A 56,848-nucleotide genomic window follows, 5' to 3' on the forward strand; every position below is an offset into this window, starting at 1 on the left:
AGAGCCAGATCGACAACGACGCGTTCCTGCGCACCCTGGGCTGGCACCGGGTGGCGAAGAAGGAGTACGACGAGGAGCTGTCGGACTCCACGAAGAAGTACCTCCAGGCGTACGCCAAGGGCGTCAACGCCTATCTGAAGGGCAAGGACGGCGCGGACATCTCCCTGGAGTACGCCGCGCTCGGGTTCACCAACGACTACAAGCCCCAGGAGTGGACCCCGGTCGACTCGGTGGCCTGGCTGAAGGCGATGGCCTGGGACCTGCGCGGCAACATGCAGGACGAGGTCGACCGCGCCCTGATGACCAGCCGCCTCGGCCCCAAGCAGATCGCCGACCTGTACCCGGCGTATCCGTACAGCCGGAACAAGGCGATCGTCCAGGAGGGCCAGTACGACGAGCTGACCGGCACGTTCGACGGCGGCGGCACATCGGGCGGGGACGGGGACGGCGACTCCGGGTCCGGCACGGACACGGGCACCGGCACGGACACGGGCACGGGCACGGGCACCGATACGGGCACGGACACCGGCACCGGCACCGGCAGCGATCTGCAGGGCCAGCTGGCGAGCCTCCAGAACGTCCTGGACGACCTCCCCACCGCCGTCGGCGTGAACGGCGACGGCATCGGCTCCAACTCCTGGGTCGTCTCCGGCGAGCACACCATCACCGGCAAGCCGCTGCTGGCCAACGACCCGCACCTGTCGCCGTCGCTGCCCTCCGTCTGGTACCAGATGGGGCTGCACTGCCGCACCGTCTCCGCGAAGTGCCGGTACGACGTCGCCGGCTACACCTTCGCGGGCATGCCCGGCGTGGTCATCGGCCACAACCAGGAGATCGCCTGGGGCCTGACCAACTCCGGCGTCGACGTCACCGACCTCTACCTGGAGAAGATCACCGGCGAGGGCTACCAGTACGACGGCAAGGTGATCCCCTTCGAGACGCGCGAGGAGACCATCAAGGTCGCCGGCGGCCGGTCCAAGAAGATCGTCGTCCGGGAGACCAACAACGGCCCCCTGCTCTCCGACCGCGACGACGAGCTGGTGCAGACCGGCAAGCGGGCCACCGTCGGCGCCTCGGCACCCGACCGCGGCGACGGCTACGGGGTCGCGCTGCGCTGGACCGCGCTGGAGCCGGGCACCACCATGGACGCCGTCTTCGCGATCGACCGGGCGACGGACTGGAACGACTTCCGCGAGGCCGCCGCGCTGTTCGACGTGCCCTCGCAGAACCTGGTCTACGCCGACAGCGAGCACATCGGCTACACGCTGCCCGGCAAGATCCCGGTGCGCGCCAAGGGCCACGACGGCTCGCTGCCCGCGCCGGGCTGGAGCTCCAAGTACCGCTGGACCGGCAAGTACATCGACCAGGACGAGCTGCCCTACGAGTACGACCCGGACCGCGGCTACATCGTGACCGCCAACCAAGCCGTCGTCGACGCGGACGACTACCCGTACACGCTGACCACGGACTGGGGCTACGGCACCCGCAGCCAGCGCATCACCTCCCTGATCGAGCAGAAGATCAAGGACGGCGGCAAGGTCTCCACCGACGACATGCGCCAGATGCAGCTGGACAACAGCAGCGAGATCGCCAAGCTGCTCGTGCCCCAGCTGCTGAAGATCAACGTCGAGGACAAGGACGTCCGCGAGGCGCAGAAGCTCCTGGAGGGCTGGGACTACACCCAGGACGCCGACTCGGCGGCCGCGGCCTACTTCAACGCCGTCTGGCGCAACATCCTCAAGCTCGCCTTCGGCAACAAGCTGCCCAAGGAGCTGCGCGTCGAGGGCCAGTGCCTGTGGGTCGACCCGGTGAACACCACCGGCCCCGCGGACAAGACGAACAAGGTCTACGAGTGCGGCCGGCGCGCCGCCGACCAGGCGCAGCCGGACGGCGGCGACCGCTGGTTCGAGGTGGTCCGCACCCTGATGGACGACCCGAAGAGCGACTGGTGGACGACGCCGGCCTCCGGCACCCGCAAGGGCGCCGACAACCGCGACGACCTGTTCAAGCGCGCCATGGCCGACGCCCGCTGGGAGCTGACCGCCAAACTCGGCAAGGACATCGACACCTGGAACTGGGGCCGGCTGCACCGCCTGTTCCTGAAGAACCAGACCCTGGGCACCGAGGGCCCCGGCTTCCTGCAGTACGCCCTCAACCGCGGCCCGTGGAAGCTCAGCGGCGGCGAGGCGGCGGTCAACGCCTCCGGCTGGAACGCGGCCGGCGGCTACGGCGTGGTGTGGGTGCCGTCCATGCGGATGGTGGTCAACCTCGGCGACCTCGACAAGTCCCGGTGGATCAACCTCACCGGAGCCTCCGGACACGCCTACAGCGCCCACTACACCGACCAGACGGACAAGTGGGCCAACGGCGAGCTGCTGCCGTGGTCCTTCTCGAAGAAGGCGGTCGACGAGAGCACGAGCGACTCGCTGGTGCTCAAGCCCTGAGCACGCGTCCCCGGCACGGGAACGGCCTCCACGCACGCGTGGAGGCCGTTCCCGTGCCGGGGCGCAGGCCTCAGCGGAACCGCCGCACCCCCGACGGTGTCACCACCGCGTCCACCGGCCGGTCGTGCGGCTCCGCGGGAAGCCGCGCGACGACCTCGCGGTCGTACAGGAGCACCAGCAGCGCGGGACGCGCGCCCGCCCGCTCCAGACGCGCGAGCACCCGGTCGTACGACCCGCCGCCGCGCCCCAGCCGCAGGCCGCGCCCGTCCACCGCCACACCCGGCAGCAGCACGACGCCCGCCTCCGTCACCGCGTCCGGCCCCAGGCGCTCACCGGTGGGCTCGAACAGCTCCATCCGGCCGCCGTGCCGCACGCGCGCGAGGGAGCCCTCCCCGGTGTACTCGCCCCAGTCCAGGTCGTTGTCCGGCAGCAGCGCGGGCAGCAGGACACGCACGCCCCGCGCGCGCAGCGCGTCGAGCAGCGCGCGAGTGCCCGGTTCGGCGCCCACGGAGACGTACGCCGCGACGGCGTGCGCCCCCGCGACCTCCGGCATGGCGAGCGCCTGCCGGGCCAGCGAATCCGCCGTTTTCCGCACGTCATCCGCCGTCAATCTGTTTCTCACCGCGAGGAGTTCCCGCCGCAAGGTTCGCTTGTCAGGCTGGCTCGCAGGACCGGTGTGAGGCAATGGTCGACTCCCGTACCGTTCTAATGTGCTCATATGAGCGTCAATCATCCGGAGTCACAGATTCTCCCTATAGGCACCGGATAGGGTGGCGCGCATGACTCAGTCCCACCCCAGGATCAGCAAGGCTGTCATCCCCGCGGCCGGGCTCGGTACCCGGTTCCTGCCGGCCACCAAAGCCACTCCCAAGGAGATGCTGCCGGTCGTCGACAAGCCGGCGATCCAGTACGTGGTCGAAGAGGCCGTGGCCGCCGGTCTCGGCAACGTCCTCATGGTCACGGGCCGCAACAAGCGCCCCCTGGAGGACCACTTCGACCGCAACTACGAACTGGAGTCCGCCCTTCAGAAGAAGGGTGACGCGAGCCGGCTGGCCAAGGTCCAGGAGTCCAGCGACCTCGCGATGATCCACTACGTCCGCCAGGGCGACCCCAGGGGCCTCGGCCACGCCGTGCTGTGCGCCGCCCCGCACGTCGGCGACGAACCCTTCGCGGTCCTGCTCGGCGACGACCTGATCGACCCGCGCGACCCGCTGCTCCAGCGCATGATCGACGTTCAGGACCAGTACGGCGGCAGTGTGATCGCCCTCATGGAGGTCGAGCCCGAGCAGATCCACCTCTACGGCTGCGCGGCCGTCGAGAGCACCGGGGACAGCGACGTCGTCAGGGTCGGCGGACTGGTCGAGAAGCCCGAGGCGGCCGACGCCCCCTCCAACTACGCCATCATCGGGCGCTATGTCCTCGACCCGCACATCTTCGGGATACTCCGCAGGACCAACCCCGGCCGCGGCGGCGAGATCCAGCTCACCGACGCCCTCCAGCAGCTCGCCGAGGACGAGTCCGTGGGCGGACCGGTGCACGGCGTCGTCTTCAAGGGCCGCCGCTATGACACCGGTGACCGCGGCGACTACCTGCGTGCCATTGTCAGACTCGCATGCGAACGTGAGGACCTGGGCCCGGACTTCCGGACCTGGCTTCGCCGTTACGTAGCCGAGGAGATGCAGGGAAGTTGAGCAGCACCGCACACCGTGACACCGGCCGCGACGACAACGGCCGGGACCGCCGCTTCGGCCCGGACCACCTGTGGTCGGTGCAGGACCACCTGGACGACATCCTCACCGCCGTCCGCCCCCTGGAACCCATCGAGCTGCAGCTGCTCGACGCCCAGGGCTGCGTCCTGGTCGAGGACATCACGGTGCCGCTGTCCCTGCCGCCCTTCGACAACAGCTCCATGGACGGATACGCGGTGCGGGTCACCGATGTCGCGGGCGCGAGCGAGGAGTTCCCCGCCGTCCTGGAAGTCGTCGGGGACGTCGCCGCCGGCCAGGCCGACCCGCTCTCCGTGGGCCCCGGCCAGGCCGTCCGCATCATGACCGGCGCCCCGCTCCCGCCCGGCGCCGAGGCCGTCGTCCCCGTCGAGTGGACCGACGGCGGGCTCGGCGAGGGCCCGGTGACCGGCATGCGCGCCCGCAGCCTCGCGCCCGAGGGCGCCGAGGGCCAGGTGCACGTCTACCGCCCGGCCGAGATCCGCGCGCACGTACGCGCGAAGGGCAGCGACGTCAGGTCCGGCGACCGCGCCCTGGAGGCCGGCACGGTCCTCGGCCCGCCGCAGATCGGCCTGCTCGCCGCGATCGGCCGGGGCACGGTCCGGGTGCGCCCGCGCCCGCGCGTGGTGGTGCTCTCCACCGGCAGCGAACTCGTCCAGCCCGACGAGGAACTGACCCACGGTCAGATCTTCGACTCCAACAGCTTCGCCCTCACCGCCGCCGCCCGCGACGCCGGGGCCATCGCCTACCGCGTGGGCGCCGTCGCCGACGACGCCGAGTCCCTGCGGGCCACCATCGAGGACCAGTTGGTCCGCGCCGACCTCGTGGTCACCACCGGCGGGGTCAGCGTCGGGGCGTACGACGTGGTCAAGGAGGCGCTCGCGCACGTCGCCGACGAGGACGAGCCGGGCAGCGGCGTGGACTTCCGCAGGCTCGCCATGCAGCCAGGCAAGCCCCAGGGCTTCGGCTCCGTCGGCCCCGACCACACCCCGCTGCTCGCGCTGCCCGGCAACCCGGTGTCGTCGTACGTCTCCTTCGAGCTGTTCGTGCGCCCCGCGATCCGCACCCTCATGGGCCTGCCCGACGTGCACCGCCCCACCACCACCGCGTCCCTGGCCGCGGACCGGGCGCTGACCTCGCCGAAGGGGCGCCGGCAGTTCCTGCGCGGCACCTACGCGGACGGTTCGGTCAGCCCGGTCGGCGGCTCCGCCTCCCATCTCGTGGCCGCCCTCGCGCACGCCGACGCGCTGATCGTCGTCCCCGAGGACACCGAGTCCGTCGAACCCGGCACCGACGTCGAGGTGGTCCTGCTCGGCTGACCCCGCCCGGTTGGCGGTACCGTGTCGCGCACAGCAGGCCCACGCACCGCACCGCGCCGGGCCCGGACCGGGAGCGCCACACGAGCATGAGTACGCAGGACCGACCCCCGCCCAGCGGACGGGACCCGCAGGACCGGCTGACACACATCGACGAGGCGGGCGCCGCCCGGATGGTGGACGTGTCCGGCAAGGACGTGACCGCGCGCACCGCGCGCGCGAGCGGGCGCGTCCTCGTCGCCCCCCGCGTGGTCGAACTGCTGCGCGGCGAGGGCGTCCCCAAGGGCGACGCCCTGGCCACCGCGCGCATCGCGGGCATCATGGGCGCCAAACGCACCCCGGATCTGATCCCGCTGTGTCACCCCTTGTCGGTCTCCGGTGTGAAACTGGACCTGTCGGTCGCGGACGACGCCGTGGAGATCACCGCCACGGTGCGGACGACGGATCGTACGGGTGTCGAGATGGAGGCGCTCACCGCGGTCTCCGTCGCCGCGCTCACCGTGATCGACATGGTCAAGGCGGTCGACAAGGGAGCGGTCATCACGGACGTGCGGGTGGAGGAGAAGACCGGCGGCAAGTCGGGCGACTGGAGCCGGTCATGACACAGGACGCGTCGGCCCCGGGCGCCCCGGCCGCCCCGTACCGGGCCCTCGTGGTCACGGCGTCCAACCGGGCCGCCGCCGGGGTCTACGAGGACAGGGGCGGCCCGCTGGTCGCCGAGGGCCTGCGCCGCCTCGGCTTCGCCGTCGACGGCCCGCGGGTCGTCCCGGACGGCGAGCCCGTGCGGGACGCCCTGCGCGCGGGCGCCGACGCGGGCTACGACGTGATCGTCACCACCGGCGGCACCGGCCTCTCGCCCACCGACCGCACCCCCGAGGCGACGCGGGCGGTGATCGACCACGAGGTCCCGGGCATCGCGGAGGCCGTGCGGGCGTACGGCCGGGACAAGGTGCCCACCGCGGCGCTCTCCCGGGGACTGGCCGGAGTGGCGAAGAGGACGCTGATCGTCAACCTGCCGGGTTCCTCCGGCGGGGTCAAGGACGGCCTCGCCGTGCTCGGGCCGCTGCTCGGGCACGCCGTGGACCAGCTGCGCGGCGGCGACCACCCCAGACCCGACGGTGCCGGGGGTGCGAGCTGAACAGCCCGGCCTGGCCTGCGGAACTGGTGGACGGCGACATCGTTCTCAGGCCGATAAAGCTGCGCGACCAGCGGGCCTGGCGCGAGGTCAACCGGCGCAACCGCGACTGGCTGCGCCCCTGGGAGGCCACCGTTCCGCCGCCCGGCCCCGGCGGCCCGCTCACCCACCGGCCCACCTACCGCCAGATGGTGCGGCACCTGAGATCCGAGGCCAACGCGGGCCGGATGCTGCCCTTCGTCATCGAGTACCAGGGGCGCCTGGTCGGGCAGTTGACGGTGGCCGGCATCACCTGGGGCTCGATGTGCTCCGGACACGTCGGCTACTGGGTGGACGAGGCGGTGGCCGGCCGCGGGGTGATGCCGACGGCCGTGGCGATGGTCGTGGACCACTGTTTCCGCACCGTCGGACTGCACCGCGTCGAGGTCTGCATTCGCCCCGAGAACGCGCCCAGTCGCCGGGTCGTGGAGAAACTCGGATTCCGCGAGGAGGGCCTGCGGCCGCGTTATCTCCACATCGACGGGGGCTGGCGCGACCACCTCGTCTTCGCGCTCACCGCGGAAGAGGTTCCGGAGGGTCTGCTGCGGCGCTGGCACCGCTCCCGCGACCGCTCCCAGGAGGGCAGTACGCGGAACACTCCGGGGAATGCGGCCCGGCCGGGCCCGGGAATTGAATGAATGTTCGATATTGATCGGGCCTCGACCGCCCCGAAACGGATAATTTCGCGACTCTGACAGTCTGTTGATCGTATGGGTCGCAAGAAAAGTTCGAAATATCAGCCAGATCGTGCGACACACCGGCTCAATTGGCGGATGGCCCCACGTAAACCCCTCTACCGTGTGAGGCGTGAGCAGCAGCGGCCTCATCTACGCAGTCATCGTCGGGGCCTGGGCCGCCTACTTGGTGCCGATGTGGCTCCGTAGGCAGGACGAGCTGAACGAGGCCCGTCCCACGGAACGCTTCAGTACCGCCATCCGGCTGCTGTCCGGACGGGCGGGCATGGAGCGCCGATACGCCAAGGACCTGCGGTCGCGCCCCGCCGACGAGGCGGAGCCCGACACCGACGCCCCGGGCGCCGTCACCGACTCGGTGGACGTCCGGGCCTTCGCCGTGTCCAGAACCCGACGGCACCCCCGGCCGACCGCACCGCAGCACACCGCGGACCGGCCCGCACCGGCAGCCCAGGAGACCGGCGGACACGGGCCCGGCCCCGGGTCCGCGCAGTCCCCGGAACCCAGACCCGCGCCCTCACCTGAGCCCGGCCGCGACCCCGGCCGCGACCCCGGCCGCGACCCCGGCCGCGAGGCCGGACCCGGTGCGGCACCGGCGCGCGGCCGGGTACCGCAGGCGCGACGCGCCCCCCTCTCACCGGCGGCCGCGGCGCGGGCCCGGCGCACCAGGGTGCTCGCGCGCCGCCGGCGTACGACCGTGATGCTGTTCCTGGCCTTCACCCTCGGCTCGGTGGTCGCCGCCGTCGGCGGGCTCGCCTTCCTGTGGGCACCCGGCGTGCCCGCGGTGCTGCTCAGCGCCTACATCGCCTACCTGCGCTCGCAGGAGCGCCGCCGGTTCGCCTTCCAGATGGACCGCCGCCAGGCCGAGGTCGCCGCACAGCGGCTGCGCAACCGCGACCACCGGCCGCGCAGGCGCACGCCCGCAGGCCCCGCCGACACCGTCGGCGACCCCGACGCAGAGGAACCCGACGACGGACCCGAGGCGGAACTCGACGCCGGCCTCTCGGCGCTCGCCGCGGACCGGCGGGCCCTGGTCGAGCAGACCGACCACGCCGAGTGGGTCGACCAGCAGCGCGAGCGCCGCCGGCATCCGCAGGGCGACAGCTGGGACCCCGTGCCGGTGCCCCTGCCCACCTATGTGACCGCGCCGGTCGCCCCCCGTGCCACGCCCGACGTGGACCTCGCGGGCCCGGACGCGTGGAGTTCGGCACGCTCCAGCACGGTCGCCCCCGAGCAGGAGGCCGCGCCGGCCGCCCCCGCGCCGGACCGGCCGGCCGCCCACGACGAGGACCGGCCGGAGACCCCGGGCCGCAGCGACGCCCGCCGTGCCGCGTCCGCCCGCCGGGCCCGGGAACGGGGCCGCACCCCCCTCTTCGACCAGTACGAGGACGGCGACCGCCCCCGCGCGGCCAACGAGTAGCCCGCCGGGGCCGCCCACGTCGCGGCCCCGGAAGGGATTTTTGAGCCGGACGGCCGGGGTGCTAAAGTTTCACTCGTTGCAAGGGCCTGTGGCGCAGTCCGGTAGCGCACCTCGTTCGCATCGAGGGGGCCAGGGGTTCGAATCCCCTCAGGTCCACGCACATGAGCGAAGGTCCCGTCCGATCATCACGATCGGGCGGGGCCTTCGTCGTTTCCGGGGCGCGGCGGCTACCGGACCTGGAGGGCCTTCGCGTAGCAGAGGCTCTCCTCGTGGAAGCGGTAGTAGCCGAACTTCCGGCACGGCTCGTAGCCGCTGGAGGTGTACAGGGCCACGGCCTCCGGCTGCTTGATGCCGGTCTCCAGCACCATCCGGGAGCGGCCGGCCGCGCGGGCGTCCTCCTCCAGGACGGCCAGGATGCGGCGCGCCAGCCCGCGGCCGCGCATCTGCTCGATCACGAACATCCGCTTCAGCTCGGCGTCCCCGTCGAGATGGCCCTCGTCGTTGGCGTCCTGGACGCGCCAGCCGCCCGTGGCGACCGGGACGTCGTGGTCGTCGTACGCGACCAGGTACAGGCCGTTCGGGGGTGCGAAGTGCGCGGGGTCCAGGTGGGTGGCGTCGCCGCCGTCGCCGTAGCGGACGTCGTACTCGGCCTGGACCTCGTCGTTGAGCTTCACTGCGTCGGGGTGGTCGAAGGGGACCCGGCGTATGTTCATGCTTCCCACCGTAAATGGATCTGCCGGTATCGTGCCCGGGTGTTTACCGTGACCTCCGTGAACGTGAATGGACTGCGTGCCGCCGCGAAGAAGGGCTTCGTGGAGTGGCTCGCCGGGACCTCCGCCGACGTGCTGTGCCTCCAGGAGGTGCGGGCCGAGCCCGAGCAGCTGCCCGAGCACGTCCGCGCACCCGACGGCTGGTACGTGACGCACGCCCCCGCCGCCGCCAGGGGCCGCGCCGGCGTCTCCCTCCTCACCCGCCGCGAACCCGACCGCGTCCAGGTCGGCTTCGGCTCGACGGAGTTCGACACCAGCGGCCGCTACGTCGAGGCCGACCTGCCCGGTGTGACGGTCGCCTCCCTCTACCTGCCCTCCGGCGAGGTCGGCACCGGGCGCCAGGACGAGAAGGTCCGCTTCATGGGCGAGTTCCTCGCCCACCTCAAGGAACTGCGCGAGCGCGCCGCCGCCGACGGCCGCGAGGTCGTCGTCTGCGGCGACTGGAACATCGCCCACCGCGAGGCCGACCTGAAGAACTGGCGCGCCAACAGGAAGAACTCCGGCTTCCTGCCGGAGGAGCGCGACTGGCTGAGCCGCGTCCTCGACCCGGCCGACGGCGGCTACGTGGACGTGGTGCGCACCCTGCACCCGGACACCGAGGGACCGTACTCGTGGTGGTCGTACCGGGGGCGGGCCTTCGACAACGACGCGGGTTGGAGGATCGACTACCACGTGGCCACCCCGGGGCTCGCCGCCGGGGCCGTCAAGGGGTACGTCGAGCGGGCCGCCACGCACGCCGAGCGCTGGTCCGACCACGCGCCGGTCACGGTGGTCTACGACCGCTGAGCTACCGCCCGTCCCGCTGCCGTGTCCGCCGGTCCAGGGCCAGGGAGAGTTCCGCCTCCACCACGCTGCGGGCCAGGGGGCGCAGGCGGTCGAGGTCCCGTTCGGGGGCGTGGCGCAGGATCAGGTCGGTGAAGAGGGCGGCGAGGGCGTCGGCGTGTTCCCGGACGCGGGCGCCGGCCTCAAGGACCTCGCCGAGCGGGATGCCCTCGCGGACCAGGGCCGAGGAGACCTCCAGCAGGCGGTGGCTGATGTGGACGAGTTCGTCGCCGTCGGTGCCGAGGTAGCCCAGTTCCATCGCGGCGGCCAGGTTCTCGGGGGTGACCTCTCCCTCGAAGCGGGCGGCGAGTTCCTCGGGGGTGAGGCGGACCGGGGTCTCCTCGGTGGGCTCGCCGAGGCCCAGCAGGTCGCCGACGTCGCGGCCGTGGTCGAAGGCGTCGGCGAGTTCCGCGATGCCGTTCAGGGTGTGGCCGCGGTCCAGCAGGGCGGCGATGGTGCGCAGGCGGGCCAGGTGGTGGTCGTCGTACCAGGCGATGCGGCCCTCGCGGCGGGGCGGCGGGATCAGCTTGCGTTCGCGGTAGAAGCGCAGGGTGCGCACCGTGATGCCGGCCCGCCGGGCCAGTTCCTCCATGCGGTATTCACGCTTCTCGGTCACGCCCCGACCCTAAGTCGTACCACGGGTAACTTTCCTTGCCACGCCCCCTACCCATGAGTACGGAGCTGTTCTACGCTCCAATCGCGCCAGTGTTCACTGGCGTGGTTCCAGATGGTCCGGGCGAAGCGTGGAGGCTCCGGGATGGCCGAGCACGAGCAGGTTCACGAACACGTAAGGGTGGCGGTGATCGGGTCCGGCTTCGGCGGGCTGGGGGCCGCCGTGCGGCTGCGGCGCGAAGGGATCACCGACTTCGTCGTACTGGAGAGGGCCGACAGCGTCGGCGGCACCTGGCGGGACAACAGCTACCCCGGGTGCGCCTGCAACGTCCCCTCCCACCTGTACTCCTTCTCCTTCGCGCCCAACCCCGACTGGCCCCGCACCTTCTCCGGGCAGCGGCACATCCGCGCCTACCTGGAGCACGTGACCGACACCTTCGGGCTGCGCCCCCACCTCCGCCTCGGCTCGGAGGTGAAGCGGATGGTGTGGGACGGAGAGCTGCTGCGGTGGCGGATCGAGACCGCGCGGGGACGGCTGACCGCCGATGTCGTCGTGTCCGCGACCGGGCCGCTGTCCGAACCCAGGGTCCCGGACATCCCCGGACTGGACACCTTCCCCGGCAAGGTCTTCCACTCGGCCCGCTGGGACCACGACCACGACCTCACCGGCAAGCGCGTCGCCGTGATCGGCACTGGGGCCTCCGCGATCCAGATCGTGCCGGCCATCCAGCCGAAGGCCGCCCGCCTCACCCTCTTCCAGCGCACCCCGGCCTGGGTGATGCCCCGCATGGACCGGGCGATCAGCGGCGCCGAGCGCGCCCTGCACCGGGCGCTGCCGCTCACCACCCGGCTGCGCCGCGGGCTGCTGTGGGGCATCCGGGAACTCCAGGTCCAGGCGTTCACCAAGCACCCGGACGAGCTGGGCTTCGTCGAGCGGATCGCCAGGCGCAACATGGGCGCCGCCGTCAAGGACCCCGCCCTGCGCGCCAAGCTCACCCCCGACTACCGCATCGGCTGCAAGCGGATCCTGCTGTCCAGCGAGTACTACCCGGCGCTCGTCCGCCCCAATGTGGACGTCGTCGCGAGCGGGCTCGGCGAGGTGCGCGGCTCCACCCTCGTCGCCGCCGACGGCACCGAGGCCGAGGCCGACGCGATCATCTTCGGCACCGGCTTCCACGTCACCGACATGCCCATCGCCGAGCGCGTCGTCGGCGCGGACGGGCGGACCCTCGCCGAGACCTGGAAGGGCGGCATGCAGGCCCTGCGCGGTGCCTCGGCGGCCGGCTTCCCCAACTTCATGACGATCATCGGGCCCAACACCGGCCTCGGGAACTCCTCCATGATCCTGATGATCGAGTCCCAGCTGAACTACCTGGCCGACTATCTGCGCAGGCTGACCGCCCTCGGCGGCCGCGCCGCCCTCGACGCCCGCCCCGCCGCCGTACGGAACTGGAACCACCGGGTGCAGGAGCGCATGAAGCGCACGGTGTGGAACACCGGCGGCTGCACCAGCTGGTACCTGGACGCGAGCGGCCGCAACACCACCGTCTGGCCGGGCACGACCGCCGAGTTCCGGCGCGTGACGCGGCGGGTGGACCCCGCGGAGTACGAGGTGCTGCGCGCGCCCGCCGCCCGTCCGGCCCCCGGTGCCGCCCCGGCCTCGGAGGTGGGCGCGTGAGCCGCCTCCCGCACGTCGCCGCCGGGCCGTACGCCCCGCCCGTGCCCGCCCGCGAGCTGAGCGTCGTCGCCGCCGACGGCGCCCGGATCCACACCGAGGTGCACGGACCCGAGAAGGCGCCCGCGGTCGTCCTCGCGCACGGCTGGTGCTGCTCGACCGCCTTCTGGGCGGCGCAGATACGCGAGTTGGCCGCCGACCACCGCGTCATCGCCTACGACCAGCGCGGCCACGGCCGCAGCCCGGCGAACCCGGCGTGCGGCACCGAACCCCTCGCCGACGACCTCGAAGCCGTGCTGAGGGCCACGCTCGCGCCCGGCGAACAGGCCGTGATCGCCGGGCACTCCATGGGCGGGATGACGGTGATGGCCGCGGCGACCCGCCCCGCGGTGCGCGAGCACGCGGCGGCCGTACTGCTGTGCAGCACGGGCAGTTCACGGCTGGTGGCGTCCGCGACCGTGCTGCCGCTCGGGGAGGGCCGGGTGCGGACCTGGCTGACCCGGCGGATACTCGGCTCCCGGGCGCCGCTCGGACCGGTCACGCCCCTCGCCCGCCGGATCCTCAAGTACGGGACGATGGGCCCCGGTTCGGGCCCCGACATGGTCGAGGCCTGCGCCCGCGTCGTGCACGCCTGCCCGCGCGGGGTGCGCCACGCCTGGTCGCGGGTGCTCGACCTGCTCGACCTCGACCACGGCGTACGGGAGTTGAGGATGCCGGTCGAGGTCGTGGTGGGCACCGCCGACCGGCTGACCCCGCCCGCGCAGGCCCGCTCGCTGGTTGCCGCGCTGCCCAACTGCGTGGGCCTGACGGAACTTCCGGGACTCGGCCACATGACACCGGTGGAGGCACCCGGCCTGGTCACCGGGAAGATCCGCGCGCTCGCCGCCGCCCACATAGCCGCCGAACCGACCGAACACGCCGAGGAGAGCGCATGAGCAGGGTGAGTCTGGAAGGACGGGTCGCCGTCGTCACCGGAGCGGCGCGGGGCGTGGGGGAACTGCTGGCCCGCAAGCTGTCCGCGCGCGGGGTGAAGGTGGCACTGGTCGGTCTGGAGCCCGACGCCCTGGAGCGGGTCGCCGCCCGGCTGCACAGCGAGAGCGAGCACTGGCACGCCGATGTCACCGACCACGAGGCGATGGCCGAGGTGGCCCGGCAGGTCAAGGAGCGGTTCGGCCGCACGGACATCGTCGTCGCCAACGCGGGCGTCGCCGCAGGCGGCCCCTTCGCCGACTCCGACCCGGGGTCCTGGCGGCGGGTGATCGAGGTCAACCTGGTCGGGTCGGCGGTGACCGCCCGCGCCTTCCTGCCCGCGCTGCTGGACAGCCGCGGCTATCTGCTCCAGATCGCCTCCCTCGCCGCCCTCACTCCCGCGCCGATGATGAGCGCCTACTGCGCCTCCAAGTCCGGTGTCGAGGCGTACGCGCACTGCCTGCGCGCCGAGGTGGGGCACCGGGGCGTGAAGGTCGGCGTCGGCTATCTGTCGTGGACCGACACCGACATGGTGCGCGGCGCCGACCAGGACGAGGTCATGCGCGAGCTGCGGCAGCGGCTGCCCTGGCCGTCCAACAGGACCTATCCCCTCGGCCCGGCCGTCGACCGGCTCGTGGAGGGCATCGAGCGCCGCTCCGCCCACGTCTACGGGCAGCGCTGGCTGCGGGGCATGCAGGGCGTGCGCGGCTTCCTGCCGGCCGTCGTCGGCACCGTCGGGCAGCGCGAGATGCGGCGGTTCGGGGACCGGCTGGGCGGCGTGCGCACGGGTCTGGTCGGCGCGGGCGGGGCCGCCGACGAACAGCGAGGGGCGGAGTCGGCTACGGTGCGTAAGTGATCGAGATGCGCAGGGTCACCGCTCGTGTGAATCTGATCGAACCCGGCCGATCCGGTCGGGCCCGATCAGCACAGGAGTGAACCCACATGGGTATCAAGGACCAGTTCCAGGACAAGGCCGAGCGCATGCAGCAGCAGGGCAAGCAGCGCGCCGAGCAGGCCAAGGACCAGCTGCAGAACCGCGACCGCCGTCGTGGCGAGGACGAGGCGGACTCGTCCCCGCGTCGCCGGGACGGCCAGGAGCGCGTCGAGGAGAACTTCGACGCCTGACGCGCCGCCGCTGAGCAGAAGGGGTGCCCTTCCACGGGGAGGGCGCCCCTTCTCATGGCCTCGGCGGCAGCGGCGGGCGGGAGCGGTCCGGTACGTCCGGGTGGCCGGGGGGCGTGGCCGGGGGGTTGGTCTCCAGCAGCTCCAGTGCCAGCCGGACCGCCGCGTCCAGCACCGGGTAGCGGCCCTCGGCCCAGTCCAGCGGGGTGCGCAGCGCCTCGACGTCGGGGGCGACGCCGTAGTTCTCCACGGACCAGCCGTAGACGTCGAACCAGGCCGCGTTCATCGGCACCGTGATCACGGTCCCGTCGCCGAGCCGGTGCCGGCCGGTCATGCCGACCACCCCGCCCCAGGTGCGCTGTCCGACCACCGGGCCGAGGCGCAGCAGCTTGAACGCGGCCGTGATCATGTCTCCGTCGGAGGACGTGGCCTCGTCGGCGACGGCGACGACCGGGCCGCGCGGGGCGTTCGAGGCGTACGACACCGGCTGGGCGTCGCGCGTGAGGTCCCAGCCCAGGATGGTGCGGGTCAGCTTCTCGACGACGAGTTCGCTGATGTTCCCGCCCGCGTTGCCGCGCACGTCCACGATCAGTGCGGGCCGGGACACCTCCATGCGCAGGTCGCGGTTGAACTGGGCCCAGCCGGAGCCGCCCATGTCGGGGATGTGCAGGTAGCCGCACTGTCCGCCACTCAACTCCCGCACCACCTCGCGGCGTTTGGCCACCCAGTCCTGGTAGCGCAGCGGCCGTTCGTCGACGAGCGGTACGACGGCGACCCGGCGGGCCGGGCCCGGTCCGTCCTGCGCGGGTGTGAAGGTCAGCTCGACCGTCGTGCCGCCCGCGCCCGCCAGCAGCGGATACGGGCCCGTCACCGGGTCCACCGGGCGGCCGTCGACGTGGGTCAGTACGGCGCCCTCGCGGATGCCGGTGCCGGCCAGCGGGGAGCGGGCCCTGGAGTCGGAGGAGTCGCCCGGCAGGATGCGCCGGACCAGCCACCGTCCGTCCCGGCACACGAAGTTGGCGCCGAGCAGGCCCTGCCTGCGCCGGTAGTGCGGCGGGCCCTCGTCGCGGCGGGCGGCGGCGACGTAGGCGTGCGAAGTGCCCAGTTCGCCGAGCACCTCGCGCAGCAGGTCGGCGAACTCGTCGGGGGAGGCGACGCGTTCGACCAGCGGGCGGTACTGCGCCAGCACCGCGTCCCAGTCGACGCCGCACATGCCGGGGTCCCAGAAGTAGGCGCGGACCAGGCGGCCGGCCTCGTCGTACGCCTGGCGCCACTCGGCGGCCGGGTCGACCTCGTGCAGGATGCGGCGCAGGTCGATCCAGGTGGTCGAGTCCCCGTCGGCCACCTCGGTCGCCGGTACGGCGCTCAGGTCGCCCTCGTCGAGCACGACGAGCCGGGTGCCGTCGCCGCTGACCCGGAACCAGTCCAGGTGGTCGACGAGTTCGGACTTCTTCGCCTTGGCGAGGTTGAAGTGCTCCAGGGTGGGCCGCTCGCTCGGGTCCGCGGGGTTGGCGAAGGTCTCGCCGAGCGCGCCCGAGATCGGCCAGCGCAGCCAGACCAGGCCGCCGCCCGCGACCGGTTGCAGTGCCGAGTACTTGGACGCGGTGACCGGGAACGGTGTCACCCGGCTCTCCAGCCCCTCGACCTCGACGGTCACCGTGCCGCCCTCGCCGGTCTCGTCCTCCAGCGGGTCGAGGCCGCCGGCGGCGGGGCGGCCCTCGGGGTTCAGCGCGAAGGGGGAGGGGGTCGCGGAGGACAGCGGTACGAGGTAGGGGCGGCAGCCCAGCGGGAAGGACAGGTCCCCGGTGTGCACGTCGTACACCGGGTCGAAGCCGCGCCAGGACAGGAAGGCGAGGTAGCGGCCGTCCCGGGTGAACACCGGGTTCTCGTCCTCGAAGCGGCCGTTGGTGACATCGACGACGAGCGGGCCCTCGGGGCCGTCGATGCGGGCCATCTTGATCTGCCGCAGCGAGCGTCCGATGCCCGGGTGCGACCAGGTGAGCCAGGCCCCGTCCGGGGAGAAGGCGAGGTCGGCCACGGGGCCGTTGTCGGACCGGACCAGCTCGGTGACACGCCCCGCGGCGGCACCGGTGCCGTTGCCCTCCGGCGGCCCGCCGCTCTCCCCGGGGCCGTCCCCGTCCGGGCCGGCGTACGGGGCTTCGGCGGACGGGTCCCCGCTCGCGAGGCCGCCCCGCGTGGCATCGGTGCCCGCCGGGACCACCGCCTCCAGTCTCCGGGCGACCTCCGCGTCCTCCTCCGCGACATCGAGGAGGAGCAGGCGTCCGTCGTGGGCGGCGACGGCCAGGCGTTCGCCCGCCGGGTCCGAGACCAGCTCCAGGACGCGGCCCAGCCGGCCCGAGGCCGGCCGGCGGGGCGCGCGGCCGCCGGTGGCCCGGGGCAGGTGGGCGATCTCGACGGCGTCCTCGCCCTCCGCGTCCGTGACGTACGCGATCCGCCCGCTCTCCCCGAGCATCTCCGGCAGCCGCACCCGTACGCCCGGGGTGTCGGCGAGGATGCGGGCCGGGCCGTCGCGGTGGGTGAGCCAGTACAGGCTGCCGCGTACGACGACGGCGCTCGCGCGGCCCGTCTCGTCCACGGAGACGCCGCCCACGTGCTGGGCGGCCGGCACCTGGTACGTACGCCGCCCCGCGCGCGGCCCGCTCAGCCGGACGTTCGAGCCGGCGCGGCACCGAGCCGGGCGTGAGGTCGTCGACCAGCCACAGGTCGCCCGCGCACTGGTACACCACCCGCGTGCCGTCGCTCGCGGCGTTGCGGGCGTAGCAGTCGTCGTGGTCGGTGTGGCGGCGCAGGCCGGAGCCGTCGTACGCGCACGAGTAGAGGTTGCCGACGCCCTCGTGGTCGCTGAGGAAGGCGATCCGGCCGCCGACGAACATGGGCGAGGCCAGATGCCCGTCGAGGTCGGCGAGGAGCCGCCGCCCGTGCAGCCAGAGCCGGCCCGTGGCGCCGCCCCGGTAGCGCTTCCAGGCGGCGGGTTCGTGCGGCGGGGTGCCGGTGAGCAGGAGGGTCCTGCGCTCCCCGTCCAGGTCGGCGGCCTGGATGTCGGTGACCGGCCCCCAGGGCAGCTTGCGGCCGGGGTCGCCGTCGCAGCCGACCTTGTAGGCCCAGGTCAGATGGGAGAAGGGCTCGCCGTGCGAGGCGACGGCGAGGACGGCGCCGCCGCCGTCGGGACCGGGCGGCGACCAGCCGCAGACCCGGGTGTCGAGGCCGCCCCAGTGGGTGAGCTGCCGTCCGGGGCCGCCGTCCACCGGCACGAGGTGCACCTCGGGGGCCAGGCTGCGCCAGCTGGTGTACGCGATGTGCCGGCCGTCGGGCGAGAAGCGCGGGTGACCGGTCTTGGTGCGGTCGACGGTGAGCCGCCAGGCACGGCCCGGACCGTCGAGCGACGCGAGCCAGAGGTCGTCCTCGGCCACGAAGCACAGCTGGTCGCCGCTGAGGTGCGGAAGGCGCAGATAGCTCACCCACCCCATGCTTTGCCGGGCCGGGAGCACCGGCAACTTATGCGGTGCCGACAACCGTGACCCAGAACACGAACGAAACCGTTTCGTTTCGCTAGGGGAGTGGGGTACCTTCGTCATGTACGAAACGGTGTCGTTCGGAGGACGCCGTGGCAGGACGGAACGGAGAGGAGTGGGCGAGATGACGGAGGCCGCCACCGCGCGCCGAAGCCGGATCACTCCCGAGCGCGAGGCCGAGCTGTACAGGGCCGTGCTCGACCTGCTCCGGGAAGTCGGCTACGACGCTCTCACCATGGACGCCATCGCCGCCCGCACCCGGTCCAGCAAGGCGACGCTCTACCGCCAGTGGGGCGGCAAGCCCGAACTGGTCGTCAGGGCCGTGCGGCACGACAAGCCCGGCGAGATCGGTGACATCGACACCGGCTCCTTCCGCGGCGACCTGCACGCCCTGGTGGCGCGCGAGGACGACTGCACCATGGAACAGAACTCCGCGCTGATGCGGGGCCTGGCCATGGCGATCCACCACAACCCGGACCTGCTCCAGGCCTTGCGGGAGCAGATCGTCGAACCCGAGATCGCCAGTTTCCGGCGCGTGCTGCGCCGCGCCGTGGACCGCGGCGAGATCAGAGCGGACTGCCCGGCCCTGGACTATCTCGTGCACATGTTGGTCGGCGCCCTCGCCACCCGCATGCTGCTTGAGGACCAGCCGCCGACCCGCGACTTCCTCGCCACCTACATCGACGCCGTGATCCTCCCCGCTCTCGGCGTCTCCACCCCCTGACACCTCCCTCCCCCTGAGCCCCACCTGACGTCACCGCTCACGTCGTCGGGCTGATCACACCTGCCCTGAAGATCCAACGACCTGACCGGGAGTACGCCCCCGTGGCCACGTTCCTCTACAAACTCGGCCGGCTCGCCTTTCGCCGACGGCACTTCGTCGCCCTGATCTGGGTGGCCCTGCTGACGCTCGCCGGCGTCGGCGCGGCCAGCGCCCCGCCCGCCGGCAACTCCTCCTTCTCCATTCCCGGCACCGAGGCCCAGAAGGCCTTCGACCTGCTGGAACAGCGCTTCCCCGGCCAGAGCGCCGAGGGGGCGACCGCACGCGTCGTCTTCAAGGCACCCGACGGTCAGAAGATGACGGACGCCGGGCACAAGGCGACTGTCGAGACGACCGTCGACGAACTGGCGGACGGCTCCGAGGTCGCCTCGGTCGCCGACCCCTACACGGGCAACGCCGTCAGCAAGGACGGCACGATCGCCTACGCGTCGGTCAGGTACAACGTCTCCGGCATGGAGCTGGAGGAGTCCACCAAGGACGCCCTGGAGGACGCCGCCCAGCAGGCGCGCGACGCGGGGCTGACCGTCGAGGTCGGCGGTGACGCGCTCCAGGCCGTCCCGGAGACCGGCGCCACGGAGGTCATCGGCATCGCGATCGCCGCCGTCGTCCTGGTCATCACCTTCGGCTCGCTGGTCGCGGCCGGGCTGCCGCTGCTCACCGCCCTGATCGGCGTCGGCATCGGCGTCTCCTCGATCACCGCGCTGGCCAGTGCGCTCGAACTGGGCTCGACCACCTCCATCCTGGCGATGATGATCGGCCTCGCGGTCGGCATCGACTACGCCCTGTTCATCGTCTCCCGCTACCGCGCCGAACTCGCCGAGGGGCGTGAGCGCGAAGAGGCCGCGGGCCGGGCGGTCGGCACCGCGGGCTCGGCGGTGGTCTTCGCCGGCCTCACGGTCGTCATCGCCCTGGTGGGCCTCGCGGTCGTCAACATCCCGATGCTCACCAAGATGGGCGTCGCGGCGGCCGGCACCGTCGCCATCGCGGTCCTGATCGCCCTGACGATGATCCCGGCGCTGCTCGGCTACGCCGGCCGCAGGGTCAAGCCGGCCGGTGCCAAGAGCAGGCTCCTGAGCCGCTTCCGCAAGGGCGCGGAGCAGCCGGAGGGCCGGCCGAAGGCCAACCTGGGCACCCGCTGGGCGAGCTTCGTCGTCCGCCGCCCCCTCGCCGTCCTCCTCCTGGGCGTCATCGGCCTCGGCGCCGCCGCGATCCCCGCGGCCTCCCTGGAACTGGGCCTGCCCGACGACGGCTCCCAGCCCACCTCCACCACCCAGCGCCGCGCCTACGACCTGCTGTCGCAGGGCTTCGGGCCCGGCTTCAACGGCCCGCTGCTCGTCGTGGTCGACGCCAAGGGCAGCGACGCCCCGAAGGACGCCTTCACCGATGTCTCGGACGAGATCCAGGGGCTCGACGGCGTCGTGGCGGTGACCCCGCCCGCCCCCAACAAGGGCGGCGACACCGCGACCATCACCGTGATCCCGGACTCCAAGCCGTCCTCCGTGCAGACCGAGGACCTGGTGCACTCCATCCGTGACGCGGGCGGCGACATCAGGGCCGACACCGGCGCGGAGACCCTGGTCACCGGCGCCACGGCGATGAACATCGACGTCAGCCAGAAGCTCAACGACGCGCTGGTGCCGTATCTGGTCCTGGTCGTCGGCCTGGCCTTCCTCCTCCTGATCGTGGTCTTCCGCTCGATCCTGGTCCCGCTGAAGGCGGCCCTCGGCTTCCTGCTCTCCGTCATGGCGGCGCTCGGCGCGGTCGTCGCGGTCTTCCAGTGGGGCTGGCTGTCCGGCCTGATGGGCGTCGAGGAGACCGGCCCGGTCATGTCGATGATGCCGATCTTCATGGTCGGCGTGGTCTTCGGCCTGGCGATGGACTACGAGGTCTTCCTGGTCACCCGCATGCGGGAGGCCCACGTCCACGGCGAGAAGCCCCAGCAGGCGGTCGTCACCGGCTTCCGGCACGGAGCACGGGTCGTCACGGCGGCGGCGGTCATCATGATGGCGGTCTTCGCGGGCTTCATCGGCTCCAGCGAGTCGATGGTCAAGATGATCGGCTTCGGCCTCGCGATCGCCGTCTTCTTCGACGCGTTCGTGGTCCGCATGGCCATCGTCCCGGCCGTCCTCGCCCTGCTCGGCAAGAGGGCCTGGTGGCTGCCGAAGTGGCTGGACCGCGCCCTGCCCAACGTGGATGTCGAGGGCGAGGGCCTGCGCACGATCGAGGAGCGGCGCGCGGACCCCGACGAGGACCGGGCCCTGGTGCGCACCTGACGCGCCACCTCCGCCAGGAGGACGACGGACCAGCCGGTGAGGGCACCGTGGGGACGGGGCCGCCCTCACCGGCTTCCTGCGTGCGGGCCCCGCAACCCGGTCGCCTGCCGGCTACACGTACCGCTACGGTGCCGTCCATGACGACGACCGACGACGCCTCCGAAGCCTCCGCCGCCCACCCGCGTTTCGCCGCCGCCCTCGACGAGCTGGGCCTCGGGGACCTGGCCGGACGGGCCCGGCGCTTCCCGGAGGCCACCCGCACCGCCGCCGAGGCCGCCGCCGCGATCGGATGCGAGCTGAGCCAGATCTGCAAGTCGCTCATCTTCGCCGCGGACGGCGTGCCCGTGCTGGTCCTCATGGACGGCGCCTCCCGCGTCGACCTGGAGCGGGTCCGGGAGGAACTCGGCGCCCAGAAGGTCACCCGGGCCAAGGCCGACGTCGTACGGGAGGCGACCGGGTACGCGATCGGCGGCGTGCCGCCCTTCGGGCACCGCACCAGGACCCGGGTGCTCGCCGACCGGTCGCTGCTCGCGCACGAGGTCGTCTGGGCCGCCGCCGGCACCCCGTACGCCGTCTTCCCGATGGAGCCCAAGGACCTCGTCGCCACCGCCGGTGCCGTGCTCGTGGACGTGCGCGAGCACTCCGCGTGACTCCGCTGGTCACCAGCGCCGTCCTGCTCGCCGCGGTCACCCACGCCGGCTGGAACGCCATCGCGCACCGGATCACGGACAAGCTGACCGGCTTCGCGCTGATCTCGGGCGGCGGCATGCTCATCGGGCTCGCCCTGCTGCCGTTCACGGCGTTCCCGGCGGCCGGTGCGTGGCCGTACCTGCTGGTCTCCGCCGTCATCCACATCGCCTACTACGCCCTGCTGATGCGCTCCTTCCGGCTCGGCGACTTCGGGCAGGCCTACCCGATCGCCCGCGGCAGCGCGCCCCTGCTGGTCACCGTCCTCGCCGCCGTCTTCGCCGGCGAGGTGCCGGACGGCTGGGCGAGCGCGGGCATCCTGCTGTCCTGCGCGGGGCTGAGCGGCGTCGCCCTGTGGGGACTGCGCGGACGCCGGCCCGACTGGGCGGCGATCGGCGCGGCCCTGGCGACCGGGGCGACCATCGCGGCGTACACGGTCGTCGACGGACTGGGCGTACGCGCCTCCGGGACCTCCCTCGGGTACGTCGCCTGGCTGATGGCGGTGCAGGGCACGGTCGTCCCGGCGTACTTCCTGCACCGCCACCGCGCCGCCGCCCCCGGACTGCTCCGCCCGCACGCCGCCCTCGGGCTGCTCGGCGCGGCCCTGTCCGTCACCGCGTACGCCCTGGTCCTGTGGGCCCAGACCCGAGCCGAACTGGCCCCGATCGCCGCCCTGCGCGAGTCCTCCATCCTGGTCGGCGCGGCACTGAGCGCGTTCGTGTTCAAGGAGCGGTTCGGTGCGCCCCGGATCGCCGCGGCCGGGCTTCTGGTCGTCGGGATCGGGCTGATGCTGCACACGGGATAGCCGGGACGGTGCGCCAGGCGCATGCTGGAAGGAGAGGTTCCGGAGGTGATCGTCATGACGCACACCGCAGTGGGATGGCATGTCGAGCTGGAGTTCACGGAGGACGACCAGCACACGCGGGCGGTCGCGATGGTGCGGCTCCCCGACGGCGGCGAGGTCCGCGCGCACGGCCACGCCAGCCGCCACCGCGTCGATCCCCACCAGCCACGGGTCGGCGAGGAGATCGCGGGCGCGCGGGCGTTGAACGAACTGGCGATGCGGCTGCTCACCAAGGCGCACGACGAGATCGACGCGGAGTCGGGGAGGACCTCACACCCCATCCACGTCTGAGCGGCCGGCCCCGCCGAGTGACGCCCGCACCGCCCGGACCAGCGCCTGCGCCCGCGGGTCCGCCGTCACCGTCTTGCGGAAGCCGTTGGTGACATAGCCGAAGGCGATCCCGGAGTCCGGGTCGGCGAAGCCGAGGGAGCCGCCGCGGCCCGGGTGGCCGAAGGAGCCGGGGGCCAGGAACGGGGACGCGCTGCCGTGCAGCATGTAACCGAGGCCGAAGCGGGTGTTGACCACCAGGACCCGGTCGGGGCCGGCGGACTCCTCGGCGCGGGCGAGTTCCGTCGTGGCCGGGTCGAACAGCCGCACGCGCCGCGTCACGTCGTCGACCTCCCCGATCAGCGCCGCGTAGAAGCGGGCCAGTCCGTCGGCCGTGGCGATACCGCCTGCCGCCGGGAGGGCCACCGCGCGGTAGGCGGGGTCGTTCTGGTCGGGGAACGGCGTGATCGCGGCGAAGGCGCGGCGGGTCAGGGAGTCCGGGTCCCGGTAGGCCGCGGTGACGGACCGCTTGGGCCGCAGCCGGGGGCCGTCGCCCGACGGCTCGGGGTCCTCGACGCGTCCCACCCGCCCGGCCCGGCCCGCCGCCTCCTCCGCGGCCGGCAGCCCCAGCCACAGGTCCAGCCCGAGCGGCCGGGCGATCTCGTCCGCGAGCCACTCACCGCTACCCCGCCCGCCCGTCACCCGGCGGACCAGTCCGTCGAGCAGCCAGCCGTAGGTCAGCGCGTGGTAGCCGTGGCCGGTGCCGGGCTCCCAGACCGGCCGCTGGGCGGCGAGGGCCCGCGGGCCCCGCAGCGGGTCCAGCGCCTCCTCGGGAGTGAGCGGACGGTCCAGGACCGGCAGCCCGGCTTGGTGGTTCAGCACGTGCCTGACCCGCACCCGCTCCTTGCCGTGCGCCTTGAACTCCGGCCAGTACTCGCCCACCGGCGCGTCCAGGTCCAGCTCCCCGCGCCGGTGCAGCAGCAGCGGTACGGCGGCGACGACGCCCTTGGTCGCCGAGCGCACGACCTGGGCGGTGCCCCGGCGCCACGGCGCGGTGCCGTCAACGTCCTTCGTGCCGCCCCACAGGTCGACGACCTTGCGCCCGTGCCGGTAGACGGCGACGGCCGCGCCCCGGTCGCCCAGTGCCGCGAAGTTCCTCGCGAACGCGTCCCTCACCGGCTCGAAGCCCTCGGCCACCGTGCCGTGCACGTCCACGTCCACCTCGGTACGTCCCTTCCGCTCGCCCGCGACAGTGGGTGCAACCGCCCGGGGCCGCCCGCGATTCCTCAGCCGCGGGCCGACACCGACCGCGGGTCGAAGCCGAAGGGCAGCTCCAGGCGGTGGGCGCGCATCAGGGCGTCGTCGCAGAGCAGGTCGGCGGTCGGGCCGTCCGCCGCGATCACGCCGTCGCTGAGGACCAGGGCGCGGGGGCACAACTCCAGGGCGTAGGGCAGGTCGTGGGTGACCATCAGGACCGTGACGTCCAAGGAGCGCAGGATGTCGGCGAGTTCGCGCCGGGAGGCCGGGTCGAGGTTGGAGGAGGGTTCGTCCAGGACCAGGATCTCCGGCTCCATGGCGAGTACGGTCGCCACCGCCACCCGGCGCCGCTGGCCGAACGAGAGGTGGTGCGGGGGCCGGTCCTTGAACTCCGCCATGCCGACCAGCGTGAGCGCCCGCTCCACGCACCGCTCCAGTTCCGCCCCCTTCGTCCCGGCCGCCGCCGGTCCGAACGCCACGTCCTCGCGCACCGTCGGCATGAAGAGCTGGTCGTCGGGGTCCTGGAAGACGATGCCGACCCGGCGCCGGATCTCGGCCATGTTCCGTCTGCCCACGGGCAGTCCGGCGACGGTGACCGTGCCGGCGCCGCCGGTCAGGATGCCGTTGAGGTGGAGGACGAGGGTCGTCTTGCCCGCGCCGTTCGGGCCGAGCAGCGCGACCCGTTCGCCGCGGGCGACGCAGAAGTCCACGCCGAACAGGGCCTGATGCCCGTCCGGGTAGGCGAAGGCGAGGCCGGAGACATCGAGGGAGGCGGGCACGGCGTCGGCCGGGGTGTCGGTCACAGCGTCCATCCCAGCAGACAGACCACCAGCGCCGCACACGGGAGGGCCAGCGCGTACGACCACTGCGCCCGGGAGGCGGTCACCTCGTCGATCACCGGCATCGAACCGGCGTACCCGCGGCTGACCATGGCCAGGTGCACGCGCTCGCCGCGCTCGTAGGAGCGGATGAACAGCGCCCCGGCCGACTTGGCGAGCACGCCCCAGTGCCGTACGCCCCGCGCCTCGAAGCCGCGCGACTCCCGGGCGATCCGCATCCGCCGCATCTCGTCCGCGATCACGTCCCCGTAGCGGATCATGAACGTCGCGATCTGCACCAGCAGCGGCGGGAGCTTCAGGCGTTGCAGGCCGAGCAGCAGGGCGCGCAGCTCGGTGGTGGAGGCGAGCAGGACGGAGGCGGCGACGCCCAGGGTGCCCTTGGCCAGGACGTTCCAGGCGCCCCACAGGCCGTTCACGCTCAGCGACAGGCCGAGCACCTCGACGCGTTCGCCCTCCGCCACGAACGGCATCAGCACCGCGAACGCGACGAAAGGCACCTCGATCAGCAGCCGTTTGAGCAGGAAGGACGCCGGGACGCGGGCGGCGTACGCCACCGTCGCGAGCAGCAGCGCGTAGAGGCCGAAGGCCCACATCGCCTCGCGCGGGGTGGACACCACGACGACCACGAAGGCGAAGGTCGCGGCGAGCTTGGTGTGCGGCGGCAGGCCGTGCACGGGGGAGTGCCCGTGCCGGTAGAGCCGGTGGGCGTGTCCGGCACCCATGTCAGACGCTCGCGCCGCGGTCGGCGCCGCTGCCCGTGCCGGTCGTCGTGCCGGCGGGGGACGTGTCGTCGGCGCGCCGCCTGCGCACCGTCCAGAACACGGCGCTGCCCGCGGCGACCGTGACGCCGACGCCGATCACCCCCGCGAGCCCGCCGGAGATCCGGGCGTCGGTGATGTCCTCGACGCCGTAGTCGGCGAGCGGGGAGTCGGCGTTCGTGTGCTCCTCGGCCTTCTTGTCGATGCCCTTGTCGGCGGCGATCTTCTCCAGGCCGTCGGGATCGGCGGAGGCGTAGAAGCTGACGAAGCCGGCGAGGACCAGCGAGGTGACCAGGCCGGTGATCCACAGCTTGCGGTGCGAGCGGGCGGCGACGGGCGCGGCGGCCGGTTCGGCGTCGGGGGCGTCGGGGGCGTCGATCAGTTCGCCGTTCACCCGCAGTCTGAGCCGCCGCTGGAGCCCGCGCGCCCCGTACACCAGGTCGGGGCGTACGGCGATGACGGCGCCGACGGTCAGCGCGGTGATCGCGGCCTCGCCGATGCCGATCAGCACGTGCACGCCGATCATCGCGGTGGCGACCTTGCCGATGGCGACGTCGGTGGTGCCGCCGATCCAGTACAGGAGGGTGAAGGTGAGCGCGGCGGCCGGGACGGAGACGAGCGCGGCGACGAAGGAGGCCACGGTGACCGAGCGGCGGGTGCGCGGCAGGACCTTCACCAGGCCCCGGAAGAGGGCGTAGGCGACGACCGTGGTGACGATCGCCATGTCGGTGATGTTCACGCCGAGCGCGGTCAGGCCGCCGTCGGCGAAGAGGATGCCCTGCATGAGCAGGACGACGGAGACGCACAGGACCCCGGTGCAGGGGCCCACGAGGATCGCGGCGAGGGCGCCGCCGAGCAGATGTCCGCTGGTCCCCGCGGCGACGGGGAAGTTCAGCATCTGTACCGCGAAGATGAACGCCGCGACCAGCCCCGCCAGGGGTGCTGTCCGCTCGTCCAGTTCGCGGCGGGCGCCGCGCAGGCTGACCGCGATGGCGCCCGCGGCGACGACTCCGGTCACGGCGGAGGTCGGGGCGTTGATGAATCCGTCAGGTACATGCACGGTTCGATGATAGAGGCTTGTTGCAAAGCTTTTGCAAGAGCGAGGTCGTCGTTGTATCGCACCTTCTCCTCGCGGGAATGTGTCAATCGGAAAATATGGGACATTGGAATGGGGCGGGCGCACAGCTTTCGCAGAGACGGCACAGCGTGAAGGGCGGTCCGATGTCCGTAGTCGAACAGCACGTACGAGCCCACATCCTGACGGGCGCGGACCTCCCCGAGCAGGACGACGGCGGGGCCATACCCGTCGTACTGCGCTACGACCCCGACCGCGATCCGCTCTCGGTCCGCGTGGGGCTGCCCGCCCGGGGCCGCGGCCCCGGCTCCCGCGAGTGGACCTTCCCCCGCGCGCTGCTGGAACAGGGTCTGCGCGCGCCCGCCGGGTCCGGCGAGGTGCGGGTGTGGCCGTGCGGGCGGGTGCAGGCCGTCGTCGAGTTCCACTCCGCGCAGGGGTGCGCGGTGGTCCAGTTCGAGACCCGGGCGCTCATGCGGTTCCTGCGCCGCACCTACACGGCGTTGGCACAGCCGGTGGCCCACTGAGCCGTCGGCCGTGCCCTTCGGCGCCGTCAGCCGCCCGCCTTGAGCAGCGCCGCGACGAGCGGCCCCGCCGTCTCGCCGCCGTGGCCGCCCTGCTGGACGACGCCCGCCGCGGCCAGGTCGCCCCGGTACGCGGTGAACCAGCCGTTGGGCTTCTTCTGCCCGTCGACCTCCGCCGAGCCGGTCTTCGCGCCGACCTCACCGCTCACCCCGGCCATCGCCTCGGCCGCGGTGCCGTACGCCGCCGTGTAGGACATCAGCTCCCGCAGTTGCGCCAGCGTGGCCGCGGACATCGTGCGGGAGGCCGTGGCGAGCGCGCGTCCGTCGACCGACGGGGCGACCAGGTACGGCTGGTGGAAGCTGCCCGTCTTCACGGTCGCCGACACGGACGCCATGTTCAGCGGGTTCATCCGCACCCCGCCCTGGCCGATCAGGGAGGCGGCCATCGGGGCCTTGCTCTGCACCGGCACCGAGCCGTCGAAGGTGGACACGCCGACCGCCCAGTTGTCCATCGAGAGGCCGAACACCTCCTTGGCCTGCCGGGTCAGGTCGTCGTCCGTCAGCTTCGGCGCCTGGCTGATGAAGGCGGTGTTGCAGGAGCGGGCGAAGCTCGCCTTGAAGGTGCCGTCCTTTATCTCGAACTTGTCGTCGTTCTGGAACTTCCAGCCCCCGTAGCTGAAGTACTTCGGGCACGGGTGCTTCTTGTCCACGGACGCGAGGCCCTTCTCGATCAGCATCGAGGAGGTGATGACCTTCATCGTGGAGCCGGGGGCCAGCGAGCCCTGGAAGGCGGTGTTGAAGCCGTGGCCGCCGTTGGCGACCGCGAGGATCTCGCCCGTGGAGGCGCGCAGCAGGACCACCGACGCCCGCGCCTTGCCCGCCACCTGCCCCTCGGCGGCGGCCTGGAGGGCGGGGTCCAGGGTCGTCTTCAGGGCGCCGGGCGTGCCCTCGCGCAGCTCCAGCAGGGTCTTGTCGGAGGCCTTGGCCTTCTTGGACTCCTTGCCGCGGACCACGCGCAGTTCGATGCCGGGGGTGCCGCCGGCCTTCTCGCCGTACTTCTCGCGCAGGCTGTCCAGGACGGTGCCCAGCGAGGGGTACTTCGCGGTGGTGATCTCCGCGCCGTCCCGGTCCAGCGCCTTGACCGGCGGGGTGCCGGCCTCCCCGGTGACCAGCCTGTCGCCGTCCTCCAGCTCCGGATGGACGACGGCGGCGTGCCAGTCGACGCGGGGCTCGCCGTCGCCGGCCCGGCGGACCACGGTCAGCTCGCTGTCGTACGCCAGCGGCCGGGCCGTCTCCTCGTAGGCGACCGTGGCCCGCACGGAGAACGGCACCTTCTCCCCGGCCGGGGTGCCCGCGGTGAGGGTGAGGTCCTTGACGCGGGCGTCCTTGGTGTAGCCGGTGAGCAGCGCCACGGCGGCCTCGGCGTCGTCGGTCGCGGCGGCCGCCGAGGCGATGTCGCCCTGCTGCCAGGCGGTCAGGAACCGCCGGGTCGTCGTGGTGACCTCGGCCGCCGTCAGGGGGCCCGACTTCACCTTCTCCTCGGCCGCCGCGGTCCTGGTCCGCGCGGTGTCCTCGGCGCCGGCCTCGCCGCCGTAGATCGCGTACGCGCCGATCCCGGCGCCGGCCACGACCGCGGCGGCGACACCGCCGACCACGGCGGGTCTTGTCCTGCGCCGCACGGTGGCGGCCCTTCTGCTGCCCACTGCGTCCCGTTCCTCCGCGGCGCCCGGAAATCCGGTGCCCTCATTGCCTGTTGACTGCCTCTTGCTTCCAGCGACGCCGACCACAGTAGAGGCATCCGTCGCGGCCGGTCCGCGTCAGCCCCCCGCCCGCAGCACGTCCGCCACGATCGGGCCGGCCGCGTCGCCGCCGTGGCCGCCCTCCTCGGTCATGGCCGCCGCCGCGATGTCGCCCCGGAAGCCGGTGAACCAGCTGTTGGACGTGGTCTGCCCGTCGACCTCGGCCGACCCGGTCTTGGCGCCGACGTCGCCGCCGAGCCCGGCCATGGCGGCGGCGCCGGTGCCCTGCGTGGCGGTGAGCCGCATCATCTGCTTGAGCTGGGCGGCGGTGTTCGGCGGCAGGCCCTTGGCGGTGGCCAGTTCCCGGCCGTCCAGCTCGGGGGAGACCAGGTAGGGCTGGCGGAACTCGCCGGTGATGGCGGTCGCCGTCACGGAGGCCATGTTCAGCGGGTTCATCTGGACCTCGCCCTGACCGATGGCGTTGGCCGCGCGGTCCGGGCCGCCGGAGGCGGGGACCCTGCCGTCGAAGGAGATGATGCCGGTCTGCCAGTTGTCGCCCTTGAGCCCGAAGCGCTCCTCGGCCTCCGCGGTCAGCGAGGCGTCGGTGAGCGGCTCCTCGTCGACGAGCTTGATGAAGCCCGTGTTGCAGGACCGCATGAAGGTGTTGGCGAGGGTGGCGCCCTCGTCGGGCTGCATGCCGGTGAGGTTCTTGAAGGTCTGGCTCTGCCAGACCGCCGTGTCCGGGCAGGGCGCCGGACCGTTCATCGAGGCCACGCCGTTGTCGATGAGCATCGCGGCGGTGATGATCTTCATGGTGGAGCCGGGGGCGACCCGGCCCTCGAAGGCCGCGTTGAAGCCGTCCGCCCGGTTGTTGGCCACGGCCAGCACCTCGCCGGTGCTCGGCTCGACCGCGACCACCGAGGACTCGCCGTACCGCTTCACCGCCTTCTCGGCCGCCGCCTGCACGCTCGCGCTGAGCGTCGTGCGCAGCTTGCCGGGCTCGCCCTCGGTGAGGGTCAGCAGCGGGGTGTCGGGGGCCTCGGCGTCCGTGTGGCGGACCGCCAGCTCGACGCCGGGGGTGCCGCCCGCCTTGTCGCCGTACCTCTCCCGGAGTGTGGCGAGGACCGGGCCGAGCGAGGGGTACTCCTTGCTCGTCAGCACGGTGTCGTCCCGGCCGACGGCCTGGACCTGCGGCGTCGCCGACTCCTCGGTGACCAGGGAGTCCCCGTCCTTCAGGGCCGGGTGGACCACCGACGGCCTCCAGTCGACCAGCGGCAGTCCGCTGGTCTCGCCGCGCACCACCGTCAGCTCGCTCTTGTACGTCAGCGGCTTGGACGTGCCCTTGTAGGACACCTTCGCCCGCACGCTGAACGGCACGTCGGCGCCGGTGGCCGTGGCGGGCGTGATCTCGACGCCGGTGATGTGCGCCTCCTCGCCGTAGGCCGTCAGCAGCGTCCCGGCGACCGTGGCGTTGTTCGTGTACGACGCCGCGGTCGCCGCGTCCCCCTTCGCCCAGGCCGCGAGGAACTTCCGAGCCGTCTCCTCGACCTCGTCCCCGCTCGGCGGCCCCGTCTTGACCGACGCCCCCGCGGCCTGCGAGCCGCCGTTCAGCGCCGAGACGATGTTGTAGGCGCCGTACCCGGCCCCGCCCACCATCACGGCGAACACGCCACCTATGACGGCGGCCTTCACCCCCCTGCCCATCGGCAGTCCCCTCCCCGTTGGACCTTCCGCCCGCCCTCTTGAACGCGTTCAGAAGTAGCTGTGACTGCACTCTATGTGCACGGAGTGAACGGCGATGCGGATGTTTCCGTTTGGTGGCCCAAAGGAGACCAGGGAGGACCTACCAGCGGATGGGCTCCGCGTCGCCCCCTGCGCATGACGGGCAGGGGCGCTTGAACGTGAAGTTGCACCATTCGCATCCAGCGAAGCCGCAGCACCCGTCACACCAGATGGCACGGTGCCCGGAACAGGTCCCGCAGAGGTCACCGAAGTCCCGGAGAGACCAACGCGGTTCCCCGCCGGTTCGTCCCGCGCGGGGCTTCGGGTGGGAGGGCGCTTCTTCCCGCAGCGACGTGCGGAGTCGGGGCGCCCGACGTGGAGCAGAGCGGGGTCGCTCCGGCGCTGTGGTCATCAGTGCCCGTCCGGATGCCGCGCCATGAGTACGTTGCAGTCCGTCACGGTGGTCTGATCGTTCCCCGCACGGGCCCAGTCCCGGACCTTGGCAAGCTCCGCGCACCCGGCGCACCCATCGACCGGGGCAGGCTCAGGGTCCAGCCTCAGCGGCAAGGTCACTGGTGCGCTCGGGTACGTTCTCGGCTCGCTCATGCCGACCCCTTCGTGTCGTCCGTCTGGACATCACGCTAGGAACGAAGAGGTTCCAACTCACAGTCGGTTCCACAGAGTTCCATGGGCATCACCCCAACGCGTCAATGGCGGAGGTGATCAAGGATCGGGCGTCTGATCCGAACACGGCCAGCTTCGAGAACTCACCGAAGGCTTTGAGGTACTCGTCCACCTCTGACGGAGCGGTCACGTTCACTTGCGCGGTCAGCGTCTCCACCTGTGCGTGCTGCTTGTCGTAAACGCTGAACGTCTCGATCATCCACATACGCCGATCAGCGGAGAAAGGGATCACGCCCAACGACACGGAAGGAAAAGCCATCACGGAGAGGAGATAGCCGAGTTGGCCGGCCATTACTTCCGCCCCGCCGACTCGATGCCGCAGAACTGCTTCTTCGACGAGCAACGCGAATCGGTGATTCCCTTCACGGATCACCCGGGAACGCTCCATCCGTGCAGTGACCGCATCCGTTACGTCGTCCGGCGTTCCGCGAAAAGCGGCGATGGAGCCGAGCAGTGCTGTGGCATACCCGTCCGTTTGAAGCAGTCCAGGAACCACGTTCGAGCAATAGATCCTGAACGTCTGCGTACGCTCGAAGAGCGGGACATAGGATTCTTGCAGCCGCCGCAATCCTGTGCGTTGCAATCTGCGCCACTCGACGTATGCACTGTCGGCCGTCCGGGAGGCCGCTATCAGATCAGCGGCCATCCCGTCGGCCTCGCAGGCGCGACACCATGCCCGGATATCGTCATCCGACGGAGGCGTAACGGCGTTCTCAAGGCGAGACACCTTGGACTTGTACCAGCCGGTTCGGTCGGCCACGTCCTTGGCCGCGAGGTTGGCGTCCCGGCGGATCTCCCGCAACCGGTCGGCGACTGCCTTGCGGGCAGCCTGGGCGCTCGATGAGGGCGACGCGGGCATGAGTCGTGGAATCCGTCAGACCTTGTATTCTTCGTGCGGTGTCGCCTTGCTCCATACGCTTTCGAACGCTTCGGCGCAGAGCTTGGCAATCGAAGGGTCGTCGGTTACCTCGTCTCCCAGGTAGGTACCCTCTCCCGAGAAATAGCCGAATCTCACCAACCGGCCGTCGAACAGCCAGAAGTCGTTGCCCGGCAAAGCGATTCCCGAAGCCTTCTTGCGGGGCAACCAGCGAATCTGTTCGCCAGCGGCGATGTTGGTGAAGGTTCCGTCATAGAGATAGCGGGTGTACTCGCTGACGGGTTCCGATACGATCCGTGCTCGCCGGATTTCCACCCCGCGCTCTACGGTTTCCGAAACCATGTCCAGCCATGGACGCCACCAGGAATCCCGATCGTTCGGGTCCGGTCGCCTCCCTGTCTTCCATGCCTCGACACGGGGAGCTTCGTCCGGGTCGTCGTAGTGGTCGCGCATCTCAAGGTGCAACGCCGACTTCCGACACGCCGCCAGCAGCTCACCGAACGGTGGAGCGCTCCGCCACATCACATGCCTCCCGGATAGCGGCCACCATTCGCATGGGCAGCCGAACGACGCCTTCACCGTCAGGAATCGGCCCAGCCTTGAGGCAGTCAGCGAGCGTTTCGCCGTCTGCGTCCCAGCCCTGGAACAAGAGTTCCTGACGCTCCTCATCAACCCATACCGTCGGACAGTTCGCCCCGTCGGTGTTGGGGTCTTTCGCGATGAACCGTAGTGCCATGGTCGCCTCCGGCTAGCTGCGGGTTCTACATCGTTCTAGGACCCTCAATCTCCGGGACGAACCTGTCAAGAGTGCCTGTCCGGACAACGGCGAAGCCTCGACGCGCACCCACTGGGCTGCCATCGGGGGCGGGGCAGCGAGGCGCGGCCCAGCTCCGCGGTGAACAGCCCGGCGAACGGAACTTGCACTGGCCAAGGGCGCTGCATCTGCTCAAGCGAGGTCTTCCGCACCGTTGGACTCCGTGCCGGGCGCAAGGTCGCGCATCGCGCTTGGCCATCTGCTCACGCCTGAAGGTGAACGCGTCGGCGTCTCGGCCAAGTACGCCTTGCCGTCCCGGCGAGGGGCAAATATCTCCGCGTCTCTCTTCAAGGGAGCAAGGGAGCCAGTTGCCTGGTCTCGCTGACCAGCGTAGATGCTGCGGTGTTCGGCTTCATGCGGACGCTGGAGCGCGAGGGCTTCTCCAGGGACGGGGACCTGCCGGGTTGGGGCATCGGCAGATTCTCGACGAACGAGGTGAATGCGTAGGTGGAAAAGACGAGGGTTTCACTAGGGTTCTTCGAGTCCCGTACGCCCACCGATGAGCCGCGGGCGGCGACCTCGACGCACTCGTTGCCCTCGCCGCCGCTGTAACTGCTCTTGAACCACTCCATGCTTCCGCGCTCGGTCAGGGAAGGCGCTATGCCGGTCATGAGGACAGCTCCTGTCGTGCTCTGGCGACCAGCCGCGACGAGATGGTGACGTCGGCAGCCTGCGAACGAAGGTAGTCGAACGTCAACTTATAAGCGCTGACGTCCTCCGCGTCATCCAGGTACACCCCGCGACGGCGCATTTCGATGTACACCACCGCCATGGAGTTGAGGGGCTCCCGTTCGTCGTCGCGCCCGAGGATCACGAAGTGTCCGGCTCCGGCGGCGTGCGCTCCCGCGCTGAACGGAAGGATCTGGAGGTCGACGTTGCGGCTCTCAGCCGTTTCGTGAAGATGCTTGAGCTGCTGGTTCATGATGCCGGTGCTTCCCACCGTCCTGCGAAGCACCGCCTCGTCCAGGACCACCCACAGGTGCAGCGCCGGATCGCGCATCAGGATGCTCTGACGTTGCATTCGGGCCTCAACCATCCGCTCGATGCTCTCGTTCGGGCTGCGGACTTCTCTGGCCTGATGGATGGCGAGGGCGTAGTCGCGCGTCTGCAACAGACCTGGGATGACCGTGTTCGCGAAGACGTGTTCGTACGCCGCTTGGTGTTCGAACGAGACGAGCGGATCCAACCACTCGGGCACCGCGTTGTTGCCGACCCACCATCCGTCGGCCTGTGACTTGGCCACCGCCACGAGGGCGTCGCGCTCCTGGGCGGTGGCCTCGCATGCGTCCGCCAGCGCCTTCACCGTGGCCCAGCGGATGCGGGCGCGATCCTGCCACGCCTCGTACCGGCTGACCGTTGTGGTGCTGACGCCCGCTCGGGCCGCCACCTGTGTCTGAGTGAGCCCGCAGCGTTCGCGTAGTGAGGTCAGGCCCCGTGCGATCTGCATGCGACCCGCCGGACCCGTCTGTGTAGCGCTCATGTTCCAGATCCTTCCGCTTGGGGGCCGCGTTGATCCGACTGATCCGTGTGGGTCAACGGCCGTGACCTTATGGGTTCTTGTGGAACATCGGACGAGGATTCGAGCCCCCGTCACCCACATCAGTGAACTCCCTTCACAGAGCAACCCGTCATGGGATTCCCGTGAGAGTTTTCCCCTGCATCGTTTCTCAGGACGACGAGGGGTTGAGATCATGGTCGGACTCGCGCAATTCCTGATCCGTCGGCTACAGATGGCGGTCCTTCCCGCTGGGCGTCATCGTGCAGACCGGCCACCGGTACCGCGGCCTGTTGGCCTTTCGCCGGGTGAGGTCGTCTCCACTCCCCTCGTCCGCCCCAACCTCACCGCGTGCGAGTACCAAGAGAAGGCCCGTGTGCAGCGGTTGCGTTGTGATGTCCTTGTCTGCCTGGCGGCGGCGTCATGAATGGTGAGTCGGAGTGGGTACGGATCCTGCCCGGTGTTCACGGGCGTACCGCTTTGCTTCTCTCGGACGGAGACGGGCCCGTTTCCCGGCTTGCCGACCGGATGGAGGCGGTGCAACTCGGGCTGGGGGAGCGGCTGCTCGGTCGGGCGCGGCACGTGTTGGCGGGGGAGCGGTCGAGGGCCGGGGAACTCCGCCTTCTGATCGGTCAGTTGACGGACGCGCTCGCGGATGCCCTGCTCATCGCCGAGTCCCGGGGTGCGCGCCTCGGGCGAACGGGGGCAGTACCGGTGGACGGGGCGTCGCCGATGCTTCGGGCGTACGGCCTGCTCAAGCTCCCCGGCGGTGACCTCGCCTCCGCCCGGACCGCACGGCACCACGTCCGTGACACGTGCCGGTCGTGGGGTCTGCCGGCCGATACGGCGGACGACCTCGTGGCCATCACCGGTGAACTGGTCGCCAACGCCCTGGAGCACACCGACAGCCTTACCGTCGCGGTCACTTGCGCCCTCACCGCCGACACCGTCACGGTCGGCGTGACCGACGACGGCGGGAGTGGTGGTACGCCGGTGATCTCCGCGCCGGTCGGTACGTCCGGGGCGGAGTGCGAAAGCGGGCGAGGCCTGTTGATCACCGAGGCGCTGGCCGACCGGTGGGGGACACGGCGGGCGGGCGGAGGGCTGACGGTCTGGGCCGAGGTCGCCGTCGGCCCCGCGGTGGAAACCTTGGCGGGGACCAACTGAGCGGGGATGGCTTGAGCGGGTTGCGGTGAACCGACCGTGTCGGCGCGCGCCGGGGCCGATGCCGCGGCACACGCCACCACGGAACCCCGCACCCCCACCCAACCCTGCGCACCACCCCGCCCTCTGTCATCCACCCGCTCATACGAGCGCGTCGAGTGCAGTAGTGCGTGAAGTGCTCACGTGCGGCTGGTAGTAGGTGCTGTCGTCGGTGACCACGCGCACGATCCGGTGCATGCCGCGATGAGCAGCGCGACCGTGACCAGGAGCCCGCTTGTCCACAGCGGCCCGAGGTCCCCGGCCGTGGAGCCGAGGGTGGTCACGGCGATGAGTGGTCCAAGAGCCGCGCCGACGTTGAGTGCTGCGGTGGCGTAGGAACCGGCCATGGTGGGGGCTCCTGCCGACTCATGGAGGACCCGCGCGATCAGCGTGCTGCCCACCGCGAACGACAGGGCTCCTTGCACGAACACGAGGGCAAGCAGAGCGCCCGGCCTGTCGGCCAGCAGGGCCAGCGCCGGCCAGCCGACGAGCAGCGGCGGACCGCCGGCCGCGAGGACCAGGCCGGGGCGCCGGTCGGACAGCCGACCGGCAGCGGTGACGCCGACGAAGGAGCCGACACCGAAGAGCACCAGAGCCACGGAGACCCACAGCTCGCCCAGCCCGGCGGTGTCGGTCACGACGGGGGCGAGGAAGGTGAAACTTGCGAAGGTGGCCGCGTTCACCAACGCGCCGAGCAGCATCACCAGGCGCAACCGCGGACTCTTGAGCCGGGCGAACTCCGCCCGCAAGGCCGGCCCCCCGCGCTCGTCCGCCTCCACGGGGCGCGCCGGGATTCCTGTGAGAACGCCGATGGCCGCGGGCAGGCAGAGAGCGGCGACAGCCCAGAACGTGGCCCGCCAGCCCAGTAGCGTGCCGAGCACCGCTCCCCCCGGAACCCCGGCGATCGTGGCCACCGTCGTGCCCGACAGCAGGACGGCCAGCGCCCGACCCCTCTTGTCGGGCAGGACGAGCGCGGCAGCGGTCGTCATGGCTACGGCGAGGAATCCGGCGTTGGCCAGTGCCGCGACTACCCGGGTTGCGAACAGGAACGGGAAGTTCGAGGTGGCGGCGCCCACGGCGTGGGATGCCAGGAACACGAGGACGAACCCGAGCAGACTCGACCGTGCGGGCCGGTTACGGGCAAGTACCGCCATGAGCGGGGCCCCGACGACCATGCCCATCGCGAAGGCCGAAGTGAGTGTGCCGGTCGTCCCGACGGTGACGCCGAGGTCCGAAGCGATGTCCGGCAAGAGGCCGGCGAGCATGAACTCCGAGGTACCCATGGCGAAGACCGCCATGGCAAGCAGATACAGCGCGAGAGGCATCGAGTGGCTCCGAGGTGAAGAGAAGCACGAGAAGGTCATCTCGTCACCGCGGTCAGCCCCATGGGCACCCTCGTCCGACCGCAGAACGCGGCGCGGCGGCAGGGCTACAAGTTCAGTGGTTCAGGGGGCTGACGGCGTGACCGAAAGCCCCCACCCGATCCGACTCAGGACTCGACATGGCCCGCACGCTACCCGACCGCCGCTCCCCCAGGCACCTCGGCACCGAGACCCGGGACCGGGCGATATGCCGGGTCTGCTCGGCTACACCCACGTATCCAGCCACATCCGTGACCGCCACTGCTCCATCGGGATCGCCGTGCCGGTGTACAGGGGCCAGAAGTAGATGAAGTTCCAGGCGATCAGCAGGACCAGTACGCCCGCGCCGGTCGCCCCCGCGACGCGGCGGGCGTCGCCGCAGCCGGGGCGGCCGATGACGGCGCCGAGGAGCATCGCCACCGCCAGGCACAGGAAGGGCAGGAAGACGACGGCGTAGAAGAGGAAGATCGTGCGCTCCTGGTAGAGGAACCAGGGCAGATAGCCGGCCGCGATGCCGCAGGCGATGGCGCCCGCGCGCCAGTCGCGGCGGAAGGCCCAGCGCCACAGGACGTACAGCAGCGCGAAGCAGCCCACCCACCACAGCATCGGGGTGCCCAGCGCCAGCACCTCGCGGGCGCACTTCTCGCCCGCGTCGGCCGGGCAGCCGTCCGTGCCGGGCGCCGGTGACTCGTAGAAGTAGGAGACCGGACGGCCCAGGACGATCCAGCTCCACGGGTTCGACTGGTAGGTGTGCGGCGAGGTGAGGTGGGTGTGGAACTCCAGCACCTGCGTCTCGTAGTGCCACAGGCTGCGCACCCAGTCCGGGAGCCAGGACCAGGAGCTGTGCGAGCCGTCGGTCGCCGCCCAGTCGCGGTAGTAGCCGCCGCTGCCGTCGGAGGGGGAGAGGATCCAGCCCAGCCACGACAGGACGTACGTGCCGAGCGCGACCGGCACCGTCGACAGGAACGCCCAGCCCAGGTCGTGCTTCAGCACCGCCAGATGCGGCCTGCGGGCGCCCGCGACCCGGCGGGTGCCGACGTCCCACAGCACGGCCATCACACAGAACGCCGCCATGATGTACAGGCCGTTCCACTTGGTGGCCGCGGCCAGCCCCAGCATCAGCCCCGCCGCCAGCCGCCAGGGACGCCACCCGAACCGGAACGTCTCCGCGACCCGCTCGTCCGGGCGGACCCGGCCGTCGTCGTCCACCGGCAGCGCGGCGGCGAGTCTCCGCCGGGCCCTGTCGCGGTCGACGACCAGGCAGCCGAAGGCCGCCAGCACGAAGAACATCAGCACGCTGTCCAGCAGCGCGGTGCGGCTCATCACGAAGTGCAGCCCGTCCACCGCCATCAGCGCGCCCGCCAGGCACCCCAGGAACGTGGACCGGAACAGCCGGCGCCCGATCCGGCACAGCAGCAGCACCGACAGCGTGCCGAGCAGCGCCGTCATGAAGCGCCAGCCGAACGGGTCGAACCCGAACAGCAGCTCGCCGAGGCCGATGACGTACTTGCCGACCGGCGGATGCACGACGTACGCCGCGTCCGTCGGGATCGGCACGTCGCCGCCCGAGTTCAGGATCAGGTCGTTGGCGTTCTTGTCCCAGTTGACCTCGAAGCCCCGGTGGATCAGCGCCCACGCGTCCTTCGCGTAGTACGTCTCGTCGAATATCACCGCCTTCGGGCTGCCCAGGTGCCAGAACCGCAGCACGCCCGCGAGCAGCGTCACCAGCAGCGGCCCGCCCCACGACGACCAGCGCACGATCCGGTCGGCGAACGGTTTCGACAGGCCCAGGAAGACCCACAGACGCGGACCGGGGCGCGTGTACGGCGGCACCAGCCGGTCGCGGACGTCACCGGCCGCCGGCCCCGCCGTGTGGCCGAATCGGCGCAGCCGCTGCTGCCAGGTGGACCGCTCGTCGAGCGGGGCCTGGTCCTGCCGGGTGTCCATGGAGGACGCGGTACTGGTCACCGCGCCATCGTAGGGAACCGTGCTGTGCGCGTCCCGCGCATGGCCCCCACCGGTCCGGTTGCGTCCCCGTCCGTCCGCCCCTGGGAGGATGGGGAGGTGACTGGAACCCTTGTACTGGCGGGCACTCCCATCGGCGACGTCCGGGACGCCCCGCCACGGCTCGCCGAGGAACTGGCCGGCGCGGACGTCGTCGCCGCCGAGGACACCCGGCGGCTGCGCCGGCTCACCCAGGCGCTCGGCGTCACACCCGGCGGGCGTGTCGTGTCGTACTTCGAGGGCAACGAGTCCGCCCGCACTCCCGAGCTGGTCGAGGAACTGGCGGGCGGCGCGCGGGTGCTGCTGGTGACCGACGCCGGGATGCCGTCCGTCTCCGACCCCGGCTACCGGCTGGTCGCCGCCGCCGTCGAGCGCGACATCAAGGTCACCGCCGTGCCCGGCCCGTCCGCCGTGCTCACCGCGCTCGCCCTGTCCGGGCTGCCGGTCGACCGGTTCTGCTTCGAGGGCTTCCTGCCCCGCAAGGCGGGCGAACGGCTGACCCGGCTGCGCGAGGTGGCCGGGGAGCGCCGCACCCTCGTCTACTTCGAGGCCCCGCACCGACTCGACGACACCCTCGCCGCCATGGCCGAGGTCTTCGGCGCCGACCGGCGCGCCGCCGTCTGCCGGGAGCTGACCAAGACCTACGAGGAGGTCAGGCGCGGCGGTCTCGGCGAGCTGGCCGCGTGGGCCGCCGAGGGCGTGCGCGGCGAGATCACCGTCGTCGTGGAGGGCGCCCCGGACAAGGCGCCCGGGGAACTCGGCGCCGAGGAACTGGTGCGCAGGGTGCGGGTGCGCGAGGAGGCGGGGGAGCGGCGCAAGGAGGCGATCGCCGCGGTGGCCGCCCAGGCGGGCGTGCCCAAGCGGGAGGTGTTCGACGCGGTGGTGGCGGCGAAGAACGCGGGGGTGTGACCACCCGGTCTTGACCCGCCCCTGACGTTGGGGGCCCTTGCGCCAAGGGCACCCCAAATCGGCCCAAACACTCGGCAGCCCCTGGTGCTTTCCCGCTGGTGGAGGAGTCCACTGGACGAAGGAACGGCGACGAACCGAGGGAGCCGGGATGAGCATGAGTGAGAGCACGGCGCGGTCCGGAGTGCATGCCGGAGCCACCGCCGTCGTCCACGAGTCGTACTCCTTCGCCTGCATGCGCTGCGGGCACGGGTGGGAACAGTCGTTCGAAATAGAGCACCGCAGGGGCGCCGACGGCAACGAGTTCGTGCGCTACGTCGCGGACGGCCGGGTCGTGCCCTCCCCGCTGACCCGGCCGACCTGCGCCAACTGCGACAACCACGTGGTACGGATCATGCGGCCGGGCCGGGTCGCCTCGGTGCGCGGCACCTCGCACGGCCTCCACCGGGTGCCGCCGGCCGGTCCCCCGGAGGCGCCGGCGGGCGCGTCCGGCCGCCGGGTGTCGCGCCTCGCAGGGCTGCTGCACGCCCTCCACCTCCACCGTCGGGCGGCCTAGCGGGCCCGGGGTCCGCGGCGGCTTTCGTAGGATCTGAGGCATGTCTTCGAACGCCTCGGGCCGGTCCGGCAAGGACGACGCGCCCCCGCTCCCCGAGCCCCTGCGGGTGCCGGTCGCCGACTCGCACACCCACCTCGACATGCAGTCCGGCACGGTGGCCGAGGCGCTCGCCAAGGCCGCCTCGGTCGGCGTCACGACCGTCGTCCAGGTCGGCTGCGACCTGGCGGGCTCCCGCTGGGCGGCCGAGACCGCGGCGGCGCACGACGCCGTCCACGCCACGGTCGCCCTGCACCCCAACGAGGCGCCGCGCATCGTGCACGGGGACCCCGACGGATGGTCGAGGCAGGGAGCGCGCGAGCCCGGCGGGGACGCGGCGCTCGACGACGCCCTCGCGGAGATCGACAGGCTGGCGGCGCTCGCGCAGGTCAGAGGCGTCGGCGAGACGGGACTCGACCACTTCCGCACCGGCCCCGAGGGCAAGGAGGCGCAGGAGCGCTCCTTCCGCGCCCACATCGAGATCGCCAAGCGGCACGGCAAGACCCTCGTCATCCACGACCGCGACGCCCACGCCGACGTGCTGCGCGTCCTCAAGGAGGAGGGCGCCCCCGAGCGCACCGTCTTCCACTGCTACTCCGGCGACGCGGAGATGGCCGAGATCTGCGCCCGCGCCGGGTACTACATGTCCTTCGCCGGCAATGTCACCTTCAAGAACGCCCAGAACCTGCGCGACGCCCTCGCGGCGGCCCCGGCGGAACTGGTCCTGGTCGAGACCGACGCGCCGTTCCTGACACCGGTGCCCCACCGGGGCCGGCCCAACGCCCCCTACCTGGTGCCGGTCACCGTGCGCGCCATGGCCGAGGTGCGGGGCGTCGACGAGGACACGCTGGCCGCGGCCCTCGCCGCCAACACGGCCCGCGCCTTCGGACAGTGACGCGCCACGCTGTGTAGCCGTTCCGCTTTGGAGAGTGACCGGCGCTCGGCTAGGTTCTGGGGGCCCGATCCGGACCCCTGGAGCGTGTCGGCGTGAGCGGAACGCAGTTCGAGACATCCGAGGCAGTGCCCGAGCCGTACGGGAGCCCCGCACCGTACGACGTGCACAGCGCGCCCACCCTGCCCTACGGCGCCACGTACCGGCCCGGCGCCGGGCGGGCCGCGCGCCGGCGCCGGGCGCGGTACACCGGGCGCGCGGAAGGCTCCCTGCGCCGGCTGCTGCCGCGGGCGCTGGTCGTGGCGTTCCTCGCGGGCGGCACCACCGCCTTCGTCGCCAACGACAAGGCGGTCGAGCTGACCGTCGACGGCACGCCGCGCACACTGCACACCTTCGCCGGCGACGTGACCGAGCTGCTCGCGCGAGAAGGCGTGAGGCCGGGCGCCCACGACGTGGTCGTGCCCGCGCCCGGCACCCCGCTGACCAGCGGCGGGGAGGTCGTCGTCCGCTACGGGCGGCCCGTCCTGCTCACCCTCGACGGCCGCCGGCGCCAGGTGTGGACGACCGCGGAGACGGTCGAGGAGGCACTTCGGCGGCTCGGCGTGCGGACGGAGGGCGCCCACCTGTCCACCGAGGGCTCCCGGCGCATCGGCCGCGAGGGACTCGCGCTGAACGTACGCACCGAGCGGGTGGTGACGGTCATGGCGGACGGCCGGGCCCGCACCGTGCGCACCAACGCCGCGACCGTGCGCGAGGCCGTCGAGGCGGCCGGGGTCACGCTGCGCGGCCAGGACACCACCTCCGTCCCGGAGAGCGGCTTCCCCCGCGACGGGCAGACCGTGACGGTGCTGCGGATCACCCGCTCCCAGGAGATCCGAGAGGATCCCGTCCCGTTCGCCGTGCGACGCACCGAGGACCCCGCCCTCGACCGGGGCACGGAGGTCGTCCAGCAGGCGGGGCAGCCCGGCCTGCGGCGGACCACGTACGCGGTGCGCACCGTCAACGGCGTCCGGCACGAGCCGCGCAGGCTGCGCACCGAGGTGGTGCGCGAACCCCGCCCGCAGATCGTGCGGGTCGGCACCCGCGCCCGGCCGGTGTCCGTACGGGGCGCCGACCACCTGGACTGGCAGGGCCTGGCCGCGTGCGAGTCGGGCGGCCGTCCGGACGCCGTCGACCCCTCGGGGACGTACGGGGGCCTCTACCAGTTCGACATCCGCACCTGGCGCAGCCTCGGCGGCGCGGGCCGCCCGCAGGACGCGTCCGCGGCGGAGCAGACCCTCCGGGCCGAAAAGCTGTACGCCCGCAACGGCACCGCCCCCTGGCCCCACTGCGGCTCCCGGCTCCGGGGCTGACCACCGCGGCGGCCCCCGGTGCCCGCCCGTACGACGGCCGGTCGTCCCGGGTCCGGCCCCGGCTACCCTTGCGGAGTGAGCAGCCCCACCCCCGACGCCCTTCTGGGCGCCGCCGACGTCCGTGAACTCGCGGCGGCCCTCGGTGTGCGCCCCACCAAGCAGCGCGGCCAGAACTTCGTGATCGACGCGAACACGGTCCGCCGTATCGTCCGCACCGCCGGGGTACGCCCCGACGACGTGGTGGTCGAGGTGGGACCGGGTCTCGGCTCGCTCACCCTGGCCCTGCTGGAGGCCGCCGACCGGGTCACCGCCGTCGAGATCGACGACGTACTCGCCGGCGCCCTCCCCGCCACCGTCGCCGCCCGCCTGCCCGAGCGGGCCGGCCGCTTCGCGCTCGTCCACCGCGACGCGATGCAGGTGACCGAGCTGCCGGGCCCCGCCCCGACCGCACTGGTCGCCAACCTGCCCTACAACGTGGCCGTGCCGGTCCTGCTCCACATGCTGGAGACGTTCCCGAGCGTCGAGCGCACCCTCGTCATGGTGCAGGCCGAGGTCGCCGACCGGCTCGCCGCCGGACCCGGTTCGAAGGTGTACGGCGTTCCCTCCGTGAAGGCGAACTGGTACGCCGAGGTCCGCCGGGCCGGCGCCATCGGCCGCAACGTCTTCTGGCCCGCGCCCAACGTCGACAGCGGACTCGTCTCGCTCGTGCGGCGCGGTGAGCCGCCGAAGACCACCGCGTCCAGGCGGGAGGTCTTCGCCGTCGTCGACGCCGCCTTCGCCCAGCGCCGCAAGACCCTGCGGGCCGCCCTCGCGGGGTGGGCGGGCTCCGCGGCCGCCGCCGAGTCGGCGCTCGTCGCCGCGGGAGTGTCGCCGCAGGCGCGTGGAGAGGCCCTGACCGTGGAAGAGTTCGCGCGTATCGCCGAACACAAGGAGTGACGAGCAAGTGAGCGTGACGGTCCGGGTCCCCGCCAAGGTCAATGTCCAGCTCGCGGTCGGCGCCGCCCGCCCCGACGGCTTCCACGACCTGGCCAACGTCTTCCTCGCGGTCTCCCTGTACGACGAGATCACCGCCACCCCGGCCGGCGGACTGCGCGTCACCTGCGAGGGCCCGGACGCCGGCCAGGTGCCCCTCGACCGCACGAACCTGGCCGCCCGCGCGGCCGAGGCGCTCGCCGAGCGGTACGGCCGCCCGCCCGACGTGCACCTGCACATCGCCAAGGACATCCCGGTCGCCGGCGGCATGGCGGGCGGCAGCGCCGACTGCGCGGGCGCGCTGCTCGCCTGCGACGCCCTGTGGGGCACCGGCGCCTCCCGCGACGAACTGCTCGCGATCTGCGCCGAGCTGGGCAGCGACGTGCCGTTCAGCCTGGCCGGCGGCGCGGCGCTCGGCACCGGGCGGGGCGAGAAGCTGACGGAGCTGGAGGTCGGCGGCGCCTTCCACTGGGTGTTCGCACCGGCCGCGCGGGGACTGTCCACCCCGGCCGTCTACCGCGAGTTCGACCGGCTGGCGCGGGGCCGGGAGATCCCCGAACCGGTCGCCGACCGGGCGGTGCTCGACGCGCTCGCCAAGGGCGACCCCGCCGCGCTCGCCGGCGCCCTGTCCAACGACCTCCAGCCCGCGGCGCTCTCCCTGTACCCGGAACTCTCCGACACCCTCGCGGCGGGCCGGACGGCCGGCGCGCCGGCCGCGCTGGTCTCCGGCTCCGGGCCGACCACCGCCTTCCTCGCCCCGGACGCCCGGTCGGCCTCCGACATCGCCGGGGTGCTGCGGGCCTCGGGCACCTGCCGCGACGTGCGTACGGCGACGGGACCGGCGGCGGGGGCGACGGTGGTCCGGGAGGACTGACCACCCCCGTCCGCGTCACCCCACCCCCCGGAGGGCCTACGCTGGAAGGCTGATCGATCCCCCAGTCAGGAGAGAAATGGCCGTCAATCTGGTCAATGTCGAGAACGTCACCAAGGTGTACGGCACCCGTGCGCTTCTCGACGGCGTGTCCCTCGGCGTCTCCGAGGGGGACCGCGTCGGAGTCGTCGGGCGCAACGGCGACGGCAAGACGACCATGATCCGGATGCTGGCCAGGCTGGAGGATCCCGACACCGGGCGGGTCACCCACTCCGGCGGACTGCGGCTCGGCGTGCTCACCCAGCACGACTCCCTCGACCCCCGGGCCACCGTCCGGCACGAGGTCATCGGCGATCTCGCCGACCACGAGTGGGCGGGCAACGCCAAGATCAGGGACGTACTGACGGGCCTGTTCGGCGGGCTCGACATGCCGGGCTTCCCGCAGGGCCTCGACACCGTCGTCGGACCGCTCTCCGGCGGCGAGCGGCGCCGTATCGCGCTCGCCAAGCTGCTCATCGAGGAACAGGACCTCATCGTCCTCGACGAGCCCACCAACCACCTTGACGTCGAGGGCATCTCCTGGCTCGCCCGCCACCTGCGCGAGCGCCGCTCCGCGCTGGTCTGCGTCACCCACGACCGGTGGTTCCTGGACCAGGTCTGCACCCGCATGTGGGACGTGCAGCGCGGTGACGTCTTCGAGTACGAGGGCGGCTACTCCGACTACGTCTTCGCCCGCGCCGAACGCGAGCGCATCGCCGCCACCGAGGAGACCAAGCGGCAGAACCTCGTCCGCAAGGAGCTGGCCTGGCTGCGGCGCGGCGCCCCCGCCCGCACCTCCAAGCCGCGCTTCCGGGTCGAGGCCGCCAACGAGCTGATCGCGGACGTCCCGCCGCCCCGGGACAGCGGCGAGCTGATGAAGTTCGCGTCGTCCCGGCTCGGCAAGACCGTCTTCGACCTGGAGGACGTGACCGTCCAGGCCGGCCCCAAGGTGCTGCTCAAGCACATCACCTGGCAGCTCGGCCCCGGCGACCGCATCGGCCTCGTCGGCGTCAACGGAGCGGGCAAGACCTCCCTGCTGCGGGCCCTCGCCGACGCCGCGTACAGCGACGGGGACCAGCAGCCCGCGGGCGGGCAGGTGCGGGTCGGCAGGACCGTCAAGCTGGCCTACCTGTCGCAGGAGGTCGCCGAACTCGACCCCTCCTGGCGGGTGCTGGAGGCCGTGCAGCGCGTCCGTGAGCGCGTCGACCTCGGCAAGGGGCGCGAGATGACCGCGGGACAGCTCTGCGAGACCTTCGGTTTCGGCAAGGAGAAGCAGTGGACCCCGGTCGGGGACCTGTCCGGCGGTGAGCGGCGCCGCCTCCAGTTGCTCAGGCTCCTCATGGACGAGCCCAACGTCCTCTTCCTCGACGAGCCCACCAACGACCTCGACATCGAGACCCTGACCCAGCTGGAGGACGTGCTCGACGGCTGGCCCGGCTCGATGATCGTCATCTCCCACGACCGGTTCTTCGTCGAGCGCACCACCGACCGGGTCTTCGCCCTGCTCGGCGACGGCGCGCTCAGGATGCTGCCGCGCGGCATCGACGAGTACCTGGAGCGGCGCCGGCGCATGGAGGAGGCGGCAGCGGCGAGCGTCCCGTCCCCGGCGGCGAAGCCGGCCGCGCAGGCGACGGAGAAGAGCGCCGCCGACGTACGCGCCGCCAAGAAGGAGCTGCAGAAGATCGAGCGGCAGCTCGACAAGGTCTCCGACAAGGAGGCCAGGCTGCACGCGCGGATCGCCGAGAACGCCACGGACTTCGCGAAGGTGGCCGAACTGGACGCCGAGCTGCGGGAACTGGCCGGGCAGCGCGAGGAGCTGGAGACCCGGTGGCTGGAACTCGCGGAGGACGCCTGAGTCCTGCGCGGTGCGGGCGTGCGCGGCGTGAAGAGGCCGTGAAGGCACGTAACAGGGGCATCACGGGCCGGTCCTCCCTTGGGAACAGGGGTGGACGCGGCCCGGTGGCTTGTCGGCCCCGGGTGATAGAAAGGCCGTCCGAGGACTGTTCGGGACAGTCCGAACGATTGTCGGCAGACGACTCCGAGGCCAGCGCGTACCTCGGGGCGTGGCTAAAAATCAGTGAGTCATAAGGGGGAACGCGCTGATGACCCAGCCGCCCAACCAGCCGCCGCAGCCGGGTGGCTTCGGAGCACCGCAGGATCCACCGCCGGGAGGCTTCGGGGCACCGACCCCGCCGCCCCCGCAGGGCCCGCCGCAGACGCCGCCGCCTCCGCAGGGCCCGCCGTCCGGACCGCCGCCGCAGCCGGGGTACGGCTATCCGCAGCAGCCGGGCCGTCCCGGCCCGTACGCGCAGCCGGGACCGTACAACTCGGGCCCGTACGCCCAGCCCCAGCAGCCGGGGCCGTACGGCCAGCAGCCCGGCTACGGCTATCCGCAGCCGCAGTTCCCGGGCGCGCCCGGCACCCCGCCGCCCGGCGGGCCCGGTTCCCGCAACCCCTTCAAGGGCAGACCCGCCCTCGTCGTCGGCGCCGTGGTCGCGGCCCTGCTCGTCATCGGCGGCAGTGTGTGGGCCGTCACCGCGAACAGCGGCGACGACACGGACAAGAAGCCCGTCGCAGGCAAGAGTGACGACCCCAAGCCCTCCGCATCCGGCGGCGCCCCGGTCAACCCCGGTGACGGCCGGGGCGACGGCGACGAGGGCGCCGAGGACCTCAACGAGGGCCGCCAGGCCGGCGAGGCCAAGGTGCTCTGGTACAAGGAGGCGCCCGACGCCCCCGGTTCCGGCGCCGACGCCGAGGGCATGTGGATCACCGACAGGGCCGCGGTGAAGGCGGCGTACAAGCAGGTCTTCGCCTACAACGTCGACGACGGCAAGCCCACCTGGGAGCCGGTCGCGTTCCCGCAGAAGATCTGCGCCACCACCCCGGAGAAGACGGCCGCGAACAAGATCGTCGTCGCCTACATGAGCGGTTCGAGCGACCGCGCCAAGTGCAACCAGCTCCAGGAGATCGACCTCGCCACCGGTCAGAAGGGCTGGACGACGAAGGTCGAGGACGGCGAGCTGTTCGACTCCACGCTCTCCCTCGAACTGAACGTCAGCGGCAAGACGCTCGTGGTCGGCCGCTCCCAGTCCGGCACCGCCTACAACGTCACCAGCGGCAAGAAGCTCTACGACAAGAAGCGGTACGGCGACGCCTGCTTCCCCGCCGGATTCGCGACCAGCGCGACCAAGCTCGTCCAGGTCGCCTCCTGCGGCGCCGGCGGCAACAACGCGCACGACGAGATCCAGGGTCTCGACCCGAGCACCGGCAAGGCCCTGTGGACCTACAAGTACGACAAGGGCTGGCGGGTGGCCCGCACCTACTCCGTCGACCCGCTTGTCGTCTACGCCACCGACGAGGACAAGAAGGTCTGGAACATCTCCACCTTCACCTCCGCCGGCAGTGTCCTCGAACAGGTCGGTGTCGACGAGGAGTTCGCCCCCGAGTGCGGCTGGGCCATCCTCGAACGCGACCTCCAGGGCTGCTCGGGCGTCGCGGCCGACGCCGGCACCCTCTACCTGCCGACCAAGGCGACCAGCGGCGCCAACGAGGTCGTCGCGATCAACCTCACCACCGGCAAGGAGAAGTGGCGCGCGAAGTCCCCCGCGGACCAGTCGATGATGCCGCTGAAGGTCGAGGGCGACCAGCTCATCGCGTACGTCCGGCCGTCCTACAACGCGGGCGGCCAGGTCGTGTCGATCGCCACCGGCGGCAGCAGCCACACGCCGGCCAAGCTGCTGCAGAACCCCGAGGGCGTCTCGGACATCGAGAACGGCTTCTACTCCAAGGAGGTCGACTGGGTCGACGGGCGGTTCTACATCTCCACCACCCGCCTGACCGGGAACGAGGAGTCGAAGGAGAAGTTGATGCTCGCCTACGGCAAGTGATCTTCTCCGTCCGCCTCTTGCGTCCCGCCCGGTCCGCCCCGTCGTCTTCGTTTCCCGAGGTGCTCACGCCATGACCCAGCCGCCGCCCCCGCCGCCCAACCAGCCCCCGCAGGAGGGCGGCTTCGGTCCGCCGCAGCCGCCCACCCCGCCCTCGGGCAGCGGGCCGAACCTCGACAAGGCGCCCGAGCCGGGGTACGGCTACCCGCAGACGCCGCCCGCGGCCCCGCAGACACCCCCAGCGGGCCCGCCGGTGCCGCAGCCCGGGTACGGGTATCCGCAGGCCCCGCCGCAGCCCCAGCCCGGTTACGGCCACCCCGGTCAGCAGCCGGGGCCGTACGGGCAGCCGACACCGCCGTACGGGCAGCCGGGCCAGCCGCCCGGTTACGGCTATCCGCAGCCGACCGTGCCGATGCAGCCGCAGGTCGGCGGGCCGGGCGGCGGCGGACGGAAGATCAACGCGCAGGTGGCCATCATCGTGGCGGCCGTCGTCGCGATCGCGCTGATCATCGGTGGCGGTGTCTGGTACTCCAGCTCCTCCGGCAAGGACGACGGCAAGAACGACACCGCGAACTCCGACGGCGGCCAGGGCGGCGAGGACGGCGGCACCGACCAGAAGGGCGGCTCGGGCGGCACCTCCGCCGCGGGCAAGGAGAAGGCGCCCGACGACCCCGCCGCCAAGGTGCTCTTCCAGGTCCCCACGCCCGCGATCGGCAAGGACGACAGCAGCGTCGTCGTCGACGGCTCGTGGCTCACCGACAAGGTGTACGCCAAGAGCGGCGTCGCCGAGATCGTCGGGTACGACCCCGACAACGGCGGCAAGAAGTGGACGATCAAGCTGGCCGGCCCCGTCTGCGCGGCCAGCTCGCACGTCACCGACGACAACAAGACGGTCATCCTCCACCAGCCCGCCATGCCGACCAAGGCGAAGCCCTCGTACGGCTGCACCCAGGTCGCGGCCATCGACCTGGACGCGGGCCGGACGCTGTGGACGAAGACCGCGGGCGACCAGCCGATCTCCTTCAACAACGTCACGATCAGCGGGGACACCGTGGCGGCCGGCAGCACCCGGGGCGGCGTCGCCTTCGACATCGCCAAGGGTGACATCCTCTGGTCGCCGAAGGGGACCGACACCTGCTACGACGCGGGGTACGGCGGCGGCGAGAAGCTGGTCGCGGTGCGCAAGTGCGGCTCGTACGACGCCCGGGAGCTGCACATCCAGACCATCGACCCGAAGAGCGGGAAGGTGATCTCCGAGTACAAGATGGCCAAGGGCATCGAGTACGCGGGCGTCGTGTCGACCGACCCGCTGGTCGTGGCCGCCGACGTCGGCGACTCCGCCGGTGACGGCAGCGGCATCTCGGACTTCTTCTCCATCGACAACAAGACCGGCGAGCTGCGCACCCGCATCTCGGCGCCGGGCAAGCAGTACGCGGCCCGCTGCGACACGATCACCAAGATCGAGCGCTGCACGGGGCTCGCGGTGGGCAACGACCGGCTCTACATCCCGACCGAGGAGCACGACGGGGGCGGCGAGGGCTACAGCCGGATCAACGAGGTCGTCGCCTTCGACCTGGCCACCGGGAAGCAGACCGGGCAGCGGGCCGACAGCGGCGAGAACTACACGATCACCCCGCTGCGGATGGACGGCGGCAATGTGATCGCCTACAAGCGCCCGCCGTACAACAAGGGCGGCCAGATCGTGAGCATCGACGGAGGGTCGTTCAAGCAGACCACGCTGCTGGAGAACCCGTCGACCGAGGCGGTGCGGGACGTGGAGTCCAGCATGTCGCCGGACTACTCCGAACTCATCTACTCCCAGGGGCACCTGTACATGTCGCAGGTGTACGCCAGCAAGCCGTCCAGCGCGGACCGGACGAGGTACCTGGCGATCGGATTCGGCACCGGCGGCTGAGAGCGTCCGGTGCGTCATTCGGTGCCCCGCGGCCCCGTCCCTGCTCAGGGGCGGGGCCGTTTCGCGCGGGATTTCGGGGATCCGGGGCGGTTCTCGCCGGGAGGGGCAGCGCGACGTCCTACGAGCGTGTAGCTTCCGGGGGCATGAAGGGCGGGGCCGGGTGGGGCGAGGGCGGGCGGGGGAGCCGGGGTCTTCGTCGGCCGTGCCGGGGGACCGGGTGACTGGGGGGTTGCTCCATGGGAGTACGGCTCATGGTGGTCGACGATCACCGCTTGCTCGCCGAGGCGCTGGCCTCGGCGCTGAAGCTGCGCGGGCACCGGGTGCTGGCCGCGGCGGCGCCGGCGGCGGGTGCGGCGGAGCTGGTGATCAGCCGGGCGCCGGAGGTGTGTCTGCTGGGGACGGCGACACCGGCCGAGCCGGGGATCTTCGATCCGGTGGTGCGGATCAAGCGGGAGCGTCCGCAGGTGGCGGTGCTGGTGCTGGGGCCGGTGCCGAGCCCTCGCGGGATAGCGGCGGCGTTCGCGTCGGGGGCGGCGGGGTATGTCCGGCACGACGAGCGCATAGAGGGCGTGGAGCGGGCGATCATGAAGGCGCGGGCGGGGGAGGCGGCGGTGGCGCCCGGACTGTTGCAGGGGGCCTTCAGCGAGCTGCTGAATCCGGCGGCCCAGCCCGACGACGAGGGGCAGCGGCTGTTGCAGATGCTCACGCCTCGGGAGGTGGAGGTGCTGGTCCGGGTCGCCGACGGTGAGGACACCCGGCTGATCGCGGCCGGGATGGGGATCGCCGCGTCCACGGCGCGTACGCATGTGCAGCGGGTGCTGATGAAGCTGGGCGTGGGGTCGAGGCTGGAGGCGGCCGCGCTGGCCGCTCGGACGGGGCTGTTGGAGCGGGCGAGGGCCTCCGGCGGTTGAGCGGGACATCTCCCCGGCCGCGGGCACCCGGCTCGCGCCGGGTGCCTCGGGAGGTGCCTCCTCGTCGGGTGTCAGTCCTCCGGGGTGTCCTCGATCGGCGGAGGGGGCGGGGCCGTGGGCCTCAGTTTGAGCCAGGTGAGGAAGAACAGGCCCAGCACCAGCATCCCCAGCCCGGTCCACAGGTTGATGTTCACCCCCTGCGCCTTGTCGATGTCGGCGTCGGACGCCACGAAGCCCGCGATCGTCACGATGACGCCGTAGACCACGAACAGCCCGCCGATGATCCGCCGGATGTCGAACAGACGTGCGGCGGTGACGGACTTGGTCTCCAGTTCGGAGACGTGGTCCTGGACGTCCTTTTCGGAGTATGAATCAGACATGCTCTCTCCATCCTCCCGCGATCAGAACGAGAACGGGATGTAGCAGGCGGCGGCCAGTACGACCGCTCCCCAGCCCAGCAGTGCCGGCTTGCGGTACCACGCGTCGTCGCCCTTGGCGGGCGCCTCCGTCATCCCGGGGGAGGTGGTGCCGTAGACCAGGCCCTGGAGGTCGGCCGTGGGCTTCGGCGCGGTGAACAGGGTCACCGCGACCATGACCACCGCGCCGGCGACGAAGCCCGCGATCGCGGAGACGAAGTTGGCGCCCTGGTCGGAGGGGATCTCGATGATGCCCTGCTTGTAGATGACGAAGTAGTTCACCATTGCCGCCGTGGTACCCGCGATCAGGCCCCAGAAGCCGGACTTCATGGACGCGCGCTTCCAGAACATGCCGATGATGAAGACCACGAACATCGGCACGTTGAAGAAGGAGAACAGCGTCTGGAGGTAGCTCATGATGTTGGAGAAGGACGAGGCCAGGAAGGCCGTGCCGATCGAGGCCAGGACACCGATCACCGTGATCAGGCGGCCGAAGCGCACGTAGTACCCGTCCTCGCGGTCCTTCACGGCGTACTTCGCCCAGATGTCGGTGGTGAAGACCGTGTTGAAGGAGGAGATGTTCGCCGCCATGCCCGCCATGAACGCGGCCAGCAGACCGGTCACCGCGATGCCGAGGACACCGTTGGGCAGCAGTTGCTGCATGAGGTACGGGATCGCGTCGTTGTACTGGAGGTCCGAGCCGGGCGTGCCGATCTTCGGCACGAGGACCGCGGCGACCAGGCCCGGGATCATCACCACGAAGACGATGAACATCTTGGGGAACGCGGCGATCAGCGGCGTGCGCTGGGCCGCCGAGAGGTTCTTCGCCGACAGGGCGCGCTGCACCTCGGCGAAGTTCGTCGTCCAGTAGCCGAAGGACAGGACGAAGCCCAGGCCGAGGATGATGGTCAGCCAGTTGGCGCCCAGCGGGTTGTCGCTGCCGATGCCCGTGCCGCCCCACGCCGTCATGAAGTCGGAGCCGCGGGACTGGGAGAGGGAGTCGGATAGCCCGTCCCAGCCGCCGACCTTCTTCAGGCCCAGGACGGTGATCGGGATGAGGCCGGCCAGGATCACGAAGAACTGGAGGACCTCGTTGTAGATGGCCGAGGAGAGCCCTCCGAGCGTGATGTAGGCCAGGACGAAGAAGCCCGCCACCACGATGGCCACCCATTCCGGCCAGCCGAGGAGCGCCTCGACGACGATCGCGAGGGCGTAGAGGTTCACCCCGGCGATCAGGATGGCGGCGACGGCGAACAGGACCGAACTCAGCAGGTGGGCCGCCTTGTCGAAGCGCAGGAGCAGGAACTCCGGGACCGAGCGGACCTTCGAGCCGTAGTAGAACGGCATCATCACCAGGCCGAGGAAGACCATGGCCGGGATGGCGCCGATCCAGTACCAGTGGGTGGTGTAGACGCCGTACTGGGCGCTGTTGGCGGCCATGCCGAGGATCTCGGTGGCGCCCAGGTTGGCCGCGACGAACGCGAGACCGGTGACCCAGGCGGGCAGGGAGCGGCCGGACAGGAAGAAGTCCAGGCTGGTCTTGACCGAACGGCGGGCGGCGAAGCCGATGCCCAGGACGACGACGAAGTAGATACCGAGGATCGTGTAGTCGAGCCAGTTGGTGGGGAGTCGAAGCTCTGCGGCTAGATATGTGGTGCTTGTGGGGGTCTGCATTGAGCACTCGCTTCGTTCGCGAACTGATCCGGAGCGGAACCTACGCCTCCGCGTTCAGCAATTGAACACTTTTGGTGATGTTCTTTGTTTGATCGTGATGAGCGGCGGGGGCTGGTGAGTTGTGACGTGTTATGTTTGATTGTGTTGAGTGATTGGGTGTGGGCGTAGAGGAGTCAGGCAGTGAAGAAGACCTCGACCCGGCTGGCCGACGGTCGTGAACTCGTCTACTACGACCTTCGTGACGACACCGTGCGCGAGGCCGTGGACCGCCGCCCGCTGGAGCGGACCGTCACCACCTCCGAGATCCGCCGCGACCAGTTGCTCGGCGACTCGGTCGCCGTCGCCTCGCACCGCCAGGGCCGCACCTACCATCCGCCGGCCGACCAGTGCCCGCTGTGTCCTTCGCGGGGCGAGCGGCTGAGCGAGGTCCCGGACTCGTCGTACAACGTCGTGGTCTTCGAGAACCGTTTCCCCTCGCTGGCCGGCGACTCCGGCCGCTGCGAGGTCGTCTGCTTCACCTCCGACCACGACGCCTCCTTCGCCGACCTGAGCGAGGAGCAGGCCGGGCTCGTGCTCGACGCCTGGACGGACCGCACCTCCGAACTGTCCCATCTGCCCTCCGTTGAACAGGTGTTCTGCTTCGAGAACCGGGGCGCCGAGATCGGCGTGACGCTGGGTCACCCGCACGGGCAGATCTACGCCTACCCCTTCACCACTCCGCGCACCGCCCTGATGCTCCGTTCACTGGCCGCGCACAAGGAGGCGACCGGCGGGGAGAACCTGTTCGACGCGGTCCTGGAGGAGGAACTCTCCGGCGAGCGGGTCGTCCTGGAGAGTGAGCACTGGGCCGCCTTCGTGCCGTACGCCGCGCACTGGCCGTACGAGGTGCACCTCTACCCCAAGCGGCGGGTGCCCGACCTGCTCGGGCTCGACGAGGCGGCGCGCACAGAGTTCCCCCAGGTCTATCTGGAACTGTTGAGGCGCTTCGACCGGATCTTCGGGACCGGTGAGCCCCCGACGCCGTACATCGCGGCCTGGCACCAGGCGCCGTTCGGGCAGCTGGAGGAGTTCGAGGGCGTGACGCGGGACGACTTCGCGCTGCACCTCGAACTTTTCACCATCCGCCGTTCGGCCGGCAAGCTGAAGTTCCTCGCGGGTTCCGAGTCCGGCATGAACGTGTTCATCAACGACGTGCCGCCCGAGCGCGCGGCCGAGCGACTGCGAGAGGTAGCGAGCCGATGAGCGGGAAGTACCTGGTGACGGGCGGGGCGGGCTATGTCGGCGGCGTGGTCGCCCAGCACCTGCTGGAGGCCGGGCACGAGGTCGTCGTCCTCGACAACCTCTCGACGGGCTTCCGCGAGGGCGTGCCCGCGGGTGCCTCGTTCATCGAGGGGGACATCCGCGACGCCGCCAAGTGGCTTGACCCGTCGTTCGACGGCGTCCTGCACTTCGCCGCCTTCTCGCAGGTCGGCGAGTCGGTCGTGAAGCCCGAGAAGTACTGGGAGAACAACGTCGGCGGGACCATGGCCCTGCTGGAGGCGATGCGCACGGCGGGCGTACGCCGGCTGGTCTTCTCCTCGACGGCCGCCACGTACGGCGAGCCGGACCAGGTCCCGATCACCGAGTCCGCGCCGACGCGGCCGACCAACCCGTACGGCGCCTCCAAGCTCGCCGTGGACCACATGATCACCGGTGAGGCGGCGGCCCACGGCCTGGGCGCGGTCTCGCTGCGCTACTTCAACGTCGCGGGGGCGTACGGCGCGTACGGCGAGCGCCACGACCCCGAGTCGCACCTCATCCCGCTGGTCCTCCAGGTGGCCCTGGGCAGGCGCGAGGCGATCTCCGTCTTCGGCGACGACTACCCGACGCCGGACGGCACCTGCGTCCGCGACTACATCCACGTCGCCGACCTGGCCGAGGCCCATCTGCTGGCCCTGGCCGCGGCCCCCGCGGGCGGGCACCTCATCTGCAACCTGGGCAACGGCAACGGCTTCTCCGTGCGCGAGGTCGTCGAGACCGTCCGCCGGGTGACGGGCCGTCCGATCCCCGAGACCGTGGCACCCCGCCGGGGCGGCGACCCGGCGGTCCTGGTGGCGTCGGCGGACGCCGCCCGGGAGAAACTGGGCTGGCGCCCGTCCCGCACGGACCTCGCGGGGATCGTGGCGGACGCGTGGGAGTTCGCGCGGCGGCGCGCGGGCCAGGACTCGACGAAGGGCTAGGGGCCAGGGCATGGGCGAGGCTGTCGCAGGAGCTGTCGGCGAGCGGTTCCGGGAGCTGTACGGGGCGGAGCCGCAGGGGGTGTGGGCGGCGCCGGGCCGGGTGAACCTCATCGGCGAGCACACCGACTACAACGACGGCTTCGTCATGCCGTTCGCCCTGCCGCACACGGTCGTCGCGGCGGTCTCCCGGCGCGAGGACGGCATCCTGCGGCTGCACTCGGCCGACGTGGCGGGGGGCCCGGCCGAGCTGCGCGTCGCCGACCTCGCCCCGGGGGCGGACAAGTCCTGGACCGCGTACCCCTCGGGCGTCGTCTGGGCGCTGCGCGAGGCGGGCCACGAGGTGACCGGCGCGGACATCCACCTCGCCTCGACGGTCCCGTCGGGCGCGGGCCTGTCCTCCTCGGCGGCCCTGGAGGTCGTCGTCGCCCTCGCCCTGAACGACCTGTACGCCCTCGGGCTGCGCGGTTGGCAGCTCGCCCGCCTGTGCCAGCGCGCCGAGAACGTGTACGTGGGCGCGCCGGTCGGCATCATGGACCAGACGGCCTCCGCCTGCTGCGAGGCGGGCCACGCCCTGTTCCTGGACACCCGTGACCTGTCCCGGCGTCAGATCCCCTTCGACCTCGCGGCCGAGGGCATGCGCCTGCTCGTCGTCGACACCCGGGTCAAGCACTCCCACAGCGAGGGCGAGTACGGCAAGCGCCGCGCGGGCTGCGAGAAGGGCGCCGCGCTGC

50 protein-coding genes, 1 tRNA gene and 1 pseudogene (2 of these 52 only partly in view) are annotated in these 56,848 nt (G+C 71.8%); 33 read left to right on the forward strand and 19 right to left on the reverse strand.

All coding sequences use genetic code 11. The features are described from left to right. Positions 1–2,444, forward strand: partial view of a penicillin acylase family protein gene (locus AC4IHM_RS19390; protein WP_490868269.1) — the 3' portion only. It extends 367 nt beyond the left edge of the window; the window shows 2,444 of its 2,811 coding nt (coding positions 368–2,811); the start codon falls outside the window, past its left edge; its stop codon occupies positions 2,442–2,444. 70 nt (positions 2,445–2,514) lie between these two features. On the opposite strand, the gene AC4IHM_RS19395 is transcribed toward AC4IHM_RS19390, so the two are convergent. After that, positions 2,515–3,129 (reverse strand): 5-formyltetrahydrofolate cyclo-ligase, encoded by a 615-nt coding sequence (locus tag AC4IHM_RS19395; RefSeq protein WP_490868270.1) that lies wholly within the window; start codon positions 3,127–3,129, stop codon positions 2,515–2,517. A 94-nt stretch (positions 3,130–3,223) separates the two neighbouring features. On the opposite strand from AC4IHM_RS19395, the gene galU reads away from it, so the two are divergent. The 7 genes from galU to AC4IHM_RS19430 all read left to right on the forward strand — a co-directional run bounded on the left by galU (position 3,224) and on the right by AC4IHM_RS19430 (position 8,926). Continuing rightward, the gene (galU, locus tag AC4IHM_RS19400; RefSeq protein WP_490868271.1) at positions 3,224–4,135 is read left to right on the forward strand and encodes a UTP--glucose-1-phosphate uridylyltransferase GalU; all 912 of its coding nucleotides are present in this window, start codon (positions 3,224–3,226) and stop codon (positions 4,133–4,135) included. A 77-nt stretch (positions 4,136–4,212) separates the two neighbouring features. Further along, complete coding sequence (glp, locus tag AC4IHM_RS19405; RefSeq protein ID WP_490870875.1) at positions 4,213–5,487, forward strand: molybdotransferase-like divisome protein Glp; 1,275 nt, start codon at positions 4,213–4,215, stop codon at positions 5,485–5,487. An 86-nt stretch (positions 5,488–5,573) separates the two neighbouring features. Continuing rightward, the gene (gene moaC, locus AC4IHM_RS19410) at positions 5,574–6,086 is read left to right on the forward strand and encodes a cyclic pyranopterin monophosphate synthase MoaC (protein ID WP_490868272.1); all 513 of its coding nucleotides are present in this window, start codon (positions 5,574–5,576) and stop codon (positions 6,084–6,086) included. Continuing rightward, positions 6,083–6,622 carry a MogA/MoaB family molybdenum cofactor biosynthesis protein gene (locus tag AC4IHM_RS19415; RefSeq protein WP_490868273.1) on the forward strand — a complete coding sequence of 180 codons (540 nt, stop codon included), beginning with the start codon at positions 6,083–6,085 and terminating at the stop codon, positions 6,620–6,622. Before moaC ends, AC4IHM_RS19415 begins: the two co-directional genes overlap by 4 nt. A 26-nt stretch (positions 6,623–6,648) precedes the next feature. Then, positions 6,649–7,296: a GNAT family N-acetyltransferase gene (locus AC4IHM_RS19420; protein ID WP_490868274.1), complete on the forward strand. Its 648-nt coding sequence runs from the start codon at positions 6,649–6,651 to the stop codon at positions 7,294–7,296. A gap of 169 nt (positions 7,297–7,465) precedes the next feature. Continuing rightward, positions 7,466–8,770 carry a divisome protein SepX/GlpR gene (gene sepX, locus AC4IHM_RS19425; RefSeq protein ID WP_490868275.1) on the forward strand — a complete coding sequence of 435 codons (1,305 nt, stop codon included), beginning with the start codon at positions 7,466–7,468 and terminating at the stop codon, positions 8,768–8,770. Between the two features lie 82 nt (positions 8,771–8,852). Then, a tRNA-Ala gene (locus AC4IHM_RS19430) sits at positions 8,853–8,926 on the forward strand. Between the two features lie 71 nt (positions 8,927–8,997). Here AC4IHM_RS19430 and AC4IHM_RS19435 read toward each other — a convergent pair. Beyond that, positions 8,998–9,483, reverse strand: coding sequence for a GNAT family N-acetyltransferase (locus tag AC4IHM_RS19435; protein WP_490868276.1), 486 nt, complete (start codon positions 9,481–9,483; stop codon positions 8,998–9,000). 39 nt (positions 9,484–9,522) lie between these two features. Here AC4IHM_RS19435 and AC4IHM_RS19440 point away from each other — a divergent pair, with 39 nt between their 5' ends. Then, complete coding sequence (locus AC4IHM_RS19440; protein WP_490868277.1) at positions 9,523–10,326, forward strand: exodeoxyribonuclease III; 804 nt, start codon at positions 9,523–9,525, stop codon at positions 10,324–10,326. 1 nt (position 10,327) lies between these two features. Here AC4IHM_RS19440 and AC4IHM_RS19445 read toward each other — a convergent pair whose 3' ends face one another. Next, a complete protein-coding gene (locus AC4IHM_RS19445; protein ID WP_490868278.1) occupies positions 10,328–10,978 on the reverse strand; it encodes a MerR family transcriptional regulator in 651 nt (216 codons plus the stop codon). A gap of 141 nt (positions 10,979–11,119) precedes the next feature. On the opposite strand from AC4IHM_RS19445, the gene AC4IHM_RS19450 reads away from it, so the two are divergent. From AC4IHM_RS19450 to AC4IHM_RS19465, 4 genes are all read left to right on the forward strand, one after another. After that, entirely contained in the window at positions 11,120–12,652 is a 1,533-nt protein-coding gene (locus tag AC4IHM_RS19450; protein WP_490868279.1) for a flavin-containing monooxygenase, read from the forward strand. After that, positions 12,649–13,584, forward strand: a complete 936-nt coding sequence (locus AC4IHM_RS19455) for an alpha/beta fold hydrolase (RefSeq protein ID WP_490868280.1) — start codon at positions 12,649–12,651, stop codon at positions 13,582–13,584. Before AC4IHM_RS19450 ends, AC4IHM_RS19455 begins: the two co-directional genes overlap by 4 nt. Beyond that, positions 13,581–14,474: an SDR family oxidoreductase gene (locus tag AC4IHM_RS19460; protein WP_490868281.1), complete on the forward strand. Its 894-nt coding sequence runs from the start codon at positions 13,581–13,583 to the stop codon at positions 14,472–14,474. Before AC4IHM_RS19455 ends, AC4IHM_RS19460 begins: the two co-directional genes overlap by 4 nt. Before the next feature lie 86 nt (positions 14,475–14,560). Then, complete coding sequence (locus AC4IHM_RS19465) at positions 14,561–14,743, forward strand: hypothetical protein (RefSeq protein ID WP_490868282.1); 183 nt, start codon at positions 14,561–14,563, stop codon at positions 14,741–14,743. 52 nt (positions 14,744–14,795) lie between these two features. Here AC4IHM_RS19465 and AC4IHM_RS19470 read toward each other — a convergent pair. Next, positions 14,796–18,228: pseudogene (locus tag AC4IHM_RS19470) on the reverse strand (S41 family peptidase). A 169-nt stretch (positions 18,229–18,397) separates the two neighbouring features. Here AC4IHM_RS19470 and AC4IHM_RS19475 point away from each other — a divergent pair. From AC4IHM_RS19475 to AC4IHM_RS19495, 5 genes are all read left to right on the forward strand, one after another. Further along, positions 18,398–18,997, forward strand: a complete 600-nt coding sequence (locus tag AC4IHM_RS19475) for a TetR/AcrR family transcriptional regulator (RefSeq protein WP_490868283.1) — start codon at positions 18,398–18,400, stop codon at positions 18,995–18,997. 101 nt (positions 18,998–19,098) lie between these two features. Next, positions 19,099–21,327, forward strand: coding sequence for an MMPL family transporter (locus AC4IHM_RS19480; RefSeq protein WP_490868284.1), 2,229 nt, complete (start codon positions 19,099–19,101; stop codon positions 21,325–21,327). 137 nt (positions 21,328–21,464) lie between these two features. After that, on the forward strand, positions 21,465–21,977 hold the full coding sequence (locus tag AC4IHM_RS19485) for a YbaK/EbsC family protein (RefSeq protein ID WP_490868285.1): 513 nt from the start codon (positions 21,465–21,467) through the stop codon (positions 21,975–21,977). Beyond that, a complete protein-coding gene (locus AC4IHM_RS19490; RefSeq protein WP_490868286.1) occupies positions 21,974–22,819 on the forward strand; it encodes an EamA family transporter in 846 nt (281 codons plus the stop codon). Before AC4IHM_RS19485 ends, AC4IHM_RS19490 begins: the two co-directional genes overlap by 4 nt. A gap of 54 nt (positions 22,820–22,873) precedes the next feature. Then, positions 22,874–23,149 carry a DUF1876 domain-containing protein gene (locus tag AC4IHM_RS19495; protein ID WP_490868287.1) on the forward strand — a complete coding sequence of 92 codons (276 nt, stop codon included), beginning with the start codon at positions 22,874–22,876 and terminating at the stop codon, positions 23,147–23,149. Here AC4IHM_RS19495 and AC4IHM_RS19500 read toward each other — a convergent pair. From AC4IHM_RS19500 to AC4IHM_RS19515, 4 genes are all read right to left on the reverse strand, one after another. Continuing rightward, positions 23,129–24,340 carry a serine hydrolase domain-containing protein gene (locus AC4IHM_RS19500; protein WP_490868288.1) on the reverse strand — a complete coding sequence of 404 codons (1,212 nt, stop codon included), beginning with the start codon at positions 24,338–24,340 and terminating at the stop codon, positions 23,129–23,131. The two genes, AC4IHM_RS19495 and AC4IHM_RS19500, sit on opposite strands and share 21 nt — an antisense overlap. 71 nt (positions 24,341–24,411) lie before the next feature. Next, positions 24,412–25,194, reverse strand: coding sequence for an energy-coupling factor ABC transporter ATP-binding protein (locus AC4IHM_RS19505; RefSeq protein ID WP_490868289.1), 783 nt, complete (start codon positions 25,192–25,194; stop codon positions 24,412–24,414). Continuing rightward, on the reverse strand, positions 25,182–25,943 hold the full coding sequence (gene cbiQ, locus AC4IHM_RS19510) for a cobalt ECF transporter T component CbiQ (RefSeq protein WP_490868290.1): 762 nt from the start codon (positions 25,941–25,943) through the stop codon (positions 25,182–25,184). The genes AC4IHM_RS19505 and cbiQ overlap by 13 nt, the downstream gene beginning before the upstream one ends. Position 25,944: 1 nt before the next feature. Continuing rightward, the gene (locus AC4IHM_RS19515) at positions 25,945–27,039 is read right to left on the reverse strand and encodes an energy-coupling factor ABC transporter permease (protein ID WP_490868291.1); all 1,095 of its coding nucleotides are present in this window, start codon (positions 27,037–27,039) and stop codon (positions 25,945–25,947) included. 161 nt (positions 27,040–27,200) lie between these two features. Here AC4IHM_RS19515 and AC4IHM_RS19520 point away from each other — a divergent pair, with 161 nt between their 5' ends. Then, a complete protein-coding gene (locus AC4IHM_RS19520; protein WP_490868292.1) occupies positions 27,201–27,578 on the forward strand; it encodes an SsgA family sporulation/cell division regulator in 378 nt (125 codons plus the stop codon). Positions 27,579–27,604: 26 nt separating this feature from the next. On the opposite strand, the gene AC4IHM_RS19525 is transcribed toward AC4IHM_RS19520, so the two are convergent. From AC4IHM_RS19525 to AC4IHM_RS19555, 7 genes are all read right to left on the reverse strand, one after another. Further along, positions 27,605–29,278, reverse strand: a complete 1,674-nt coding sequence (locus AC4IHM_RS19525; protein ID WP_490868293.1) for a penicillin-binding transpeptidase domain-containing protein — start codon at positions 29,276–29,278, stop codon at positions 27,605–27,607. 114 nt (positions 29,279–29,392) lie between these two features. Then, complete coding sequence (locus AC4IHM_RS19530; protein WP_490868294.1) at positions 29,393–31,018, reverse strand: penicillin-binding transpeptidase domain-containing protein; 1,626 nt, start codon at positions 31,016–31,018, stop codon at positions 29,393–29,395. A 429-nt stretch (positions 31,019–31,447) separates the two neighbouring features. Beyond that, the gene (locus AC4IHM_RS19535; protein ID WP_490868295.1) at positions 31,448–31,642 is read right to left on the reverse strand and encodes a hypothetical protein; all 195 of its coding nucleotides are present in this window, start codon (positions 31,640–31,642) and stop codon (positions 31,448–31,450) included. An 88-nt stretch (positions 31,643–31,730) separates the two neighbouring features. Continuing rightward, positions 31,731–32,579 (reverse strand): helix-turn-helix domain-containing protein, encoded by an 849-nt coding sequence (locus tag AC4IHM_RS19540; protein WP_490868296.1) that lies wholly within the window; start codon positions 32,577–32,579, stop codon positions 31,731–31,733. 15 nt (positions 32,580–32,594) lie between these two features. Beyond that, positions 32,595–33,119 (reverse strand): DUF6879 family protein, encoded by a 525-nt coding sequence (locus AC4IHM_RS19545; protein ID WP_490868297.1) that lies wholly within the window; start codon positions 33,117–33,119, stop codon positions 32,595–32,597. A gap of 579 nt (positions 33,120–33,698) precedes the next feature. Beyond that, positions 33,699–34,022, reverse strand: a complete 324-nt coding sequence (locus tag AC4IHM_RS19550) for a DUF397 domain-containing protein (RefSeq protein ID WP_490868298.1) — start codon at positions 34,020–34,022, stop codon at positions 33,699–33,701. Further along, entirely contained in the window at positions 34,019–34,891 is an 873-nt protein-coding gene (locus AC4IHM_RS19555; protein WP_490868299.1) for a helix-turn-helix domain-containing protein, read from the reverse strand. The genes AC4IHM_RS19550 and AC4IHM_RS19555 overlap by 4 nt, the downstream gene beginning before the upstream one ends. A gap of 552 nt (positions 34,892–35,443) precedes the next feature. Here AC4IHM_RS19555 and AC4IHM_RS19560 point away from each other — a divergent pair. Further along, positions 35,444–36,073, forward strand: a complete 630-nt coding sequence (locus AC4IHM_RS19560) for an ATP-binding protein (RefSeq protein WP_490868300.1) — start codon at positions 35,444–35,446, stop codon at positions 36,071–36,073. Positions 36,074–36,249: 176 nt separating this feature from the next. Here AC4IHM_RS19560 and AC4IHM_RS19565 read toward each other — a convergent pair whose 3' ends face one another. Then, the gene (locus AC4IHM_RS19565) at positions 36,250–37,434 is read right to left on the reverse strand and encodes a Cmx/CmrA family chloramphenicol efflux MFS transporter (protein WP_490868301.1); all 1,185 of its coding nucleotides are present in this window, start codon (positions 37,432–37,434) and stop codon (positions 36,250–36,252) included. A gap of 261 nt (positions 37,435–37,695) precedes the next feature. After that, entirely contained in the window at positions 37,696–39,438 is a 1,743-nt protein-coding gene (locus tag AC4IHM_RS19570; protein WP_490868302.1) for a dolichyl-phosphate-mannose--protein mannosyltransferase, read from the reverse strand. A gap of 96 nt (positions 39,439–39,534) precedes the next feature. Between AC4IHM_RS19570 and rsmI the strand changes: the two genes are divergently transcribed. The 10 genes from rsmI (at position 39,535) to AC4IHM_RS19620 (ending at position 51,808) form a co-directional block, all read left to right on the forward strand. After that, the gene (gene rsmI / locus AC4IHM_RS19575; RefSeq protein WP_490868303.1) at positions 39,535–40,383 is read left to right on the forward strand and encodes a 16S rRNA (cytidine(1402)-2'-O)-methyltransferase; all 849 of its coding nucleotides are present in this window, start codon (positions 39,535–39,537) and stop codon (positions 40,381–40,383) included. A 154-nt stretch (positions 40,384–40,537) separates the two neighbouring features. Further along, positions 40,538–40,936, forward strand: a complete 399-nt coding sequence (locus AC4IHM_RS19580) for a hypothetical protein (protein ID WP_490868304.1) — start codon at positions 40,538–40,540, stop codon at positions 40,934–40,936. A gap of 40 nt (positions 40,937–40,976) precedes the next feature. Beyond that, a complete protein-coding gene (locus AC4IHM_RS19585; RefSeq protein WP_490868305.1) occupies positions 40,977–41,867 on the forward strand; it encodes a TatD family hydrolase in 891 nt (296 codons plus the stop codon). A 92-nt stretch (positions 41,868–41,959) separates the two neighbouring features. After that, the gene (locus tag AC4IHM_RS19590) at positions 41,960–43,216 is read left to right on the forward strand and encodes a resuscitation-promoting factor (protein WP_490868306.1); all 1,257 of its coding nucleotides are present in this window, start codon (positions 41,960–41,962) and stop codon (positions 43,214–43,216) included. Positions 43,217–43,291: 75 nt separating this feature from the next. Beyond that, a complete protein-coding gene (gene rsmA, locus AC4IHM_RS19595) occupies positions 43,292–44,152 on the forward strand; it encodes a 16S rRNA (adenine(1518)-N(6)/adenine(1519)-N(6))-dimethyltransferase RsmA (RefSeq protein ID WP_490868307.1) in 861 nt (286 codons plus the stop codon). Positions 44,153–44,159: 7 nt separating this feature from the next. Then, positions 44,160–45,062, forward strand: a complete 903-nt coding sequence (locus AC4IHM_RS19600) for a 4-(cytidine 5'-diphospho)-2-C-methyl-D-erythritol kinase (RefSeq protein WP_490868308.1) — start codon at positions 44,160–44,162, stop codon at positions 45,060–45,062. Positions 45,063–45,138: 76 nt separating this feature from the next. After that, complete coding sequence (locus tag AC4IHM_RS19605) at positions 45,139–46,953, forward strand: ABC-F family ATP-binding cassette domain-containing protein (protein ID WP_490868309.1); 1,815 nt, start codon at positions 45,139–45,141, stop codon at positions 46,951–46,953. Positions 46,954–47,200: 247 nt separating this feature from the next. Then, positions 47,201–48,985, forward strand: a complete 1,785-nt coding sequence (locus tag AC4IHM_RS19610; protein ID WP_490868310.1) for an outer membrane protein assembly factor BamB family protein — start codon at positions 47,201–47,203, stop codon at positions 48,983–48,985. A 70-nt stretch (positions 48,986–49,055) separates the two neighbouring features. Beyond that, on the forward strand, positions 49,056–50,897 hold the full coding sequence (locus tag AC4IHM_RS19615) for an outer membrane protein assembly factor BamB family protein (RefSeq protein WP_490868311.1): 1,842 nt from the start codon (positions 49,056–49,058) through the stop codon (positions 50,895–50,897). Between the two features lie 236 nt (positions 50,898–51,133). Further along, a complete protein-coding gene (locus tag AC4IHM_RS19620; RefSeq protein ID WP_490868312.1) occupies positions 51,134–51,808 on the forward strand; it encodes a helix-turn-helix transcriptional regulator in 675 nt (224 codons plus the stop codon). A 71-nt stretch (positions 51,809–51,879) separates the two neighbouring features. On the opposite strand, the gene AC4IHM_RS19625 is transcribed toward AC4IHM_RS19620, so the two are convergent. Together AC4IHM_RS19625 and AC4IHM_RS19630 are read right to left on the reverse strand one after the other, a co-directional pair. Next, positions 51,880–52,188 carry a hypothetical protein gene (locus tag AC4IHM_RS19625; RefSeq protein WP_490868313.1) on the reverse strand — a complete coding sequence of 103 codons (309 nt, stop codon included), beginning with the start codon at positions 52,186–52,188 and terminating at the stop codon, positions 51,880–51,882. Between the two features lie 21 nt (positions 52,189–52,209). Continuing rightward, positions 52,210–53,898, reverse strand: coding sequence for a sodium:solute symporter family protein (locus AC4IHM_RS19630; protein ID WP_490868314.1), 1,689 nt, complete (start codon positions 53,896–53,898; stop codon positions 52,210–52,212). Between the two features lie 180 nt (positions 53,899–54,078). On the opposite strand from AC4IHM_RS19630, the gene galT reads away from it, so the two are divergent. The 3 genes in view from galT to galK are tightly spaced (at most 10 nt apart) and all read left to right on the forward strand, a layout consistent with a single transcriptional unit that may run on beyond the window. Then, on the forward strand, positions 54,079–55,140 hold the full coding sequence (gene galT / locus AC4IHM_RS19635; RefSeq protein WP_490868315.1) for a galactose-1-phosphate uridylyltransferase: 1,062 nt from the start codon (positions 54,079–54,081) through the stop codon (positions 55,138–55,140). After that, entirely contained in the window at positions 55,137–56,117 is a 981-nt protein-coding gene (galE, locus tag AC4IHM_RS19640) for a UDP-glucose 4-epimerase GalE (RefSeq protein ID WP_490868316.1), read from the forward strand. The genes galT and galE overlap by 4 nt, the downstream gene beginning before the upstream one ends. 10 nt (positions 56,118–56,127) lie before the next feature. Further along, positions 56,128–56,848, forward strand: the 5' portion of a protein-coding gene (galK, locus tag AC4IHM_RS19645) for a galactokinase (protein ID WP_490868317.1). 443 nt of this gene lie beyond the right edge of the window; 721 of the gene's 1,164 nt are visible here — the first part of the coding sequence; its start codon is at positions 56,128–56,130; its stop codon lies beyond the right edge, outside the window.

Source organism: Streptomyces sp. SL06 (assembly GCF_058244745.1).

Bases quoted from the DNA above. Each gene is read 5' to 3' on its own strand.
- galU (WP_490868271.1), top strand. From the start codon at position 3,224: ATGACTCAGTCCCACCCCAGGATCAGCAAGGCTGTCATCCCCGCGGCC.
- moaC (WP_490868272.1), top strand. From the start codon at position 5,574: ATGAGTACGCAGGACCGACCCCCGCCCAGCGGACGGGACCCGCAGGAC.
- AC4IHM_RS19415 (WP_490868273.1), top strand. From the start codon at position 6,083: ATGACACAGGACGCGTCGGCCCCGGGCGCCCCGGCCGCCCCGTACCGG.
- AC4IHM_RS19435 (WP_490868276.1), bottom strand. From the start codon at position 9,483: ATGAACATACGCCGGGTCCCCTTCGACCACCCCGACGCAGTGAAGCTC.
- AC4IHM_RS19450 (WP_490868279.1), top strand. From the start codon at position 11,120: ATGGCCGAGCACGAGCAGGTTCACGAACACGTAAGGGTGGCGGTGATC.
- AC4IHM_RS19460 (WP_490868281.1), top strand. From the start codon at position 13,581: ATGAGCAGGGTGAGTCTGGAAGGACGGGTCGCCGTCGTCACCGGAGCG.
- AC4IHM_RS19465 (WP_490868282.1), top strand. From the start codon at position 14,561: ATGGGTATCAAGGACCAGTTCCAGGACAAGGCCGAGCGCATGCAGCAG.
- AC4IHM_RS19475 (WP_490868283.1), top strand. From the start codon at position 18,398: ATGACGGAGGCCGCCACCGCGCGCCGAAGCCGGATCACTCCCGAGCGC.
- AC4IHM_RS19485 (WP_490868285.1), top strand. From the start codon at position 21,465: ATGACGACGACCGACGACGCCTCCGAAGCCTCCGCCGCCCACCCGCGT.
- AC4IHM_RS19495 (WP_490868287.1), top strand. From the start codon at position 22,874: ATGACGCACACCGCAGTGGGATGGCATGTCGAGCTGGAGTTCACGGAG.
- AC4IHM_RS19505 (WP_490868289.1), bottom strand. From the start codon at position 25,194: ATGGACGCTGTGACCGACACCCCGGCCGACGCCGTGCCCGCCTCCCTC.
- cbiQ (WP_490868290.1), bottom strand. From the start codon at position 25,943: ATGGGTGCCGGACACGCCCACCGGCTCTACCGGCACGGGCACTCCCCC.
- AC4IHM_RS19520 (WP_490868292.1), top strand. From the start codon at position 27,201: ATGTCCGTAGTCGAACAGCACGTACGAGCCCACATCCTGACGGGCGCG.
- AC4IHM_RS19530 (WP_490868294.1), bottom strand. From the start codon at position 31,018: ATGGGCAGGGGGGTGAAGGCCGCCGTCATAGGTGGCGTGTTCGCCGTG.
- AC4IHM_RS19535 (WP_490868295.1), bottom strand. From the start codon at position 31,642: ATGAGCGAGCCGAGAACGTACCCGAGCGCACCAGTGACCTTGCCGCTG.
- AC4IHM_RS19540 (WP_490868296.1), bottom strand. From the start codon at position 32,579: ATGCCCGCGTCGCCCTCATCGAGCGCCCAGGCTGCCCGCAAGGCAGTC.
- AC4IHM_RS19545 (WP_490868297.1), bottom strand. From the start codon at position 33,119: ATGTGGCGGAGCGCTCCACCGTTCGGTGAGCTGCTGGCGGCGTGTCGG.
- AC4IHM_RS19550 (WP_490868298.1), bottom strand. From the start codon at position 34,022: ATGACCGGCATAGCGCCTTCCCTGACCGAGCGCGGAAGCATGGAGTGG.
- AC4IHM_RS19555 (WP_490868299.1), bottom strand. From the start codon at position 34,891: ATGAGCGCTACACAGACGGGTCCGGCGGGTCGCATGCAGATCGCACGG.
- AC4IHM_RS19565 (WP_490868301.1), bottom strand. From the start codon at position 37,434: ATGCCTCTCGCGCTGTATCTGCTTGCCATGGCGGTCTTCGCCATGGGT.
- AC4IHM_RS19580 (WP_490868304.1), top strand. From the start codon at position 40,538: ATGAGTGAGAGCACGGCGCGGTCCGGAGTGCATGCCGGAGCCACCGCC.
- AC4IHM_RS19585 (WP_490868305.1), top strand. From the start codon at position 40,977: ATGTCTTCGAACGCCTCGGGCCGGTCCGGCAAGGACGACGCGCCCCCG.
- AC4IHM_RS19605 (WP_490868309.1), top strand. From the start codon at position 45,139: ATGGCCGTCAATCTGGTCAATGTCGAGAACGTCACCAAGGTGTACGGC.
- AC4IHM_RS19610 (WP_490868310.1), top strand. From the start codon at position 47,201: ATGACCCAGCCGCCCAACCAGCCGCCGCAGCCGGGTGGCTTCGGAGCA.
- AC4IHM_RS19615 (WP_490868311.1), top strand. From the start codon at position 49,056: ATGACCCAGCCGCCGCCCCCGCCGCCCAACCAGCCCCCGCAGGAGGGC.
- AC4IHM_RS19620 (WP_490868312.1), top strand. From the start codon at position 51,134: ATGGGAGTACGGCTCATGGTGGTCGACGATCACCGCTTGCTCGCCGAG.
- AC4IHM_RS19625 (WP_490868313.1), bottom strand. From the start codon at position 52,188: ATGTCTGATTCATACTCCGAAAAGGACGTCCAGGACCACGTCTCCGAA.
- AC4IHM_RS19630 (WP_490868314.1), bottom strand. From the start codon at position 53,898: ATGCAGACCCCCACAAGCACCACATATCTAGCCGCAGAGCTTCGACTC.
- galE (WP_490868316.1), top strand. From the start codon at position 55,137: ATGAGCGGGAAGTACCTGGTGACGGGCGGGGCGGGCTATGTCGGCGGC.